General features: G+C 63.7%; 43 protein-coding genes (2 of these 43 running past the window's edge). 23 read left to right on the forward strand and 20 right to left on the reverse strand.

Going from position 1 to position 57,671, the window contains the following annotated elements; genetic code table 11:
* From ribH to tpiA, 9 genes are all read left to right on the forward strand, one after another.
* A protein-coding gene (gene ribH, locus I7X09_RS23610) for a 6,7-dimethyl-8-ribityllumazine synthase (RefSeq protein WP_200313948.1) crosses the window boundary here: on the forward strand, window positions 1-234 show its 3' portion. Its footprint begins 264 nt before the window's first position; only the last 234 of its 498 coding nucleotides appear in the window; its start codon lies beyond the left edge, outside the window; it ends in the stop codon at window positions 232-234.
* Window positions 231-704, forward strand: a complete 474-nt coding sequence (locus I7X09_RS23615; RefSeq protein ID WP_007727982.1) for a PH domain-containing protein — start codon at window positions 231-233, stop codon at window positions 702-704. The genes ribH and I7X09_RS23615 overlap by 4 nt, the downstream gene beginning before the upstream one ends.
* Window positions 705-778: 74 nt before the next feature.
* Window positions 779-2,971: an excinuclease ABC subunit UvrC gene (gene uvrC, locus I7X09_RS23620; RefSeq protein WP_095970194.1), complete on the forward strand. Its 2,193-nt coding sequence runs from the start codon at window positions 779-781 to the stop codon at window positions 2,969-2,971.
* Window positions 2,968-3,867, forward strand: coding sequence for an RNase adapter RapZ (gene rapZ / locus I7X09_RS23625; protein ID WP_172436543.1), 900 nt, complete (start codon window positions 2,968-2,970; stop codon window positions 3,865-3,867). Before uvrC ends, rapZ begins: the two co-directional genes overlap by 4 nt.
* Window positions 3,864-4,922: a gluconeogenesis factor YvcK family protein gene (locus I7X09_RS23630; protein WP_200313950.1), complete on the forward strand. Its 1,059-nt coding sequence runs from the start codon at window positions 3,864-3,866 to the stop codon at window positions 4,920-4,922. The genes rapZ and I7X09_RS23630 overlap by 4 nt, the downstream gene beginning before the upstream one ends.
* Window positions 4,919-5,896 carry a DNA-binding protein WhiA gene (gene whiA, locus I7X09_RS23635; RefSeq protein WP_021344225.1) on the forward strand — a complete coding sequence of 326 codons (978 nt, stop codon included), beginning with the start codon at window positions 4,919-4,921 and terminating at the stop codon, window positions 5,894-5,896. Before I7X09_RS23630 ends, whiA begins: the two co-directional genes overlap by 4 nt.
* Window positions 5,897-6,054: 158 nt before the next feature.
* Window positions 6,055-7,074: a type I glyceraldehyde-3-phosphate dehydrogenase gene (gene gap, locus I7X09_RS23640; protein ID WP_003944851.1), complete on the forward strand. Its 1,020-nt coding sequence runs from the start codon at window positions 6,055-6,057 to the stop codon at window positions 7,072-7,074.
* A gap of 17 nt (window positions 7,075-7,091) precedes the next feature.
* Window positions 7,092-8,303 (forward strand): phosphoglycerate kinase, encoded by a 1,212-nt coding sequence (locus I7X09_RS23645; protein ID WP_003944901.1) that lies wholly within the window; start codon window positions 7,092-7,094, stop codon window positions 8,301-8,303.
* 6 nt (window positions 8,304-8,309) lie between these two features.
* Complete coding sequence (tpiA, locus tag I7X09_RS23650) at window positions 8,310-9,095, forward strand: triose-phosphate isomerase (RefSeq protein WP_019748390.1); 786 nt, start codon at window positions 8,310-8,312, stop codon at window positions 9,093-9,095.
* A 91-nt stretch (window positions 9,096-9,186) separates the two neighbouring features.
* On the opposite strand, the gene I7X09_RS23655 is transcribed toward tpiA, so the two are convergent.
* Window positions 9,187-9,972 (reverse strand): tyrosine-protein phosphatase, encoded by a 786-nt coding sequence (locus tag I7X09_RS23655; RefSeq protein ID WP_200313952.1) that lies wholly within the window; start codon window positions 9,970-9,972, stop codon window positions 9,187-9,189.
* Between the two features lie 209 nt (window positions 9,973-10,181).
* Here I7X09_RS23655 and secG point away from each other — a divergent pair, with 209 nt between their 5' ends.
* The 3 genes from secG to I7X09_RS23670 all read left to right on the forward strand — a co-directional run bounded on the left by secG (window position 10,182) and on the right by I7X09_RS23670 (window position 14,185).
* Complete coding sequence (secG, locus tag I7X09_RS23660; protein ID WP_095970190.1) at window positions 10,182-10,415, forward strand: preprotein translocase subunit SecG; 234 nt, start codon at window positions 10,182-10,184, stop codon at window positions 10,413-10,415.
* 103 nt (window positions 10,416-10,518) lie between these two features.
* Entirely contained in the window at window positions 10,519-13,293 is a 2,775-nt protein-coding gene (gene ppc, locus I7X09_RS23665) for a phosphoenolpyruvate carboxylase (protein ID WP_200313954.1), read from the forward strand.
* A gap of 106 nt (window positions 13,294-13,399) precedes the next feature.
* Window positions 13,400-14,185: an oxidoreductase gene (locus tag I7X09_RS23670; protein WP_200313956.1), complete on the forward strand. Its 786-nt coding sequence runs from the start codon at window positions 13,400-13,402 to the stop codon at window positions 14,183-14,185.
* Here the strand turns inward: I7X09_RS23670 and I7X09_RS23675 are convergent.
* The 10 genes from I7X09_RS23675 to tkt all read right to left on the reverse strand — a co-directional run bounded on the left by I7X09_RS23675 (window position 14,172) and on the right by tkt (window position 23,948).
* Window positions 14,172-14,684, reverse strand: coding sequence for a hypothetical protein (locus tag I7X09_RS23675; protein ID WP_234036693.1), 513 nt, complete (start codon window positions 14,682-14,684; stop codon window positions 14,172-14,174). The two genes, I7X09_RS23670 and I7X09_RS23675, sit on opposite strands and share 14 nt — an antisense overlap.
* A 121-nt stretch (window positions 14,685-14,805) precedes the next feature.
* The gene (locus I7X09_RS23680; protein ID WP_166810212.1) at window positions 14,806-15,126 is read right to left on the reverse strand and encodes a TfoX/Sxy family protein; all 321 of its coding nucleotides are present in this window, start codon (window positions 15,124-15,126) and stop codon (window positions 14,806-14,808) included.
* A gap of 28 nt (window positions 15,127-15,154) precedes the next feature.
* Entirely contained in the window at window positions 15,155-15,802 is a 648-nt protein-coding gene (locus I7X09_RS23685; protein WP_234036694.1) for an AAA family ATPase, read from the reverse strand.
* A 107-nt stretch (window positions 15,803-15,909) separates the two neighbouring features.
* Complete coding sequence (locus I7X09_RS23690) at window positions 15,910-16,254, reverse strand: iron chaperone (protein WP_166810211.1); 345 nt, start codon at window positions 16,252-16,254, stop codon at window positions 15,910-15,912.
* A gap of 25 nt (window positions 16,255-16,279) precedes the next feature.
* Entirely contained in the window at window positions 16,280-17,200 is a 921-nt protein-coding gene (locus I7X09_RS23695; protein ID WP_200313962.1) for an SDR family oxidoreductase, read from the reverse strand.
* A 325-nt stretch (window positions 17,201-17,525) separates the two neighbouring features.
* Window positions 17,526-18,266, reverse strand: a complete 741-nt coding sequence (gene pgl, locus I7X09_RS23700; protein WP_095970183.1) for a 6-phosphogluconolactonase — start codon at window positions 18,264-18,266, stop codon at window positions 17,526-17,528.
* A complete protein-coding gene (opcA, locus tag I7X09_RS23705; protein WP_095970270.1) occupies window positions 18,259-19,167 on the reverse strand; it encodes a glucose-6-phosphate dehydrogenase assembly protein OpcA in 909 nt (302 codons plus the stop codon). The genes pgl and opcA overlap by 8 nt, the downstream gene beginning before the upstream one ends.
* On the reverse strand, window positions 19,167-20,711 hold the full coding sequence (gene zwf, locus I7X09_RS23710) for a glucose-6-phosphate dehydrogenase (RefSeq protein ID WP_200313964.1): 1,545 nt from the start codon (window positions 20,709-20,711) through the stop codon (window positions 19,167-19,169). The genes opcA and zwf overlap by 1 nt, the downstream gene beginning before the upstream one ends.
* A gap of 4 nt (window positions 20,712-20,715) precedes the next feature.
* Window positions 20,716-21,840, reverse strand: a complete 1,125-nt coding sequence (gene tal / locus I7X09_RS23715) for a transaldolase (RefSeq protein ID WP_166810208.1) — start codon at window positions 21,838-21,840, stop codon at window positions 20,716-20,718.
* Between the two features lie 5 nt (window positions 21,841-21,845).
* Window positions 21,846-23,948: a transketolase gene (gene tkt / locus I7X09_RS23720; protein WP_200313966.1), complete on the reverse strand. Its 2,103-nt coding sequence runs from the start codon at window positions 23,946-23,948 to the stop codon at window positions 21,846-21,848.
* Window positions 23,949-24,149: 201 nt separating this feature from the next.
* On the opposite strand from tkt, the gene I7X09_RS23725 reads away from it, so the two are divergent.
* Window positions 24,150-25,133 carry a heme o synthase gene (locus tag I7X09_RS23725; RefSeq protein ID WP_003944994.1) on the forward strand — a complete coding sequence of 328 codons (984 nt, stop codon included), beginning with the start codon at window positions 24,150-24,152 and terminating at the stop codon, window positions 25,131-25,133.
* A 56-nt stretch (window positions 25,134-25,189) separates the two neighbouring features.
* On the opposite strand, the gene I7X09_RS23730 is transcribed toward I7X09_RS23725, so the two are convergent.
* Entirely contained in the window at window positions 25,190-26,155 is a 966-nt protein-coding gene (locus I7X09_RS23730) for a quinone oxidoreductase family protein (protein WP_200313968.1), read from the reverse strand.
* An 83-nt stretch (window positions 26,156-26,238) separates the two neighbouring features.
* Here I7X09_RS23730 and I7X09_RS23735 point away from each other — a divergent pair, with 83 nt between their 5' ends.
* On the forward strand, window positions 26,239-26,601 hold the full coding sequence (locus I7X09_RS23735) for a hypothetical protein (protein WP_095970181.1): 363 nt from the start codon (window positions 26,239-26,241) through the stop codon (window positions 26,599-26,601).
* 65 nt (window positions 26,602-26,666) lie between these two features.
* On the opposite strand, the gene I7X09_RS23740 is transcribed toward I7X09_RS23735, so the two are convergent.
* The 5 genes from I7X09_RS23740 to mptB form a co-directional block, all read right to left on the reverse strand.
* The gene (locus tag I7X09_RS23740; RefSeq protein ID WP_185564770.1) at window positions 26,667-27,641 is read right to left on the reverse strand and encodes a COX15/CtaA family protein; all 975 of its coding nucleotides are present in this window, start codon (window positions 27,639-27,641) and stop codon (window positions 26,667-26,669) included.
* A gap of 253 nt (window positions 27,642-27,894) precedes the next feature.
* A complete protein-coding gene (locus I7X09_RS23745; RefSeq protein WP_234036974.1) occupies window positions 27,895-29,289 on the reverse strand; it encodes a hypothetical protein in 1,395 nt (464 codons plus the stop codon).
* A gap of 47 nt (window positions 29,290-29,336) precedes the next feature.
* Window positions 29,337-30,173 carry an ABC transporter permease gene (locus I7X09_RS23750; protein ID WP_378375607.1) on the reverse strand — a complete coding sequence of 279 codons (837 nt, stop codon included), beginning with the start codon at window positions 30,171-30,173 and terminating at the stop codon, window positions 29,337-29,339.
* 14 nt (window positions 30,174-30,187) lie between these two features.
* The gene (locus tag I7X09_RS23755) at window positions 30,188-31,129 is read right to left on the reverse strand and encodes an ABC transporter ATP-binding protein (protein ID WP_007727917.1); all 942 of its coding nucleotides are present in this window, start codon (window positions 31,127-31,129) and stop codon (window positions 30,188-30,190) included.
* Window positions 31,126-32,880, reverse strand: coding sequence for a polyprenol phosphomannose-dependent alpha 1,6 mannosyltransferase MptB (gene mptB / locus I7X09_RS23760; protein ID WP_200313971.1), 1,755 nt, complete (start codon window positions 32,878-32,880; stop codon window positions 31,126-31,128). The genes I7X09_RS23755 and mptB overlap by 4 nt, the downstream gene beginning before the upstream one ends.
* Before the next feature lie 130 nt (window positions 32,881-33,010).
* Here mptB and I7X09_RS23765 point away from each other — a divergent pair, with 130 nt between their 5' ends.
* The 8 genes from I7X09_RS23765 (at window position 33,011) to I7X09_RS23800 (ending at window position 54,296) form a co-directional block, all read left to right on the forward strand.
* Window positions 33,011-33,757, forward strand: a complete 747-nt coding sequence (locus tag I7X09_RS23765) for a helix-turn-helix transcriptional regulator (protein ID WP_296555487.1) — start codon at window positions 33,011-33,013, stop codon at window positions 33,755-33,757.
* 184 nt (window positions 33,758-33,941) lie between these two features.
* Window positions 33,942-35,402 carry a Fe-S cluster assembly protein SufB gene (gene sufB / locus I7X09_RS23770; protein ID WP_003944799.1) on the forward strand — a complete coding sequence of 487 codons (1,461 nt, stop codon included), beginning with the start codon at window positions 33,942-33,944 and terminating at the stop codon, window positions 35,400-35,402.
* On the forward strand, window positions 35,402-36,622 hold the full coding sequence (gene sufD / locus I7X09_RS23775) for a Fe-S cluster assembly protein SufD (RefSeq protein WP_124568616.1): 1,221 nt from the start codon (window positions 35,402-35,404) through the stop codon (window positions 36,620-36,622). Before sufB ends, sufD begins: the two co-directional genes overlap by 1 nt.
* A 61-nt stretch (window positions 36,623-36,683) precedes the next feature.
* Entirely contained in the window at window positions 36,684-37,490 is an 807-nt protein-coding gene (gene sufC, locus I7X09_RS23780; protein WP_095970175.1) for a Fe-S cluster assembly ATPase SufC, read from the forward strand.
* Between the two features lie 5 nt (window positions 37,491-37,495).
* On the forward strand, window positions 37,496-38,761 hold the full coding sequence (locus I7X09_RS23785; protein WP_095970174.1) for a cysteine desulfurase: 1,266 nt from the start codon (window positions 37,496-37,498) through the stop codon (window positions 38,759-38,761).
* A gap of 3 nt (window positions 38,762-38,764) precedes the next feature.
* Window positions 38,765-39,268, forward strand: a complete 504-nt coding sequence (sufU, locus tag I7X09_RS23790) for a Fe-S cluster assembly sulfur transfer protein SufU (RefSeq protein ID WP_200313973.1) — start codon at window positions 38,765-38,767, stop codon at window positions 39,266-39,268.
* The gene (locus I7X09_RS23795; protein ID WP_003944963.1) at window positions 39,265-39,687 is read left to right on the forward strand and encodes a metal-sulfur cluster assembly factor; all 423 of its coding nucleotides are present in this window, start codon (window positions 39,265-39,267) and stop codon (window positions 39,685-39,687) included. The genes sufU and I7X09_RS23795 overlap by 4 nt, the downstream gene beginning before the upstream one ends.
* Before the next feature lie 338 nt (window positions 39,688-40,025).
* Window positions 40,026-54,296, forward strand: a complete 14,271-nt coding sequence (locus I7X09_RS23800; protein ID WP_200313975.1) for a non-ribosomal peptide synthetase — start codon at window positions 40,026-40,028, stop codon at window positions 54,294-54,296.
* 1 nt (window position 54,297) lies between these two features.
* Here the strand turns inward: I7X09_RS23800 and ku are convergent, their stop codons facing one another.
* Window positions 54,298-55,137 (reverse strand): non-homologous end joining protein Ku, encoded by an 840-nt coding sequence (ku, locus tag I7X09_RS23805; RefSeq protein WP_442800578.1) that lies wholly within the window; start codon window positions 55,135-55,137, stop codon window positions 54,298-54,300.
* Between the two features lie 149 nt (window positions 55,138-55,286).
* On the opposite strand from ku, the gene I7X09_RS23810 reads away from it, so the two are divergent.
* Window positions 55,287-56,258, forward strand: a complete 972-nt coding sequence (locus tag I7X09_RS23810; protein WP_200313979.1) for an alpha/beta hydrolase — start codon at window positions 55,287-55,289, stop codon at window positions 56,256-56,258.
* A 15-nt stretch (window positions 56,259-56,273) separates the two neighbouring features.
* Here the strand turns inward: I7X09_RS23810 and I7X09_RS23815 are convergent, their stop codons facing one another.
* Window positions 56,274-57,404, reverse strand: coding sequence for a lycopene cyclase family protein (locus tag I7X09_RS23815; protein ID WP_200313981.1), 1,131 nt, complete (start codon window positions 57,402-57,404; stop codon window positions 56,274-56,276).
* Window positions 57,405-57,414: 10 nt separating this feature from the next.
* Window positions 57,415-57,671, reverse strand: the end of a protein-coding gene (locus I7X09_RS23820; protein ID WP_200313982.1) for an SDR family oxidoreductase. The gene runs 529 nt beyond the window's last position; the window shows 257 of its 786 coding nt (coding positions 530-786); the start codon falls outside the window, past its right edge; its stop codon occupies window positions 57,415-57,417.

Raw genomic sequence — 57,671 nt, forward strand, 5'->3', positions numbered from 1 at the left:
TTCGAGTACGTGTGCGACGCGGTCACTGCCGGTCTCACACGCGTCTCGCTCGACGAAAGCACTCCGGTGGGTAACGGTGTCCTGACCACCGACACCGAGCAGCAGGCTCTTGACCGGTCAGGGCTGCCGGGTAGCCTCGAGGACAAGGGCGCACAGGCCTGCGCCGCCGCACTGGACACCGCAGTGACCCTGCGCCACCTCCGAGCACCATGGACCGAGGATTCGTTTCGATGAGTACACCCGGCGACAACGAGAACTGGGAACTGATTGCGTCACCGCGTAAGTCCACGCGGTACGCGATCGGAGTTGCGGTACTCCTGGTGATCGTTCACGTCACACTGGCACTCCTGCTCCGTCAGGGGTCCACCGGCGTGTACTTCCGTGCCGCGGACCAACTTGCGATGGCAGGCATCGGCACCATTCTGGCTCTCGGTGTGCTGATGTTGACGCGGCCGCGGGTCAAGGTGGGCAAGCAGGGAATCGCCGTCCGAAACATCCTGGGTGAGAAGATCGTCGACTGGGATCTGTTCGAGGGACTCTCGTTCCCCGACGGTGCCGCCTGGGCACGCATCGAATTGCCCGACGACGAGTACATGGCCGTGATGGCGATCCAGTCCAACGACCGCGAGTACGCCGTCGACACGGTCGGTAAGTTCCGCGAACTGGCCGACCGCTACGCACCGGTCGCGCACAAGAGCAACTGACGTCTTCCGACCGGTTCGGTGCCCGCATCCTGCGCGTTTCCGAGTCGGTCGGTGGCGGCGACTAACCTGAAACCGTGCCGGATCCCTCGACTTACCGCCCCGCCACCGGAACCATTCCGGCTGCGCCGGGCGTCTACAAATTTCGCGATCCGCATGGTCGGGTCATCTACGTCGGAAAGGCGAAAAGCCTCCGTTCACGTTTGAACTCGTACTTCGCGGACGTCACGACACTTCATCCCCGTACGCGGCAGATGGTGACCACCGCCGGCAGCGTCGAGTGGACCGTCGTCAGTACCGAAGTCGAAGCGCTTCAGCTCGAGTACAACTGGATCAAGGAATTCGATCCGCGGTTCAACGTGCGGTACCGCGACGACAAGACGTATCCGGTTCTCGCCGTGACGCTCAACGAAGAGTTCCCGAGGCTGTTCGTCTACCGCGGTCCGCGGCGCAAAGGTGTCCGCTACTTCGGTCCCTACTCTCATGCGTGGGCCATCCGCGAAACCCTCGATCTGCTGCTGCGAGTATTTCCCGCGCGAACGTGCTCGTCCGGAGTCTTCAAACGGCACAACCAGATCGGTCGTCCGTGTCTGCTCGGCTACATCGACAAGTGCTCGGCGCCCTGCGTCGGGCGAGTCAGCGCCGAGGAGCATCGACAGATCGTCGAAGATTTCTGCGACTTCCTCGCCGGCCGCACCGACAAGCTGGTCAAAGATCTCGAGAAGCGCATGCAGCAGGCTTCCGAGGATCTCGACTTCGAGACCGCGGCCCGTCTGCGTGACGACATCGGAGCCTTGCGCAAGGCGCTCGAGAAGCAGGCAGTCGTACTCGGTGACGGCACCGACGCTGATCTCGTCGCCTTTGCCGCCGATGATCTCGAGGCCGCCGTTCAGGTGTTCCACGTGCGCGGCGGACGCGTGCGGGGTCAGCGTGGATGGGTCGTGGAGAAGGCAGGTGACGCCATCGACTGGGCCGCACTCGACGCCGAGTCCGACCTGCCGATCCTGGTCGAACAGTTCCTCACCCAGTTCTACGGTGAGCAGGCGGCACTCGACCCGGGAGCGGGCTCCGAGGCCGGGATCAGCGCCGTTCCCAAGGAAGTTCTCGTGCCGGTCCTACCGGCAAACGCGACCGAGATCCAGGCGTGGCTGAGCAAGCTTCGGGGATCACAAGTGCAACTGCGGGTTCCGCAACGCGGAGACAAGAAAGACCTCGCCGAAACGGTCCAGAGAAACGCGAAAGAAGCTCTGGCGCAGCACAAGCTCAAGCGCGCCGGCGATTTCACTTCACGCTCCGCGGCGCTGCAGGGCATCCAGGAAGCACTGGACCTGGACTCGGCTCCACTACGAATCGAGTGCATCGACATCAGTCACGTCCAAGGAACCGACGTCGTGGCGTCACTGGTCGTGTTCGAGGACGGGCTCCCGCGTAAGTCGGACTACCGGCATTACGCGATCAAGGAAGCAGCCGGCGACGGTCACTCCGACGACGTGGCGAGTATCGCCGAGATCACCCGCAGGCGGTTCCTGCGACACAACCGCGACCTGGGCGTTCTCGCCGCGTCAGCGTCGACCATGGACGCGGACGGTGGGGATCTCGCTCCCGAAGCGGCGATCGACCCGGCGACGGGCAGGCCTCGGCGGTTCGCCTATCCACCCAATCTGTTCGTCGTGGACGGCGGCGCCCCTCAGGTCACGGCGGCAGCGGCGGTCCTCGACGAGCTGGGGGTCACCGACGTCGCGGTAGTCGGATTGGCCAAGCGACTCGAAGAGGTATGGGTACCGGGGGAAGAAGATCCGGTGATCCTTCCCCGAACGAGCGAGTCGTTGTACCTACTGCAACGCATCCGAGACGAAGCTCACCGATTCGCGATCACGTTCCATCGCAGCAAACGCTCGAGGCGGATGACGGCTTCGGCGCTGGACTCGGTCAAGGGGCTCGGTGAAACTCGTCGTACCGCTCTGGTGGCGCACTTCGGTTCCGTGGCAAAGCTGAAAACGGCAACGGTCGAGGAGATCATGCAGGTCCCTGGTATCGGTGAGACCACCGCCACAGCGGTTCTGGCCGCACTCGGAACGGATTCGGCCGCAGCCGATACGGGGGCTGAAGCTCGCGCGCTGCCCGCGCCGGTAGGGGATGATGAGCTGGACAAGGAATCCGAATCGTCTGTTACGTCTGCTGACGCGCCCAGCGCCGAATCCGGTAGCGGTGACGAGGGCTCCGAGTCGCGAGAATTGTCCATGCCGACGACGGGGCCGAGTGCACAGTGACTACCGACAGCGCCAAAGACAGTCGAACGATGGATTTCCTGCTGGTGACGGGATTGTCCGGAGCAGGTTTGAGTACCGCTGCCAAGGTGCTCGAGGACCTCGGCTGGTATGTCGCGGACAATTTGCCACCTGAGCTCATATCCCGAATGGTTGGTCTGAGCTTGACCTCCGATCCGCCGGTCGATCGTCTTGCCGTCGTGATCGACGTGCGGAGTCGACTCTTCACCGGCGACCTCGGTTGGGTGCTCACCGAACTCGAAGCGGAACCGATCCACACCCGGGTGCTCTACCTCGAAGCGTCGGACGACGTGTTGATCCGACGGTTCGAACAGGTACGCCGCAGCCATCCCTTGCAGAACGACGGCATCGACGGCACGTTGTCCGAAGGCATCGCAGCCGAGCGTCGCCAGCTGGCTGTGGTGAAGGCAGCCGCAGATCTGGTCATCGACACGTCTGCGCTGAAGGCGCATCAGCTGCGTCAGAAGATCGAAACCGCATTCGGAAACGACGCCAACCGCACGATGAAGGTGACGGTCCAGTCGTTCGGCTTCAAGTACGGCCTGCCGATGGACGCCGATCTCGTCTGTGACGTTCGATTCCTGCCCAATCCCCACTGGATCCCCGAACTTCGTCCGCACACCGGTCAGGATGCCGACGTCCGTGATTACGTGTTGTCCCGCGAGGGTGCGGAAGACTATCTCGACACCTACCGGCATCTGGTGGATTTGACCATCGCCGGATATCGACGAGAAGGAAAGCGCTACATGACAATTGCAGTCGGGTGCACCGGCGGTAAGCACCGAAGCGTGGCCATGTCGGAAGCTCTCGCGAGGCGTTTGGGTTCCGAGGAAGACATCTCCGTCAGCATCGTGCACCGGGATCTGGGGCGCGAATGAGTGAACCTACACAGCGCACGTCTTCCGATCCGGCGTTTGTCGCGCTTGGCGGCGGCCACGGATTGTTCGCCACCCTCCAGGCCGTCAGACGCCTGACGGTCGACGTCACCGCAGTGGTCACCGTCGCTGACGACGGTGGTTCCTCGGGTCGGCTGCGCGCCGAACTCGGCGTCATCCCGCCCGGTGACCTCCGGATGGCGCTCGCGGCTCTCGCGTCGGACGAACCCGAGATCGTCGACTGGACGCGGACCATCCAGCATCGCTTCGGCGGTGTCGGCGCACTTGCCGGGCATTCGGTGGGCAATCTCATCCTGGCCGGCCTCACCGAGGTGCTCGGCGATCCGGTCGTCGCGCTCGACGAGATGGCGCGACTGCTGCGAATCCGTGGCCGTGTGCTGCCGATGTCGCCGATCGCGCTCGAGATCGAAGCCGACGTTCAAGGACTCGAAGAGGACCCCCGCGTCAGCCGCTGCATTCGTGGACAGGTCGCCGTCGCGACCACGCCGGGCAAGGTGCGGCGTGTGAGACTGCTCCCGTCCAATCCGCCCGCGTGCCCCGACGCAGTAACTGCGATCGATCGTGCCGATCTCGTGGTGCTCGGTCCGGGATCGTGGTTCTCGAGCGTGATCCCGCACGTCCTGGTACCCGAACTCGTCGAATCACTGTCGTCAACGAAGGCTCGAAAGGTGCTGGTGCTCAATCTCGCCCCCGAGCCGGGGGAGACCGCCGGATTCTCCGCAGAGCGTCACCTGCACGTACTCTCCCAACACGTGCCCGATTTCCGGGTCGACTACGTGGTGGTCGACTCGGCGTCGGTACCGGCCGGGCGTGAACGTGAACATCTGCAGCGTGCGGCGGATCAATTTTCAGCCGAAGTCAGGTACGCGGATGTCGCGGACACCTCACCGGGCGCAGCGCATGTACACGATCCGGCAAAACTGGCCGATGTACTGGCTGAACTGTCGAGCGGTGCGGCAGTAGGGGATTCGACACAGCAGTCCCTGCAAGAACAGCAGTCCGAGAAAGAACAGAGGGAGAACGCTTCGTGGCAATGACAGCGGAGGTCAAGGACGAACTGAGCCGGTTAGTGGTGACTCAGGTCAGCTGCCGCAAGGCAGAGGTCTCCGCGTTGCTGCGCTTTGCCGGTGGACTCCACATCGTCGGCGGCCGGGTGGTCGTCGAGGCAGAGGTGGATCTGGGCTCCACGGCGCGACGTCTGCGCCGGGAGATCTTCGACCTGTTCACCTACAGCGCCGACGTTCACGTACTCAGCGCGGGCGGGCTGCGTAAGTCCGCTCGCTACATCGTGCGCGTGGCGAAGGAAGGCGAGGCGCTGGCCCGCCAGACAGGATTGCTCGATCTTCGCGGACGCCCGGTCCGCGGCTTGCCCGCGCAGGTGGTCGGCGGAAGTGTCGGCGACGCCGAAGCGGCGTGGCGCGGAGCGTTCCTCGCCCATGGTTCCCTGACCGAACCCGGCCGTTCGTCGGCGCTCGAAGTGAGCTGCCCGGGCCCGGAAGCCGCACTTGCTCTGGTCGGTGCTGCGCGGCGTCTCGGGATTTCGGCGAAGGCACGGGAGGTGCGCGGAACGGATCGTGTGGTGATCCGTGACGGTGAGGCCATCGGCGATCTCCTGACTCGAATGGGAGCACAGGACACGCGTCTGGTGTGGGAGGAGCGACGGATGCGACGCGAGGTCCGCGCCACTGCCAATCGCCTCGCCAACTTCGACGACGCCAACCTGCGACGCTCGGCCCGCGCCGCCGTCGCAGCCGCTGCACGCGTCGAGCGTGCGTTGGAGATCCTCGGCGAGGACGTGCCCGATCACCTCGCGGCGGCGGGCGCTCTGCGCGTCGAGCATCGACAGGCGTCCCTCGAAGAACTCGGCCAGTTGGCGGACCCGCCGATGACCAAGGACGCCGTCGCCGGACGTATCCGTCGCCTGCTGTCCATGGCTGATCGCAAGGCGAAAGAAACGGGCATACCCGACACCGAATCCGCAGTGAACGTGGAGCTACTCGAAGAGGGGTGACCTGCCCTCCGTCAGGGTGGGCTGCGCACGTTCGGGCCACGCGCATTAGGGTATGAGTCACATCGACCGATGAACCCCACGTCCGCGTCGTGCACACACGGATTCGGAGTATGCGTGGGTCAAGTTGCACACCAGAATCATGGTCAAAGGAGCGAATTGTGACTGTCCGGGTTGGCGTAAACGGTTTCGGCCGTATCGGACGTAACTTCTTCAGGGCGGTGGATGCGCAGAAGGCGCTCGGAACCACCGATATCGAGATCGTGGCAGTCAACGACCTGACTGACAACGCGACGCTCGCTCACCTGCTGAAGTACGACTCCATCCTCGGCCGTTTGCCGTACGACGTGTCGCTCGACGGTGACGACACGATCGTTGTCGGCGATCAGCGCATCAAGGCCCTCGCACACCGCGGCCCGTTGAACGAACTTCCCTGGGGCGAGCTGGGCGTCGACGTCGTCGTCGAGTCCACCGGTATCTTCACCGACGCCGCAAAGGCCAAGGGACACCTCGAAGCCGGCGCCAAGAAGGTCATCATCTCGGCTCCGGCCAAGGGTGAAGACATCACCATCGTCATGGGCGTCAACGACGACAAGTACGACGGCAGCCAGAACATCATCTCCAACGCGTCGTGCACCACCAACTGCCTCGGCCCCATCGCCAAGGTTCTCGACGACGAGTTCGGCATCGTCAAGGGTCTGATGACCACGATCCACGCGTACACCCAGGATCAGAACCTGCAGGACGCACCGCACGCAGACCTCCGTCGCGCCCGCGCAGCCGCCCTCAACATCGTTCCCACCGGCACCGGTGCAGCCAAGGCCATCGGCCTGGTTCTCCCGCAGCTGCTCGGCAAGCTCGACGGCTACGCACTGCGCGTGCCGATCCCCACGGGCTCGGTCACCGACCTCACCGCGAACCTGAAGAAGTCGGCCACTGCCGACGAGATCAACGCCGCGATGAAGGCTGCTGCCGAAGGACCCCTCAAGGGCATCCTCAAGTACACCGACGCACCGATCGTCTCTTCGGACATCGTCACCGACCCGCACTCTTCGATCTTCGACTCGGGTCTGACGAAGGTCATCGACGACCAGGTCAAGATCGTTTCCTGGTACGACAACGAGTGGGGCTACTCCAACCGCCTCGCCGACCTCATCGGCCTCGTCGCCAAGTCTCTCTGAGCGGAGTTTCGATAACAGTGGCAGTTCAGACGCTGAAGGATCTGCTGGACGCTGGGGTCGAGGGGCGCACCGTACTGGTGCGTTCCGACCTCAACGTCCCGTTGGATGGCGGAGAAATCACGGACCCGGGCCGCATCGTCGCGTCCGCTCCCACCCTGCGGGCTCTTGCCGAGGGTGGAGCGAAGGTCATCGTGACCGCGCACCTCGGGCGCCCAGACGGTCAGCCCGATCCCAAGTTCTCCCTCGCACCGGTTGCCGCGAAGTTGGCCGAAATCCTCGGTCGCAACGTGCAACTCGCCGGTGACGTCGTGGGACAGGACGCGCTGGCTCGTTCCGAAGGACTCACCGATGGTGACGTCCTGATGCTCGAGAACATCCGTTTCGACCCTCGCGAGACCAGCAAGGACGAAGCCGAGCGGGTCAAGCTCGCCAAAGCTCTCGTCGAGCTGGTCGGTGACGACGGCGCATTCGTCTCCGACGGATTCGGTGTTGTTCACCGTAAGCAGGCGTCGGTCTTCGACGTCGCGAAGCTGCTCCCGCACTACGCGGGCTACCTGGTCGGCGCCGAGGTCGAGGTGCTCGCCAAGCTCACGCAGGACGCAGCGCGTCCGTACGCAGTGGTGCTCGGCGGCTCCAAGGTCTCGGACAAGCTGGCCGTCATCGAGGCACTGGCACCGAAGGTCGACACTCTGGTGATCGGCGGCGGAATGTTCTACACGTTCCTCGCAGCTCAGGGTGTCTCCGTGGGCAATTCGCTGTGCGAAGAGTCCATGATCGAGACCTGCAAGGATCTCCTCGACCGGTACGCCGACGTCATCCACATTCCTCAGGATGTCGTTGTCGCGGACTCCTTCTCGGCCGATGCCGAGTCGAAGATCGTTCCGTTCGACAAGATTCCCGACGGCTGGATGGGTCTGGACATCGGACCGGAGTCGGTCAAGCGCTTTGCCGCGATCCTGACCGGCGCCAAGACGGTGTTCTGGAACGGCCCGATGGGCGTGTTCGAGTTCCCGAAGTTCGAGGCAGGCACCCGCGGTGTCGCCGAGGCAATCGTGGAGGCAACCGAGAAGGGCGCCTTCAGCGTCGTCGGCGGCGGCGACTCCGCAGCAGCCGTTCGTCAGCTCGGTATCCCGGACGAGGGCTTCTCGCACATTTCCACCGGTGGTGGCGCTTCCCTCGAGTACCTCGAGGGCAAAGAGCTGCCCGGCATCGCAGTACTGGAAGGCTGATCCGACATGGCACGTAAGCCGTTGATCGCCGGCAACTGGAAGATGAATCTGAACCACCTCGAGGCCATCGCCCTGGTGCAGAAGATCGCATTCTCCTTGCCTGCGAAGTACTTCGACAAAGTGGATGTCACGGTCATCCCGCCGTTCACCGACATCCGTAGCGTCCAGACGCTGATCGAGGGCGACAAGCTCCTCCTCACGTACGGCGCGCAGGATGTCTCGGCTCAGGACTCGGGTGCGTTCACGGGCGAGATCAGCGGCTCCATGCTGGCCAAGCTCGGTTGCACCTTCGTCGTGGTAGGTCACTCCGAGCGTCGCACCCTTCACGGTGAGACCAACGAGACCGTCCTCGCCAAGACCAAGGCTGCTCTCAAGAACGGCCTCACACCGATCGTGTGCATCGGTGAAGGCCTCGAGATCCGCGAAGCAGGCGATCACGTCGCCTACAACGTCGACCAGCTCAAGGGTTCGTTGGCGGGCCTGAGCGCGGAGGAGATCTCCAAGATCGTCATCGCGTACGAGCCTGTCTGGGCCATCGGCACCGGCCGTGTCGCTTCTGCCGCCGATGCACAGGAAGTGTGCGCTGCGGTACGAGCAACAGTTGCCGAACTTGCCGACGCCGAGGTCGCGGCCGGCGTTCGCGTTCTGTACGGCGGCAGCGTCAGCTCCAAGAACGTCGGAGAGATCGTCGGCCAGACCGACGTCGACGGCGCTCTTGTCGGCGGCGCGTCGCTCAAGGCTGACGAGTTCGCGACACTGTCTGCGATCGCGGCAGGCGGTCCACTCCCGTGATGTGATCGGGCAGTGAGCTGAAACTGCAGGACTCAAACTGCGGGCGTGTGACCGAGTAGGTCACACGCCCGCAGTTTTTGATTTGCCGGATTCAGCTGACGAGTTTGGATTCCAACGTTGTGATCAGTTCCGGAGCAAGCTCCAACCCTGAGGTCAGATAGTTCTCGACGGTCCCGTAGTGGTGCTCCACCTGTTCGAAGGCGGCATCCAGGTAACGTGCGTCGACGGAGAGCAGCAACCGGATCACCTCGCCCTTGTCGGTATCTGTGGCGTCGGCGATCTTCGCGACCGTCGCATCGATGTACCCGGCCGAGTACGTATTCGTGAGCAGGTAGTCCGCCATGATCGTTTCTCGCGGTACTCCGGCGAGTGTCTGCAGTAGCGCTGCCGCCCAGCCTGTTCGGTCCTTGCCTGCAGTGCAGTGGAAGAGTTGCGGCCCTGCGGTAGTCGCCAGGGCGGCGAACAACTGCGAGAATCCGTTACGTGTGACGGGGTCTACGACGAAGCTGCGATTGATGTTCTGCATGAAAGTTGTTGCAGCGTCAGCTGTTCGGATTGCCATCGCTTCGGCGTGGATGTTGCCGGACAGGATGGGAATGTGCGCGTACATCGCCGGCACGGGCACGATGTCGGGAGTTTCGCTCGCTTCGGTTTCGGATCGCACGTCGTAGACGGCGGTCAGCCCCAGTGATTCCACGATTGCAAGATCGTCGGGCGAGGGCGTGAGCACGTTGGCGCGGTAGAAGACGCCGCGGCTCATCGCCTGTCCGCTGGTCGTCACGTATCCGGGGCCGGCCACGTCGCGGAAGTTGTGAATCGAAGCCAGACGCGGTGTGTCAGGCAAGGAAGTGTCAGGCAGGGTTGCGTCGGAGAACATGGAGCGGGCCTTTCGGAGGTAGAGTCGCGTCTACTGAGAAACTACTGAATCGGTATCTCGACCGTGTGATCGATGCCACTGACCAAGAGTTGTGCCTGGCCGGGAGCAAAGTCATGCGCAAGGTGGGTATGTGGTCAGGTTATCTGTGCGCGCCTGTATGGTGTTATCGGTTGTAGTTGTCCCTATTGGATTGGTGGACGTAGACAGACATGAAACTGTTCCTGGATATCCTGCTGGTCGTCACCAGCTTGCTCCTCATCGCCTTGGTGCTCCTGCACCGCGGTAAGGGCGGCGGTTTGTCGAGTCTGTTCGGTGGCGGTGTCCAGTCCAGCCTGTCCGGATCGACTGTTGTCGAGAAGAACCTCGACCGGTTGACTGTTTTCACCGCGTTGATCTGGCTCATCTCGATCGTCGGCATCGGCCTGGAGATCAAGTTCGCCTGATTCTCGGCACATGACTTACAGCCGGTAGTTCGTCACACACGAATTTCAGACACGGAACCCCGCCTATCGAGCGGGGTTCTTTGTTTCGGTCGATAATTGTGTGATGACTGAAACCGCGTCGCATCGAGAAACACCGCGAGAGGCCACCGAGCCGCTGCGCGAAGACATCCGGCTTCTCGGCGGAATACTCGGACAAATAGTGCGAGAGCAAGCCGGCGACCATGTGTTCGATCTGGTCGAGCGAGCCCGCGTCGAGTCGTTTCGTGTCCGTCGGTCGGAGATCGACCGCGCCGAACTGGTTTCGCTGTTCGCCGAAATCAGTACGGACGACGCCATTCCCGTCATCCGGGCGTTCAGTCACTTCGCACTGCTCGCCAACCTGGCCGAGGACATCCACCGCGAGCGTCGACGGGCCATCCACGTCAACGCGGGTGAACCGCCCCGCGACAGCACTCTCGCGGCCACGTACACCAAACTTGATGCAGCCGATATCGACTCGGCCACCGTCGAAGAGGCACTGCGGGGCGCCCTGGTCTCGCCCGTCATCACCGCTCACCCGACTGAGACTCGACGCCGCACGGTGTTCGAGACGCAGAGTCGGATCACCGAGTTGATGCGATACCGCGAGCGCACGGTGCTGAGCGTCGCCGAAACCGCTGACGTCGATCTGCAATTGCGCCGTCAGATCCTCACCCTGTGGCAGACGGCTCTGATCCGGCTCAGCCGCCTCCGTATTCAGGATGAAATCGAGGTAGGCCTGCGTTACTACGACGCGGCGTTGTTCGAGGTGATTCCGAAGATCAATGCGGAGGTCCGCAAAGCTCTGCGCACGCGTTGGCCGGACGCCGGACTTCTGCCGCAACCGATCCTGAGGCCGGGTTCGTGGATCGGCGGTGACCGCGACGGCAACCCGTACGTGACCGGCGAAATCGTCCAGCGCGCCACGTCGCGCGCCGCGGCAACTGCTCTCGAGCACCATCTCGAGGAACTCGAACATCTCGAGCGTGAACTGTCGATGTCGGCGCGCTTGGTGTCCGTCACCCCCGAACTGGATCTGCTGGCGTCCACCTCCGGCGACGATTCCGCCTTCCGGGCCGATGAGCCCTACCGTCGCGCCATTCGCGGTATCCGCGGGCGATTGAGCGCCACTGCATTGTCCGTGCTGGGGGAGTTGCCCGCCCACGGCTCCGATGACGGTCTCGAGGCGTATACCGATCCGGCACAGTTGCAGCGGGATCTCGGCATCATCGACACCTCGCTGCGTCGTTTCGGCGACGAGACCATCGCCGACGATCGACTCGATCGGCTCCGAGAAGCGGTGGAGGTGTTCGGATTTCACCTGTCCGGTCTGGACATGCGGCAGAACTCCGAGGTCCACGAAAGCGTCGTCGCAGAACTTCTGGCGTGGGCCGGAGTTCACCCGGACTACGCGTCGTTGCCGGAAGCCGATCGAGTCGAATTGCTGTCGGCCGAGTTGACGACACGGCGACCGCTGACTTCACCGGACGCCGAGTTCAGCGAATTGACCACCAAGGAACTGGCGATCATGGCGGCCGGAGCCAAGGCAGTGCGGGTTCTCGGAGCGGGCGCAGTACCCAACTACATCATCAGCATGTGCACCTCGGTCAGTGACATGCTCGAAGCTGCGGTGCTGCTCAAAGAGGTCGGGGTGCTCGATCCGGGCGTCGGTAGCGAACCCTCCTGCCCGATCGGCATCGTCCCGCTGTTCGAGACGATCGAGGATCTGCAGGGCGGCGCCGACACGCTAATGGCGACTCTGGACATCCCGATCTATCGCGCCATCGTCCGATCTCGCGGTGACAGTCAGGAAGTGATGCTCGGGTACTCCGACTCGAACAAGGACGGCGGGTATCTCGCCGCCAACTGGGCGCTGTACCGTGCCGAACTCGACCTCGTCGATGCCGCGCGCAAGAGCGGAATAAGGTTGAGGCTCTTCCACGGCCGCGGCGGAACCGTGGGACGTGGCGGCGGACCGAGCTACGAAGCGATTCTCGCGCAGCCTCCCGGTGCAGTCGCCGGTTCTCTGCGCATCACCGAGCAGGGTGAGGTGATTGCGGCCAAGTACGCCGAACCGCGCCTGGCGCATCGCAACCTCGAAACACTCATCGCCGCGACTATCGAGTCGACGTTGCTCGACGTCGAAGGACTTGGCAGCGACGCCGATGCGGCCTACGCGGTGTTGGACGAGTTGGCGGCCCTCGCTCGTGCGGCGTACAGCGAATTGGTGCACGACACAACAGGATTCGTGCAGTACTTCGAAGCGTCGACACCGGTCGCCGAGATCGGGGCACTCAACATCGGTTCTCGCCCGGCCTCTCGCAAGCAGACGAAGGCGATCTCCGACCTGCGTGCCATTCCCTGGGTGCTCTCGTGGAGTCAGTCTCGCGTGATGCTTCCGGGGTGGTACGGCACCGGCGCCGCGTTCGAACGATGGATCGACGGGGACGACACTCGGCTCGCCACGTTGACGGCCCTGTACGAGAAGTGGCCGTTCTTCCGAACCGTGCTCTCGAACATGGCCATGGTGATGTCGAAGTCGGATCTCGGTTTGGCGGCCCGTTACGCGGACCTCGTGCCCGACGCCGAACTACGCGATCGAGTCTTCGGAATGATCACCGACGAGCACGAACGCACGATTCGCATGTACAAGGCGATCACGGGCAACGAGAACCTCTTCGCCGACAATTCGGGACTCGAGCGTTCGGTCCACAATCGGTTCCCGTACCTCGAACCTCTCAACCATCTACAGGTCGAGCTGATCCGCCGGTACCGTTCCGGCGACGAGAGCGATCAGGTGCGTCGAGGGATCCAGCTGACGATGAACGGCCTGGCCACCGCACTTCGTAACAGTGGCTAGGTGTAACAGCGGCAGGTTCTGCAGGTTTACCGAGGTGTGCGTGCGGCGACTCTAGAGCCGTCGCACGCACACCTACCGCTGCGCGCAGGACCGAACGGGGACCGCAGTGGATCTGCAATTGAACGGACGAACTGCCGTGGTCACCGGCGCGGGAAAAGGCATCGGGTTGGCCGTCACGCGCGCACTGGTAGACGAGGGTGTTCACGTAGTTGCCGGTTCTCGGTCTCTCTCGCCGGAACTCGAATCGCTGCAGTCCGGCGGCGCCGTCACCTTTGTCGGCGTCGATCTCGCGAGTGCCGAAGGATCAACCCGGCTTCTCGAGGTTGCAGCAGCTAGGGGAGGCGTCGACATTCTGGTCAACAACGTCGGCGCCGTCACCCCGCGAACGAGCGGCTTCGCGGCCATCACAGACGAAGAGTGGGCGTCGTCGTTCAATCTGACGTTCTTGTCGGCTGTACGCACAGTTCGCGCTGCGCTGCCGCAGTTGATCGGCCGAGGTGGCGGGAGCATCGTGACGATCAGTTCGGTCAACGCGTTCTTGCCTGACCCCACCGTGGTCGACTACAGCGCCGCGAAAGCGGCGTTGACCAACTTCTCGAAGTCGTTGTCGAAAGAACTCGGCGGGAAGGGGATTCGCGTCAATACCGTCAGCCCTGGTCCGGTGCAGACGGAGTTGTGGCTCGGCGAGCACGGAGTGGCCTCGACGCTGGCGAAGGCGAATGGTTCAGCCGCCGACGATATCGTCGACAGTGCCGCCGCCGGCGCCGAGACGGGCCGATTCACTTTTCCCGAAGAGGTAGCGGACCTGGTGTTGTTCCTCGTCAGCGATCGCGCGGGGAACGTGACGGGTGCGGATTTCGTGATCGACGGCGGGTTGATCAAGACCTTGTGATCATTGCTGCCTGGAACCTGATCATGTGCGCGACGGTCGACGAGGTGATGCACAGGATCACGGCGGACGCGATGACCACCCACAGTCCCCACCCGATGGATGGTCCGGCGGTGTGCCCTGCAGCCTCGGTACTACGCCGCACAATGGAGGCGGCGTTTCCGACGGCAACGATCAGGACAGCGATTCCCACCAGCGGTCCCGTGCAGTGATTCTTCATCTCGGGGGTGACGTCTCGAACCATGAGGGCGATCAGCGCGGTCACCGCGCACAGGGCGAGGGCGAGAGTGATCACTCCGCATTCGTCGATACCACTGTGGTCGAGGGCGGAGGACGACGTCCACGGGCCGAGGCTTCCGGCGACGATCCCGGCGCACGCCCACAGCGATCCGATGAGGCTAGGTCCGAAACGATCGGGCATGAGCGAGGGAACCGCGTGGGTCGTCGGCCTCTGAAACCCGAAGGCGCGTTGGTGATCCGGCTGATTGGGTGTGAACGTCACGCGACGGACCACCTTTCCTCCGCGCCGTCGAGGCGCCCAATCCGATGCTTTTCCGGAGTCTAAGGGCCGCCCAGTTCACTTTTGCCGAATCGACCGAAATTGCTCGAGGCGGCACTACCGGTCAGTGAACGAAGTCCAGAGCTTCCTTGATCCACGCATCGAACTCGACGTTCGAACTCGTACCCGTTCGGTCGACCACGATCCATCCCTTGCTCATCGGCTTACCCCGCATCTCGGGCCAACTCGCACCTTTGTGCGTCAGGAGCTCGTCGACTCGATCGGGGTCGCAGCGAACCATGATGTTTCCGTGTGAGTTCGCGCTGGCGGCCAGCTTCCCGTTGACCATGAAACTCAGGCCACCGAACATCTTGACTTCTTCGACGTCGTCCTCGCCCGAGAGCGCGTCGCGGATACGCTCGGCCAGCGCTTTGTCGTATGCCATGGAGGCCTCCTGGGGGTGGAGTTCCAGGTTAGATCAGGTGGCGCAGGTACGTCTGCGGGTCGTGCAGGAATCGCTGCCAGTTCGAGACGAGGTCGAGGTCCTCCCAGGCTGCACTCCTGATTCCCCATTCGCCGATCTCGAGCAGATTGGCGTTCGGCAGCGCCGCGATGATCGGCGAGTGCGTCGCGATCAACGCCTGCGCGCCGGATTCCACCAGCTCGCCAAGCAACGCGGCCAGCGTCAAAGTTCCTTGGAAGGAGAGTGCGGCATCGGGTTCGTCGATGAGATAGAAGCCACCGTCTGAGGTCCTCGACGACAGGATCTCGAGCAGCGCCTCACCGTGGGAGAGGTGATGGTAAAGCGGTTCAGGCCGCCTGGGATTGGGGTTGTCCTCCAAATACGTGTACAGCCCGTGCAATGTTTCGTCTCGGAGGTAGTACGCCCACTTCGATGCGCCGGGACTCCGCTCGACCACAAGGTCGAGGCCGCCCGGTTCACTCGATCGAGTCTGATGCCGCGTATTGGTCGACCCGCCTTCGGCATTGAGACCGAGAACGGCGGCAAGAATTTCGATGACGGTCGACTTTCCCGCTCCGTTTTCGCCGACCAGAATGGTGACACCCGGTGGAAGTTCGAGACCGTCCTGAACGATCTGCGCAACAGCGGGTACCGTCATCGGCCAGCTGCCTACGTCAGCGCCTGACGATGTCCCGGCTTTGATGTGTCGGATGGGTTGTCTCTGCACGGCCATACGCTCTCACAAGGCTCCGACGGGAACTGGGGCTAGTGGCGCTGCGCGAGCAATTCGACGATTCGGGCCACGAGGTCGAGAGGGATCGGTTTGTTCAGCGGGAACTTCACCGTTGATTTCGCAGCCCGGTACGGGTCGACGGACTTCTCGAACTCTGCATCACCTGCCGGGAGCGGGTACATCGAGATGTGGTGTTTCCAGCCTGCGAAGTGAACCAGGTTCTTCCCGTTCACTCTCATGGTGGGCATCTGATAGCTGATGGTTTCATCGAGGCCGGGAACGGTGTTGTGGATCGTCTCGCGAATGCTCTCGAGGACTCGTTGCTCGTCGGCGGGAAACGACGCAATGTATTGGTCGATCGTCGCGAATTCGGCCATGAACGGATCTTAATCACAGTCGGATTCAGTTGGCTCGCCAAAAATCCGGTCGGCTGCCGTCGGTGTCGGTGAACCCGTATTCCGTTCCGAGTTCGCCTGAACTGACCGATCGCTGATTCCATCGCTTCCGATTCGGATCGGCGGCGAGGGCGGCGATCGCACGTCCGATGAATCTTGGTGACTCGGAGCGGGCAAAATCCGCAGGCGCAGTCGGACCATCTCGAACCGGCAACAAAGCGTCACGCCAATTCGATTCGCCGACACCGAAACTGTCGAGCATCATCTCTGATCGCAGGAACCCGGGAGTGATGGCGACGGCAGTACAGCCGAACGGGGCAAGTTCGTGGCCTTGCGAAAATGCGAGCCTGTTCACGGACACCTTCGCCAAGTCGTAGAACACCGAGATGCGATAGTTCGACGCGTTGTATTCGGTAGTGCCGTCGGTTATCTCGGCGACGAGTCCGCCTGGCCGATCGATCATCAGCGGCAGGAGGTGATGCGACGTGGTGATGTGGGTGTCGATCGCCAGACGCAAGATGTGAAAGCCCTTGTCCAGATCGAGTTCCCATACCGGCGTGTTCCACTCCGCCGGCCCACCCTTGAGCAGTTCCGCGCCCCAGATGTCATTGACCAAGATGTCGACATGTTGATAGTCAGCACGCAAGGGTTCGGCGAGATCTGCCACTTGCGTGCTCTCGAGATGATCGACGGCAATCGGCACGCCGACGCCGCCGAGTTCGGTGACCAGCTCTGCCGTCTCCTCGATGGTTTCGCCGCGCGGATAGTCCGACTGAAGTATTCCGGCAGATGTGCTCCGGCCAGTGCAGATGACGGTTGCACCGGCCTCGCCCAAGGCTGCGGCGATCCCGCGTCCGGCGCCCCTCGTCGCCCCGGCAACAACAGCAACTCGCCCGCGAAGTGCGTCCGGATTCGGTGTCCACGACATTGTTCGATTGTTCTCGCCTGGATTGCTTCGTTCAAGAGCGAGGGCGATCAGCGGAACCGAACCGTACTCCGCGGCGTCCAAGGAAGTAATTGTTCGAAGAACGAGACAGGGAGAGAAATGAATCGTTGTGTGGGGCAGAGTGCCCGTTGGAGAAGTGGAATTTCGGGATTGAGTTCAGTTGCATCCAAAGGGAATTCGCCTCTGATCCGGACTCGTCTTGTAGTCGGGACTTGCCACTGTGAGAACACCCTCGATGCACCTCCGGGCCGGGAATCGCCTGAAGACGATTCCCGGCCCGGTGTGAAATCAGATCCGTGAAATCAGATTACGGAAGCTGCGAGGCGGCGTCCGTGTCGAGGAACCAACGTGTCGCAACCAAACCGGTGGCACCGGCTGACGGCCAGTCTTCGGCGGAAGCACCTCCGACGGCTTCGGCAACGGCCTCGGCCTTTGCAGCGCCGGAGACGAGTAGCCAGACCTCTTTGGCTCGCCGAACAGCAGGCAGCGTCAGCGTGATACGAACCGGCGGCGGCTTGGGGGAGTCCGTCACCGCGACGACGAAACGCGCTTCTTCGCGAACAGCATCGGTGTGCGGGAACAGTGAGTTGACGTGCCCTTCGCCGCCCATACCGAGCAGGTGCACGTCGAACGTCGGAACCTGATTGCCGTGCGCCTGAGCACCTAGCAGTTGTTCGTACGCCGTCGCCGCACCGTGGGGATCACCGTCGTAGATACCGTCGGATGCAGCCATCGGGTGCACCCGGTCGGGATCGACCGCGACGTGATCGAGGAGTGCCTCACGTGCCTGCACTTCGTTCCGCTCGGGATCGCCGGACGGCAGGAACCGCTCGTCGCCCCAGTACAGATCGATCTGCGACCAGTCGATGTCGCCGGGAGCCGCACGCAACTTCTCGAGAAGTGCGATGCCGGTTCCGCCGCCGGTCAGAACGATGGACGCGACTCCGCGAGCTTTCTGGGCGTCGACGATGGTCGTGACCAGGCGTGCGGCAGCAGCATCGACCAGTTTGCCTGCGTCGGAAAACTTCTCTACGACAACTTCACTCATAGGTCACCTTCTCCAGTCCTGCCAGCGCTTCTTCGTAGATCTCGTCGGGATCGAGTCGACGCAATTCCTCGGCGAGGCAATCGCGTGTCTCTCGGCGCCCCAGAGAAACCAACGCGTCAGGCTGACCGGTGCGGATCAAGGTTGCAGTCGTTCCCTCCTGCGGACGACTGATGGAGATGCTGCGGGTCTCGAGCTTCAACTCGACCGTCAGCTCACCCGTACGCCGGATGACCGGACCGTCGATCTTGGCTGCCAGCCAACCGGCGAGAATATCCAGTGCCGGTTCGGTTTTGAGACCGGAGACCACTGCGGAGGTGATCTTCTCGTGCGGCGGCTGATCGAGAGCCGACGCGAGCAGAGCGCGCCAATAGGTGACGCGACTCCAGGCGAGATCGGTGTCACCGGCGGTGTACGACGCGAGTCGACCCTTGATGGTGGCAGTCGGATCGGGCGCGCCGGTTGCATCGGTGATACGCCGTATCGCGAGCCTCCCGACAGGATCCTTGGCCGGAATCTCAGGTGCCTCGAGGGGCCACCAGGCAACAACCGGTGTGTCGGGAAGCAGGAACGGGATCACGACGCTGCTCTCGTGATCGGCCAACGGACCGTAGAGGCGCAGCACCACGACCTCCGAGGCGCCGGCGTCTCCGCCGACACGGATCTGAGCGTCGAGTCGAGGCTCACTCTGCTCGTCACCACGCAGAAGCACGATGACGCGGCAAGGGTGCTCTCGGCTTGCCTCGTTGGCAGCCTCGATGGCTTCCTCGGCGTTCCCGGTGTCCCTGGTGCAGACGACGAGCGTCAACACTCGCCCCAAGGTGACAGCGCCGCCGGTCTTGCGGACCTCGACCAGTTTTTTGCTGACCTGGACCGTGGTGGTGGACGGCAAATCGAGAATCACTAGGGTCGCCTCCATTCGCGTCCGGTGCGTTGCATCATTTCGTCCGCAGACGGGGGTCCCCACGTTCCGGCCTCGTAGGGTTCCGGCTTGGCGCCGGCTGCCCAGTGTTCGAGGACGGGATCGAGGATCTCCCAAGACAATTCGACTTCGGCATTGACCGGGAAGAGAGACGGCTCGCCGAGCAACACGTCGAGGATGAGTCGCTCGTACGCTTCCGGTGACGACTCGGTGAAAGCCTGACCGTACGAGAAGTCCATGTTGACGTCACGGACTTCCATGCTCGATCCGGGGACCTTCGAACCGAACCGCATGGTGACGCCCTCGTCGGGCTGCACCCGGATGACTAGAGCGTTCTGGCCGAGGTCTTCGGTCATCGTCTTGTCGAACGGCAGGTGCGGTGCACGTTTGAACACCACCGCGATCTCGGTGACGCGACGGCCGAGTCGTTTGCCGGTACGTAGGTAGAACGGCACACCCGCCCAGCGGCGGGTGTCGACCTCGAGGGTGATGGCGGCAAAGGTCTCCGTGATGGAGTCCGCTGCGAAGCCGTCTTCTTCGAGAAGCCCGACCACGGGCAGCCCACCCTGCCAGCCGCCCGCGTACTGACCGCGGGCGGTGGTCTCGTCGAGGGGCTCGGCGAGGCGAGTAGCGGAGAGGACCTTGATCTTCTCCGCCTGCAAGTTGAGCGGCTCGAAGCTGATGGGTTCTTCCATCGCCGTGAACGCGAGCAACTGCAGCAGGTGATTCTGGATCACGTCGCGGGCTGCGCCGATGCCGTCGTAGTACCCGGCACGGCCACCGAGGCCGATGTCCTCGGCCATCGTGATCTGGACGTGGTCGACGTAATGCGCGTTCCAGATCGGATCGAACAACTGGTTCGCGAAGCGCAGAGCCAGGATGTTCTGGACGGTTTCCTTGCCGAGGTAGTGGTCGATACGGAAGACCGTGTCCTCGGGGAACACCTTGTTGACGACGGCGTTCAGTTCGCGAGCGCTCTCGAGGTCGTGACCGAACGGCTTCTCGATGACGACTCGCCGCCACTGACCGTCCTCGGCCTGCGCGAGGCCCGACGCCGACAGCTGCTCGAGCACCTGAGGAAACGCGTTGGGCGGAATCGCAAGGTAGAAACCGTGATTGCCGCCGATGCCACGCTCGTTGTCGAGCGTGGCCAACGTGTCGGACAGGTTCTGGAAGGCCTCGGCCTCGTCGAAACTGCCCTCCACGAACCGGATGCCTTCGGCGAGCCGCTCCCACACGTCCTGACGGAACTTGGTGCGAGCGCCGTCCTTGACTGCTTCGAGGACGACGTTCGCGAAGTCCTCGTCCGTCCAGTCACGCCGGGCGAACCCGACCAGAGCGAATCCGGGCGGCAACAGTCCACGGTTGGCGAGGTCGTAGATGGCGGGCATGAGCTTGCGCCTGGCAAGGTCGCCGGTAACACCGAAAATCACCAGGGCGCAGGGCCCCGCAATGTGCGGAAGCCGTTTGTCGGTGCTGTCCCGAAGGGGATTCACCCAATCTGATGCCGCCGCGGAATCGCTCACAGGCTCAGCTCTTCTGGGTTGCTGCGCGGAGCTGCTCGGCGGTTGCGTCGAGCAACTCGTTCCAGGACACCTCGAACTTGTCGACGCCCTCTGTCTCGAGGACCTTGAACACGTCCGCAAGATCGATGCCGACTGCAGCGAGCTGATCGAAGACCGCCTGCGACTCCTGAGCGGTGCCCGAGATCGTGTCGCCGGTGATCTCGCCGTGGTCGGCGAGAGCGTCGAGCGTCTTCTCCGGCATGGTGTTGACCGTGTTCGGCGCAACCAACTCGGTGACGTAGAGCGTGTCGGGGTAATCCGGGTTCTTCACGCCGGTCGACGCCCACAGCGGTCGCTGAGCCTTGGCGCCGTCGGCCAGAAGAGCCTGGAAGCGCGGCTGCACCTCGAAGATCTGCTGGTACGCGTTGTACGCCAGACGCGCGTTTGCGAGTGCAGCCTTGCCACGAAGCTCGAGGGCTTCCGGCGTGCCGATTGCCGTGAGGCGGTTGTCGATCTCGGAATCCACGCGGGAAACGAAGAACGAGGCGACCGACTCGATGGACGAGATGTCGCGGCCGGCAGCCTTGGCGGTGTCGAGACCGTCGAGGTATGCGCCCATGACTGCTTCGTAGCGCTCGACCGAGAAGATCAAGGTGACGTTGACGCTGATGCCCTCGCCGATCACCTTGGCGATGGCGGGAATGCCTGCCAACGTCGCGGGGATCTTGATCAGGACGTTCGGGCGATCGACGATCTTGTGCAGCTCGATCGCCTGCGCGACTGTGGCGTCGGTGTCGTGTGCCAGGCGAGGATCGACCTCGATGGACACGCGTCCGTCGACGCCGTTCGACGCCTCGAACTGCGGAGCGAGGATGTCACACGCAGCACGCACGTCGTCGGTGGTCACCGCGGTGATGGTGGCGTCGACATCGGCGCCGCGCTGTGCGAGCTCACGGACCTGAGCGTCGTAGGCCGATCCCTTGGAGAGTGCCGCCTGGAAGATCGACGGGTTGGTCGTGACGCCCACGATCGACTTCGTGTCGATGAGGTTCTGCAGGTTGCCGGACTGGATGCGATCTCGCGAGAGGTCGTCGAGCCAGATGGAAACGCCTGCAGCGGAGAGCTTTTCGGTATTCACGTTCTGTGTCATCGAGATCATCCCTTCACAGCTGCGAGGGAGCGCTGCGCGGCTTCGACAGTCGCGTCGGCAGTGATGCCGAACTCCCGGAACAAGGTCTTGTAATCGGCGGAAGCGCCGTAGTGCTCGAGCGAGACGGCCTGACCGGCATCGCCGAGGATGCGCCACCACGGCATCGCGATTCCGGCTTCGACGGACACGCGCGCGCGGACGGCGGGCGGAATGACCTCGTCGCGGTACGCCTGATCCTGCTCGAGGAACCAGTCGAGGCAGGGCACGGAGACGACGCGGGTTGCGACGCCCTGAGCTTCGAGGGTCTCGCGAGCCTCGGTGGCCAGATGCAGTTCGGAACCGGTGGCCAGCAAGATGACCTCGGGCGAACCGTTGGCTGCGTCGACGAGGACGTAAGCGCCGCGCTTGACTCCCTCGGCAGCCTTCTCCTTGGTGCCTTCGAGAACCGGGATGTCCTGGCGGGTGAGTGCCAGAGCCGTCGGGCCCGTCTTGTTCTCGAGTGCTGCCTGCCATGCGAACGAGGTCTCGTTGGCGTCACCCGGGCGGACGACGGCGAGGTTCGGGATCGCACGAAGAGCAGCGAGGTGCTCGACCGGCTGGTGAGTCGGGCCGTCTTCGCCGAGACCGATGGAGTCGTGGGTCCAGACGTAGGTGACGGCAGTCTTCATCAGTGCGGCCAGGCGAACCGCCGGACGCATGTAATCGGAGAAGACCATGAAGGTTCCGCCGTACGGGCGGGTCGGGCCGTGCAGCGCAATGCCGTTGAGGATCGAGCCCATCGCGTGCTCACGGATACCGAAGTGGAGCGTGCGGCCGTAGGGCTGCGCATTCCAGTCGTTGGTGGAGATGGAGAAGGGACCGAACGAATCTGCACCCTTGATGGTGGTGTTGTTGCTGCCTGCGAGGTCGGCGGAGCCGCCCCACAGCTCGGGCAGGATCGGTCCGAGCGCGTTGAGTGCAGAACCGGAGGCCTTGCGAGTCGCAACGCCCTTGGCGTCGGCCTCGTAGGTCGGCAGAGCGTCGGACCAGCCGGCGGGGAATTCCCCGGCGAACAGGCGGTCGAATAGTTCCTTGCGCTCGGTCTCACGTGCGGCCCACGCGTCGAACTCGACCTGCCATGCCTTGCGTGCGTCGGCGCCGCGGGAGACGACCTCACGGGCGTGAGCCAGCGCGTCGGCATCGACGTCGAAGGACTTGGCCGGATCGAAGCCGAGGGCTTCCTTGACCGCGGCAACCTCGTCGGCACCGAGAGCGGAGCCGTGGACGTCGCCGGTGTTCATCTTCTTCGGAGCCGGGAAACCGATGATGGTGCGGAGCAAGATGATGGACGGACGATCGACGACGGCCTTGGCCGCGGCAACCGCGTCGAGGATGCCGGAGACGTTCTCGCCACCTTCGACGTGCTGAACGTGCCAGCCGTACGCCTCGTATCGCTTTCCGACGTCTTCGCCGAGAGCGATGGTGGTGTCGTGCTCGATGGAGATCTTGTTGTCGTCGTAGAAGACGATGAGGTTGCCCAGTTCCTGGACACCGGCGAGGGACGAGGCCTCGGACGTGACGCCTTCTTCGATGTCACCGTCGGACGCGATCACGTAGATGTGATGGTCGAAGGGGGAGGAGCCGACCGGGGTCTCCGGATCGAACAGTCCGCGCTCACGACGCGCGGCCATCGCCATGCCGACTGCGGAGGCGAGACCCTGGCCCAGCGGACCGGTGGTCATCTCGACGCCGACGGTGTGGCCGACCTCGGGGTGACCGGGGGTCAGAGCGCCCCACGTGCGGAGAGCTTCGAGGTCAGCGAGCTCGAGACCGTAGCCCGACAGGTAGAGCTGGGTGTACAGCGTCAAGGACGAATGACCACAGGAAAGAACGAAGCGGTCACGGCCGACCCATTCTGCATCCGAAGGATCGTGGCGCATGACGCGCTGGAAGAGGGTGTATGCCAACGGCGCCAAGCTCATTGCAGTTCCGGGATGGCCGTTGCCGACCTTCTGAACCGCGTCGGCGGCGAGCACGCGGGCGGTATCGACAGCCTTGGTGTCCAGGTCGGTCCAGTCCGAGGGGTGGACGGGTTGCGTGAGGACGTGGATCTCGTCTGTGATCGACACTGGCAGATGTCTCCTGACATGGTGTACGTGGATTGCGAGGGTGGGGTGTCCCTCCACTGCGTAACCCAGCCTAATGGTCCTGGCTGTCCGGGTCGATTCGGTTCCTCAATGGCTGCGGTCTACCATCGTTCGTAGTAGAGAACAGTGTCAGCAGTGTGTCGTGAAGAGTTAGTGCGGTAACGCGTGGTGCAAGGAGAGAACGTGCGGACAGGGCAACAGCCGAGCGGACATGGCTTCGGCAGCCCAGGTGCCGCCCCGCGGGCGACCAATACCGATACGGTGTGGGGTCGCGCAACGGGCAAGGTTCTGGCTTATATCGCGCTCACGAAGCCGCGAGTGATCGAATTGCTGTTGGTGGCAACCATTCCGGCAATGCTGCTGGCCGATCGCGGAACAGTCGACATCGTTCTGATCCTCAGCACCCTCTTCGGTGGCTGGATGGGCGCGGCGAGTGCGAACTCGCTCAACTGCGTCGTCGACGCCGACATCGACAAGGTCATGAAGCGCACGGCGAAGCGTCCGCTGGCCCGCGAGGCGGTACCGACACGTAACGCGCTCGTCTTCGGGCTCCTTCTCGGACTCGCATCGTTCCTGTGGCTGTGGTGGCGAGCCAACCTCCTCGCCGGCATCCTCGTCGTGATCACGATCGCGTTCTACGTCCTCATCTACACGATGGTGCTCAAGCGTCGTACCTGGCAGAACGTCATCTGGGGTGGCGCTGCCGGATGCATGCCCGTGCTAGTCGGCTGGGCCGCTGTCACCGGGTCGCTGAGCTGGCAGCCCGTCGTGCTGTTCCTGATCATCTTCTTCTGGACGCCGCCGCACACCTGGGCGCTCGCCATGCGCTACAAAGAGGACTACAAAGCTGCCGGTGTTCCCATGCTTCCGGTGATCGCCACCGAAGAGCACGTCACCAAGCAGATCCTGTTCTACAGCTGGGCAATGGTCGTCACGACGCTTGTCCTCGTGCCCGCCTCGGGCGTCATCTACGCTGCCATCACCATCGTCGCCGGTGCGTGGTTCCTGCTCATGGCGCATCAGCTGTACCGCAGCGTTCGTGGCGGTGCTCAGGTCAAGCCGCTGCGCCTGTTCCTGCAGTCCAACAACTATCTTGCGATCGTTTTCGTCGGCCTCGCCGTCGACTCGGTTCTCGGACTCCAGACGATCAGCGACATGCTCAGCTGATTCTGCTGTGCGCCTTTATCAACCGCGGGCGGTTAATAAAGGCGCACAGCACTTCGCTAGGGGATCAGAACGATTGATCCTGTCGTTGCTCGACCTTCCAGATCCCGATGGGCCGTCGCCGCATCGGCGAGGGGATACTCGGCGCCGACGCGAATATCGAGTTTCCCGGCCGCAATGGCGTCGAAGACATCGCCGGCACGCCAGGTCAGTTCCTCGCGAGTGCGAATGTGGTGCGCGAGCGTCGGACGCGTCAGGAACAGCGATCCCGACGAATTGAGCCGCTGCGGATCGACAGGCGGAACCGGTCCACTGGCCGCACCGAACAACGCGACCGTGCCGCGGATACGCACGGAAGCCAAGCTCGAATCGAAGGTCGTCGCGCCGACACCGTCGTACGCTGCCGCTACTCCTTCGCCGCCGGTCAATTCCCGCACACGCGCTGCGATGTCCTCTTCGTACCGCAAGACCTCCGAGGCGCCGGCGCCGCGCGAGAGTTCTTCCTTCGCATCCGATGACACAGTGGTGATGACCTTCGCACCGAGGCTGACGGCCATCTGCGTCAGGATCAACCCGACGCCACCCGCACCTGCGTGCACGAGCACGGTGTCGCCGCTCTGGATCGGATACGTCGACTTCGCGAGGTAGTGCGCTGTCATCCCCTGCAGGAGCGCCGACGCCGCGGCCGAGGCGGGGACACCGTCGGGCACTTTCACGGCGACTGCGGCGGGAACAGCCACCTTCTCGGCATAGCTGCCGGTGGCCGCAGCCCACGCGACACGGTCGCCCACAGCGAATTCGGAGACGTCGGATCCGACAGCTTCGACGACACCGCTGCCCTCGTCGCCGGGAATGTAGGGGAGCGGACGCTTGTACTGGCCCATTCGGAAGTACGTGTCGATGAAATTGATGCCGATCGCTTCGGTCTTGACGAGTAGATCGCCTGGGCCGGGTGTCGGTTCGGGTTGTTCGGTCAGAGTCAGAACCTCTGGTCCGCCGGTCTCGGTCACGTAGATGGCTCGCATGGTTTCTGTTCTACACCCGAGGCGGCCGACGCTCAGTCCATGCCTGGTGTCGCTTTCGGGCTACCGACCAGTATTGTCGAGTCATGAGCACCGATACCGAGAAGTCGGACGCCACCCCGTCCGCGCCGGAACTGCCGAAGTCCACGGTGAACGCCATCACCAAGTTCGTCGCCGAGCACGGCGGCACCGCCAGCGCGGTCATCCAGCCGGTCGGCCTCGCCGGCGTCCGTATCACCCTCGTAGGTGCCGACGGCATCCTCGGTGATCAGGTCGTCGAGGACCTCGCCACGGCCAACGCGGTCGTCGCTTCCTTCGACACCGTCACCGTTGCCGAGTGGGAGCGTGAGCTGACGAGCATCGTCACCCCGCAAGACGGCCACTTCAAGAAGATGGCCGGTTGGGTCGCCAACCAGACTCGGTTCCCGAAAGCACGCAACGAATCCTGAAACGACGTGTGGGGCGTAGGAACACCTTTCGGTGTTCCTACGCCCCACACGTGTATTGAAAAGTATCAGGCAGCTGGTACGGGCGAGCTGGTCGGCGTGAACTGGCGGGTCTTACCCGCGGCCCACACTGCAGCGGTCGCAGCGGTGCACAGACCGGCACCGGCGACGTGCATGATCACCAGGACCTCCGGCACATCGGTGAAGTACTGAACGACACCGATGAGTGACTGCGCGAGGATAAGTCCCAGCAGGACCTTCAAGCGGATCTTCACCGCCGCGGATGTCCCGACCGCATACAGGCCGAAGGTCAGACCCACGACCAGGGCGAGGTATCCGACCAGCAACTGCGAGTGCAGATGAACGAGCGTCACGATCTCGATTTCCAGGCGGGGCACCGTTCGGTCCAGTCCCTTGTCACCCGCGTGCGGGCCTGCACCCGTTACGAGGGTGCCAGCGACCAGCACGCCGGCGAGCGCAACTCCGGACAGCGCGGTCAGCCAACGCAGCGGCTTCGGCATCACGATCAGAGTTGTTGCCTCGTCGGGTTCGGCGATCTTCGCGTACATCACCGTGGCGACCCAGACCATCAGCATCGACGCCACCAGGTGGATTGCCACCGTCCACCACAGCAGGCCTGTGAGGACGGTGATACCGCCGATGACTGCCTGAACGACCGTGCCGAGCGGCATCATCCAGGCGTAGACAAGCACCTCTTTGCGGCGGCGAGCGCGAGTCACCGCGAGCACGATAGCGGCAGCGACAATCACAACCAGGAACGTGAGCAGGCGGTTGCCGAATTCGACGGCTTGATGAATCACCGCGACCTGTCCGTGGCCGACCGGGACGAAGCTACCGGGGAAGCACTGCGGCCACGTCGGGCAGCCGAGTCCCGAGTCCGTCACGCGCACCACCGCGCCGGTGACAGCGATGCCACCCTGCGTCAGGATCACGATGAACGCGATGATCTTCTGCGTTTTCAGCGAGGGGAGAGGTAGTCGATCCACCAAGCGTAAAAATCCGGCATACACACGATTCACCACGCCAACGATCGTAGTTCCCCGTCAACTACACAGTGTCGTTGGGGGCAGCTCGCTCCGCGCCTGCCCCATGTCGTTGGGGGCAGCTCGCTCCGCGCCTGCCCCATGTCGTCGGGGGCAGCTCGCTCCGCGCCTGCCCCATGTCGTCGGGGGCAGCTCGCTCCGCGCCTGCCCCATGTCGTCGGGGGCAGCTCGCTCCGCGCCTGCCCCATGTCGTCGGGGGCAGAACTGCGCAGCGCCGTGGAGCCAGCTCGCATCAGTTCGCGCGAACCCGCACGATTCCCGAGATCGTTCCCTGGAAGTACTCGCCGGACTCGGTGATGAGTGCCGACATCTGCAGGGTGTCGTTGAGGATGGTCGACGGCAGCGGAGTCGAACCGATCTGTGACCCGTCCTTCGAGTCGATCACCGCGAACGAGTAACCGTCCAGCGGAGAGGTGTTCGCAGCGCCGTCCCGTGTCACGGTGTAGATCGAGCCGTCAGCCGTCGACAGGTGCGGTACCGCAGAGCTACGAATGGTGTTGTCCCACACGACATGGCAGCCGACCGGATCGATGTCGACGCGGGTCATTCCGCCGTTGAAGGGTGCCGTGGCGGGGACTGCTGGACCGGCACCTTCAGGAGTCGTGGGGTACGGGTATCCGTAAGTGCCGGCGACGTAGACGGAATGACCGATGCCGACGGGGGAGTTCTCGCTGCCGCTCGGCGAGCCGTCCTGGCTGGCCGCGGACAACACCGGCTGCGTGCACACCTCGGCGCCCGTGTCAGCGCGATAGACGTGCAAGCTCACCGTCGGATGAGCGTTGTCGACGATGGTCAAGAAATCGCTGCCCGTCGAAGGTCCGAAGTACGTCGGCGTCGATCCGGTTCCCCAGCTGAGCTGACCCGGATTGCGGGCCGGCCCGCGGTCGTACGGCTGACGCCAGTCGATGACGACCTCGTCGCCAGTTCGCTTCAGTTGGTAGAGCGCGTGGGTTGTCGCGACGGCAGTACCCGTCGGGGAGGTGGAGATGCTGTTCTGCACCTGTTCACCCTCGGGAAGCGCAAGGCTGTGCGCGATCCGATCCGTGCCGACATACCCGACGGTGCCGTGCCCGGTGGCGAACCAGACATTGCCTTCCCAGTCCGGAGCGAGGCCGGTGACGTTGTCGTCGGAGGCAACCGCGCCACTGAGATCGACTACATCCGCAAGTTCCAGCCGCCAACTGCCGTCCGGATTCTGAGCATGGGAAATGCGAACCAGTTGACGGTTTCCGTCGACGGCGACGAGACGGTTCTCGTTGTCGAGGTAGGCGTAGACGCCGCCGAGCAGACTGCCCTTCGCGAGCGGCAGTTGTGCCACGGATCTACCCAACGGCGTGGCGTCGGCCTTCGGATCGATCAAATGGATGGTGGGGATCTGGCCGATCATCGTCGTGCAGAGCGAGACGACCATTCCGTCGGAACCCTGGAGGACCGTCGGGCAGGCGGCCATCATCGGGAAGGCAGTGACCTCGTGGGGGCCGGTTCCGGGACCAGACAGCGGAGTGACGTCGGACGAGCCGGCGTCACCGTGCATGGTGGAGGTGCCGACGGGACCGAGGTGCGGATTTGCAGGTGCGAGTGGACCGGACACCGAAGGGGTCGCCGTTGCGGGTCCGGCACACAACATCACTGTTGCGGCCACACAGCCGACGATCTGAGCTGTCCGTCGTGTACTCACGTGAACTTGAACCACCTTGCTGCGCAGACACCGGCCACCGCGGCCCAGATGAGAAGTACGAGAATCGAGAACCAGTCCATCGAGGTGTCGAGGGCCGCTTCGAGTGCATGTGCGAGAGCGCCGGAGGGAACTATTCGCACCAGCGTGTGAACAGCGGTCGGCAGTTCGCCACTGGCGAAGACCACACTGCCGATGCCCACCATGATGAACCACAAGACGTTGGCGAGCGCGAGAACGATCTCTGCGCGCAACGTGCCGCCGAGCAGCAGTCCCAGCGCTGCAAAGGTAACGGTACCGATGGCAATGACCACGGCGCCGAGTAGAAGTTCGACGACCGACGGACGCCACCCCAACGCCAAGCCGATGGCACCGAGCAGCAGTGACTGCAGGGCAACAACGATGATGACGGCAGCGCTCTTACCGGCGATGATTCCCCACCGTGGGAGGGGAGTGGCACCGAGTCGTTTGAGCGCGCCGTATCGGCGATCGAATCCGACGGCGATGGCCTGTCCGGTGAACGCCGTCGACATCACGGCAACCATCATGACACCAGGGAGCACGGTATCGACCCGAGAATCGCCCAAATCGCCGATCGGAAGTAGGCACAGTCCGATGAGGAGGGTGATCGGGATGAACATGGTGAGCAGCAATTGCTCACCGTTGCGGAGCAGAAGTGTCAGCTCCAGTTTGGTCTGCGCCGCCAGCATCTTGGCCGCCGAACTGGGGCGGGGATCCGGCGAGAAGGTGCCTGGCTCGAAGCGGTTCTCGGCGAGCCGCCGGTCTCTGGCAACGCTGATGGGACTGCTCTGGCCGTTCGACGCTGTTTCGTTCATGACCTTGATCTCCGTCATCCCCTCAGTTCCCGGCCCGTCAATTCGAGGAAGACGTCTTCCAGACTCCGTTGATCGACGCGAATGTCGTTGATCAGCACGTCCTGATCGGCACACCACGTCGCAACCGTTGCCACGGTTGCCGGATCGATTGCCCCTTCGACGACGTAGGTGCCGGGGTTGGATTCCTCGATGCGGAACCCGGCGAGTGAACCGGCCAGCGAATCGAGGCTCAAACCCGGAACTGTCGTCAGACGGAGTTGTCCTTCTGCGCCCTTGCTGGTGACCTCCGCCGGCGTTCCCGACGCGACGATCTTGCCGTGGTCGATGATGACCAGTTCGTCGGCGAGCGCTTCGGCCTCGTCCATGAGGTGCGTGGTGAGCAGGACGCTCACGCCGTCGCGTCGCAGAGCGTCGATGAGTTCCCACACGAGTAGACGCGCCTGAGCGTCGAGTCCGGCGGTGGGTTCGTCGAGAAATACCAATTCAGGACGGCCGACCAGCGCGCATGCCAGGGACAGTCGTTGCTGCTGGCCTCCGGAGAGACGACGGTACGGGGTCTTGCGCGCATCGGTGAGGCCGAGTTTGGAAAGCAGCCAGGCGGGATCGAGCGGGTCGGCCGAGTATGCGGCGACGAGGTCGAGCATTTCTCCGGCCTTGGACCCGGGGTACGCGCCGCCGCCTTGCAACATGACGCCGATTCGCGATCGGACTTCACCGGAGTCGGCGATGGGGTCGAGTCCGAGCACCCGAACGGTGCCGGCGTCTGGGGTGACGAACCCTTCGCACATCTCGACGGTGGTTGTCTTACCGGCTCCGTTGGGGCCGAGCAGGGCAACGACCTGGGCCGTCTCGACAGTGAGATCGATACCGTCGACGGCTCGAACACCGTCGAAGGACTTGACGACACCCTGGATCTGTACCGCCGGCGTCGACGATCTGGAGGCTCTCGAGGTCACGGGGAATCAGCGTAAGCCCCCGCCGAGTTGTCTTCGTCTACCGGTCCGCCTTTCGTGATCTCCGCTACTGGCTTGTCGCTACGCCAAGGGAGTGAATTGCGGGTGAAGACGATGAGCGTTCCGGCGGTGAGGATGGTCGCGATGACGGCCTGCACGATCATGAACGGAAGATATTCGGCGCCGTTGGACATCAACATGACGCTGACGATCGAAGTGAAGACCACAGCTGGGATACGGAAGATCGGCGCGGTGGCCCACGCGGCCAACGGGAGAATCGCCCACAGCAGGTACCACGGCTGAACGACGGGGAACAGGAGAACGATCGCGCCGAGGGCGATGCCGAGTCCACCGACCGGATGAATGCGACCCATGTATACCGAGATCATCATCCGCGCGGTGACGAGCATGGCGACGAGAGTCGCGATGGGCCGCGTGATCGTGAGGATCGCGGTGGTGTGATCACCGAGCCCGAGCAGTACGCCGGCCAATCCCGTGCCGACGCCCAGCAGCGTCGGGATGGACATCCAACTCCGGACTGCGGTGGCGGTGTCGAGGGTGTTGATCCAACCCATACCGAGCCCACTGGCCACGCTGATGACAAACGTGACGACGGCGGCAACGATGCCCAGAAGAATCGCGGCTCCCGCCAGGGCTTTCCAGGTTCCACCCCAACGCCGGGCCAACGCCATGCCGACAAATCCCAGTGCAAGCAAAGACGGAATCTTGACCGTCGAGGACAACGCGATCAACCCGGATCCCGCGACGAGATAGAACAGTGCTTGCCCACGGATGGGCTCGGACCCTTCGACTGCCCGGAGGGCGATCTCGATTCCGGCGAGCATCAACCCGAGCATGAGAGCTTCGTTGTGGATGCCGGCCACCAAGTGGAAGAGCAACAGCGGGTTCGCGGCACCGAGCCAGAGTGAACTGACGGCAGAGACACCGCATCGTTTGGCCAGGCGCGGTATCGCCCACACGATGAGCGCGACGCCGGCCAATGCGAGCAGGCGGTGCAAGAAGATTCCGGCAACGATGTTGTCGCCGGTCAGCGAGCTGATCCCGCGTCCCAGCCACAGGAAGAACGGTCCGTACGGAGCTGGGGTGTCGCGCCAGATCGTCGGAACCGTGCGGGTCAGAACGTGGTCGACGCCCAGCGCCGCCTTGGGGCCGATGGCATACGGATCGAGTCCACGGGCCGCGATTTCGCTTTGTGCCAGATACGAGTAGACGTCGCGGCTGAACATCGGCGGCGCGACCGAGAGCGGCAGGATCCACAGCAGCAGTGTGCGGTCCAACTGAGAACGGGTCATACGCCGCGGCGCGCCGGAACGGCTGCGTATGTCCCCGACAGCAAATCGGCCCATCATCAGCCAGGCGAGAACGACGAGCACGGTTCCGGTCATCGTCATGGTGAGTGAGACGGTCGGCATACGTCCGGGCAGGCTGAGGACTCGAAGTCCTGCGGTCGGATTCTGAAGGACGGGTTGTGCGCCCGCGCCGAGTGCGCCGACTGCCATCAATACCGCGCCGGTTGCTCCGAATCTGCGGATCCCGCGCAGTTGTGCAGTTTCCTTCGCATTCAGGCCCGGGCGCTCGTCTTCGTCGCCGTGCAACACCGCGGCCATACTCTGCCGGGGAGCGGAACCGAAAGGCCGAACGCCGATCGTGGAAAGCGCGAGTGCCTTGGGTTTTTCCAGCAGGATCGCGCGCGCCGATCGCGCGGTCGTCGTCTTCTCGGGGGTCTGCGGCACACCAGGCAGCGTAGCGGCTCCATCCAGCCGGACAGACAAGCACAAACAACGTACGTTGTCCGGATATTCCCGAATGTAATGCAGGTTGCCCTTAGTAGACCTGCGAAAAGAATTCCGTCACACTTGTGTTGTGAAAAGAAATGCGTCAGACCCTCGAAGCAAGGAAGTTGCAGGTCAGCCCACTGTAGCGACCTCGCAGAGTGCTGTCGCAAATCCGGTGACGGTGGGCGTCGAAGGCCAGACCCGGGCCGCAGTGGTCAAGCTGCTACTCGAAGAAGGCCCCATTACCGCCTCCGAAATCGGCACACGCCTCGGTTTGAGTGCAGCAGGTGTCCGACGTCACTTGGATGCGTTGATCGAGTCCGGCGAAGCCCGAACGGCTTCGGCGTCGTCGCTGCGCCAGCGCGGACGAGGTCGTCCCGCCAAGCAGTTCCAGATCACCGCGACCGGTCGCGGGCGCCTGGGCCACACCTACGACGATCTGGCGGGAGCCGCGATGCGGCAACTCCGTGAAATCGGCGGAGATGCGGCAATCGAGGAATTCGCCAAGCGTCGGGTTCAGGCGATCGTCGGAGACGTCGAACCGGCTGATCCGACGGATGTCGACAACGTCGAGGCGACAGCGGACGCAATCGCCGAAGCCTTCAACGCGGTGGGGTTCGCAGCGTCGACCCGGCCGGTCGGCAACGGTGTGCAGATCTGCCAACATCACTGCCCGGTTTCCCATGTGGCAGAAGAGTTTCCGGAACTGTGCGAAGCAGAGCAGCAAGCATTCCGGCAGTTGCTCGGAACGCATGTCCAGCGTCTGGCAACCATCGCCAACGGTGACTGCGCCTGCACGACGCACGTGCCCCTCGTGTCCACCGGGAGTAGATGACCGGATCACAGTGTTCTACCGAGAGTTCTACCGAGAGTGTTGTTCTACAGAGTGATTCCGCAGAGCAGCGTTCGAATAGAGATTTTTCAGCTAGTTCTTCAAAGTCAGAACTGCTCGACCGCAGCGACCAGCCCTCGCTGAAACCGAGCAGCCGTCAAGAAACAAGACTCCGGAAGGAGCTCGCATGACCGTCACATCAGACCAGGCGACTACCACTGCGGCAGCAGGCACCGAGCCGCTCACGCAGGAAGAGACCATCGCGTCCCTCGGTCATTACGGCTACGGCTGGTCCGATTCCGACGAAGCCGGAGCCAGCGCGCAGCGCGGGTTGTCCGAGGCTGTCGTGCGGGACATCTCCGCCAAGAAGAGCGAGCCCGAGTGGATGCTCGACATCCGTCTCAAGGCGCTGCGCACCTTCGACAAGAAGCCGATGCCGAACTGGGGCAGCGACCTCGAAGGCATTCACTTCGACAACATCAAGTACTTCGTCCGGTCCAGCGAGAAGCAGGCCGAGTCGTGGGAAGACCTGCCCGAGGACATCAAGAACACGTACGACAAGCTCGGCATCCCCGAGGCGGAGAAGCAGCGCCTCGTTGCCGGCGTCGCAGCTCAGTACGAGTCCGAGGTCGTCTACCACTCGATCCGTGAGGATCTCGAGGAGCAGGGCGTCATCTTCCTCGACACGGACACCGGCCTCAAGCAGCACCCGGAGCTGTTCAAGGAGTACTTCGGATCGGTCATCCCGGCCGGCGACAACAAGTTCTCCGCGCTGAACACCGCCGTGTGGTCGGGCGGCTCGTTCATCTACGTTCCGCCGGGAGTCCACGTGGACATCCCGCTGCAGGCGTACTTCCGCATCAACACCGAGAACATGGGTCAGTTCGAGCGCACCCTGATCATCGTCGACGAAGATGCCTCCGTGCACTACGTCGAGGGTTGCACCGCGCCGATCTACAAGTCCGATTCACTGCACTCGGCCGTAGTCGAGATCATTGTGAAGAAGGGCGGCCACTGCCGTTACACGACCATCCAGAACTGGTCCAACAACGTCTACAACCTGGTGACCAAGCGCACCAAGGTCGAAGCCGGCGGATCCATGGAGTGGGTCGACGGCAACATCGGCTCCAAGGTCACTATGAAGTACCCGGCCGTGTGGCTGATGGGCGAGTACGCCCGCGGTGAGGTTCTCTCCGTCGCGTTCTCCGGCGAGGGCCAGCACCAGGACACCGGCGCCAAGATGCTCCACCTCGCGCCGCACACGTCCTCGACCATCATCAGCAAGTCTGTCGCCCGTGGCGGTGGACGTGCGTCGTACCGCGGTCTGGTTCAGGTCAACAAGGGTGCCCACGGCTCCAAGTCGACCGTCAAGTGTGACGCTCTGCTCGTCGACCAGATCAGCCGCAGCGACACCTACCCGTACGTCGACATCCGCGAGGACGACGTCACCATGGGTCACGAGGCCACGGTGTCCAAGGTCAGCGACGATCAGCTCTTCTACCTGATGAGCCGCGGACTGACCGAGGACGAGGCGATGGCCACCATCGTGCGTGGATTCGTCGAGCCCATCGCGAAGGAACTCCCGATGGAGTACGCGCTCGAGCTCAACCGCCTTATCGAACTTCAGATGGAAGGGGCTGTGGGTTAGTGACCACGCCAGAGACCGGAGTCATCGGAGCTGTTGCCGGGGAGAACCCGACCGCTCCAGTAAAGGGTGCAGCCACCGGCTCGCCCATCACGAACAAGGGTGAGCAGTTCTCCTCGTTCGACGTCAATGCATTCGAGGTCCCGGGCGGACGTGACGAGATCTGGCGGTTCACCCCGCTGCGTCGTCTGCGCGGCTTGCACGACGGCAGTGCCGTTGCCAACGCTCAGGTCACCGTCGAGGTGGACGGGGGAAGCGACATCACCGTCGAGACCGTCGGCCGTGACGACGAGCGTCTGGGCAAGGCTGGTGTTCCTGCGGATCGCATTGCAGCGCAGGCGTACTCGAGCTTCGAGACTGCGACGGTCATCTCGGTTGGTGCCGAGGTCGAGGTCGAGAAGCCCGTCGTGGTCACCATGACCGGCCCCGGAGTCGACAATGTCGCCTTCGGACACACCCAGATTCGTCTGGCGCAGTTCGCCAAGGCGACGTTCGTGATCGACCAGCGTGGCAGCGGAACCTTTGCGGAGAACATCGAATTCGTTCTCGGTGACAGCTCGCAGTTGACCGTGGTGGCGATTCAGGACTGGGCGGACGATGCAGTTCACGTCACGTCACACCATGCTCGCCTGAACCGCGACGCAGTGCTTCGGTACACCTCGATCAGCCTGGGCGGCGACCTGGTTCGCCTGTCCGCCACCGTCAAGTACGACGGACCGGGCGGCGACGCCGAACTGCTCGGCCTGTACTTCGCCGACGCCGGCCAGCACCTGGAACAGCGTCTGCTGGTGGATCATTCGCAGCCCAACTGCAAGTCCAACGTGGTCTACAAGGGTGCGCTTCAGGGCGATCCCGGATCCGGCAAGCCCGACGCGCACACCGTGTGGATCGGCGACGTTCTCATCCGCGCCGCAGCGGAGGGCACCGACACGTTCGAGCTCAACCGCAACCTGGTGCTGACCGACGGCGCCCGCGCCGACTCGGTTCCGAACCTCGAAATCGAGACCGGTGAGATCGTCGGAGCCGGTCACGCAAGTGCAACGGGACGTTTCGACGACGAGCAGCTGTTCTATCTGCGTGCTCGTGGTATCCCGGAGGATCAGGCTCGCCGTCTGGTCGTACGTGGGTTCTTCCACGAAATCATCAACAAGATCGCTGTTCCCGAGGTGCGCGATCGCCTCGAAGCCGCAGTCGAAGCCGAACTCGCAGCCGTCGGCTCCTGACCGCCCCGCCGGCGACACCACCCCGTCGCTACGCTCGCCCGCCTCATCTTGAAGGAATTTCATGTCTACCAGTGACAACAACACCACCTCGGTCCTCGAGGTTCGTGACCTGCACGTCGAGGTCGCCAACTCCGATGCGAACGCCGAGCCCATCCAGATCCTCAAGGGTGTCGACCTGACGGTCCGCTCCGGCGAGACCCACGCGATCATGGGCCCCAACGGCTCCGGCAAGTCGACTCTGTCGTACGCCATCGCCGGTCACCCCAAGTACCAGGTCACGTCCGGCTCCATCACCCTCAACGGTGAAGACGTCCTCGCGATGAGCGTCGACGAGCGTGCACGTGCCGGGCTCTTCCTGGCCATGCAGTACCCCGTCGAGGTCCCCGGCGTTTCCATGTCCAACTTCCTGCGCACCGCCGCTACGGCCGTGCGAGGCGAGGCTCCCAAGCTGCGCCACTGGGTCAAGGAAGTCAAGGAAGCCCTCAGCGAGCTCGAGATCGACCCCTCGTTCATCGAGCGCTCGGTCAACGAAGGTTTCTCCGGTGGCGAGAAGAAGCGCCACGAGATCCTGCAGTTGGGCATGCTCAAGCCGAAGATCGCGATCCTCGACGAGACCGACTCCGGCCTCGACGTCGACGCTCTGCGCACCGTCTCCGAAGGTGTCAACCGCTACAAGGAGCGCGAGAACGGCGGCGTTCTGCTGATCACGCACTACACGCGCATTCTGCGCTACATCAACCCCGACTTCGTTCACGTGTTCGTCGGTGGCCGCATCGTCGAGTCCGGCGGACCGGAACTGGCCGACGAGCTCGAGACCAACGGCTACGTTCGTTTTACCGCGGACACCGCAGCTACCCAGGGAGCGTAATCACGATGACCACCTCGGTGCGCGAGCTCGACGTCACAGCGGTTCGGGCCGACTTCCCGATCCTGGCGCGAACCGTGCGCGACGGAAAACCTTTGGTGTACTTGGATTCCGGCGCTACCTCGCAGCGTCCGGTCCAGGTTCTCGATGCCGAACGGGACTTCCTGACCACGTGTAACGCGGCAGTACACCGGGGTGCTCATCAGCTCGCAGAAGAGGCGACGGACGCGTACGAGAATGCTCGCGCCACCATCGCTTCCTTCGTGGGCGCGGATTCGGACGAGTTGGTGTTCACCAAGAACGCCACCGAGGCACTGAATCTCGTCACCTACGTTCTCGGTGACGATCGCTTCGACCGCCATGTCGGTCCTGGCGACGAAATCGTCATCACCGAACTCGAACACCACGCCAACCTCGTTCCCTGGCAGGAACTTGCGCGCCGAACCGGTGCGACGCTCAAGTGGTACGGCGTGACCGACGACGGCCGGATCGATCTCGATTCGCTGGAGTTGACGGACGCGGTGAAGGTTGTTTCGTTCACCCACCAGTCCAACGTGACCGGCGCTATCGCACCCGTCGAGGAATTGGTGCGACGAGCACGCGCCGTCGGTGCACTCGTCGTGCTCGACGCGTGCCAGTCGGTGCCTCACATGGCCGTCGACTTCCACGAATTGGGCGTGGACTACGCGGCGTTCTCCGGTCACAAGATGCTCGGCCCTTCGGGGGTCGGAGTTCTCTACGGCCGTCGTGAACTGCTGGCAGCGATGCCTCCGTTCATCACCGGTGGCTCGATGATCGAGACGGTCACCATGGAGGTCAGTACCTACGCGCCGCCGCCTCAGCGTTTCGAGGCCGGCGTACCGATGACCTCACAGGTGGTCGGACTGGGCGCTGCCGTGGATTACCTGAACACCTTCGGGATGGACGCAGTCGCCGCGCACGAGCACGTGTTGGTCGAGGATGCTCTCGAGAAGCTGTCTGCGATCGAAGGTCTGCGCATCATCGGACCACAGACGTCCGAGAACCGCGGCGGCGCGATTTCCTTTGTCGTGGACGGTATTCATGCCCACGACCTCGGGCAGATCCTCGACGACGAGGGCGTCGCGATCCGCGTCGGACACCATTGTGCGTGGCCGCTGCACCGTAAGTTCGGTGTCGCTGCGACGGCCCGTGCGTCGTTTGCGCTCTACAACACCACCTCGGAAATCGATGTTCTCGTCGCAGCGATCAAGCGTGCGCAGGAATTTTTCGGTGTCGCAGGGGAGTTGAACTGAATCATGCGCATGGAGCAGATGTATCAGGAAGTGATCCTCGATCACTACAAACATCCGCACGGCCGCGGACTCCGTGAGCCGTTCGGCGCCGAGGTGCACCACGTCAACCCGACGTGTGGCGACGAGGTGACGTTGCGCGTCCAGATCTCCGAGGACGGAACGGTCTCCGACGTCTCGTACGACGGGCAGGGTTGTTCGATCAGCCAGGCGTCGACGTCGGTGCTCAACGACCTCGTCATCGGGATGCAGGTCACCGACGCACTGAAGACGGTGACGGCGTTCAACGAGATGGTGAGCAGTCGGGGCACCGTCGAGGGGGACGAGGACGTTCTCGGTGACGGCATCGCGTTCGTCGGTGTCTCGAAGTATCCGGCACGCGTGAAGTGCGCCTTGCTCGGATGGATGGCATTCAAGGATGCTGTAGTCCAGATCGTCGACGGCGGTGCTGTCACGATGGCGGACAGCAGCAGTGAATTGGTCGACACGACTGAAGGACAGGGATCATGACCGAGACACAACCAGTGCAGGACGCCGAGGTCGGCGCTCCGGTGAATCCGAATCCCGATTCCACTGCGGAATTCGGTGGCGCACAGGGCAGTGGCACTGTCCCGTCGCCTGAGCGACTCGACGAACTCGAAGAAGCGATGCGCGACGTCGTCGACCCCGAACTGGGAATCAACGTCGTGGATCTCGGCTTGGTCTACGGACTCTTCGAAGACGACGGCGTCGTCACGATCGACATGACTTTGACGTCGGCGGCGTGCCCGTTGACCGACGTGATCGAGGACCAGGCACGCGGCGCACTGGTGCGTAGCGATCTGTGTACCGACATGAAGATCAACTGGGTGTGGTTGCCGCCGTGGGGACCGGACAAGATCACCGAAGACGGACGCGAGCAACTGCGCGCACTCGGCTTCACGGTCTGACAAGCAACCTCGGCACGATCAACTGAATAGATTTCACCGGAGCGTCGGTGCCCGTTCGTCGGGTACCGGCGCTTCGGTTTGTTATATAGGGCAGTTTTAGCCATGATATTCAGGACAATAGTCCCAAATGGTTGTTTGATGAATATTTGCTGGAAGCTGACTGATCGGTAACATCGCAGCTGATTGTCACGATGTGATCTCCGGCGGGCGATTTGCCAGTTTCCGCCCGAGCTTTCCAATGTATTCGTCTCATTTCGAAGTGCCCCGATCAGTTCGAGGCGTCCAGCGGACGCATATACCTGTTTGCATCATGATCAAGTTGTAAGAGGGAGATTCGTGTGGATGGCAGTCCCGACCGAGGAATCGTTTCCGCAGCTCGTCCGGACGACGAACTCACCTTCCCTCTTTCTGCCGCGCAACTTTCCCTGCTTGTCGCACAACAGCTTCGGCCCGAGATTCCCGTCAGCATCGCTCAGTACGTCGACGTGGACGGCCCGCTCGACATCGAGCTGCTGACCGCTGCCAGTAAACAGACCGGCCGTGAGATCGGCTCCGGATACCTGCGCCTGGTCGAGGTGGACGGAGTTGCGCGTCAGTGGCTCGATCTCGACATGGACGACTCCCTCGACGTGGTCGATCTTCGAGACGAATCGGATCCGGAATCGGCGGCGCGAGAGTGGATGCGCAGAGAGCACACTGCTGCCATCGATCCGTTCACCGATCGCCTGGTCCGGCTGGCGGTCTTGGTGCTTGGCGACGACCATTCCTACTGGTACAGCCGTATTCACCATGTAGCGCTCGACGGTTTCGGCGCGATGTCGATGATGAACCGCACAGCCGAGATCTACACCGCCGCGGTGCGGGATCTGCCGGTTCCCCCAGCGGTAACTGCCCCCCTCCAATCGTTGGTGAAGGCGGAGTCCGACTATCTGGGCTCTTCCCGGTGGGAGCGTGATCGCGACTACTGGAACACCAAGATGGCCGACAAGCCGGGCGGAACCTCGCTCGCGTCCTCGACTGCTCCGTCGCAGGCGTGGTCACGCCTGCGGTCCGCGACGGTGCCTTCGGAACTGCGAAGCTCTCTCGAACGGCTCGCTGCCGCCCACGACGTGACGACGTCGTCCGTGGTGATCGGTGCTCTGGCGTCTTACCTCGCCCGGGCCACCGGGACCCGCGACGTGGTCCTCAGTCTGCCGGTGTCGGGGCGGACGACAAAAGCTGCTCGCCGGTCCGGCGGAATGATGTCGAACGTCGTTCCGATACGTGCGAGTGTCGACCCGCACTTCGCGGTCGGGGACCTGCTGCACGAGGTGAAGATCGAACTCACCGGCGCACTGCGTCATCAGAAGTATCGCCACGAAGACCTACGACGCGACCTCAACGCCGGCGATCACAGCATCGCCGACGGACGCGGCTTCCACGGGCCTTTGATCAACCTCATGCTGTTCCATTCCGGAATCACTCTCGGGGACGCGCACGGCGAACTGAACGTGATCTCGACCGGGCCGATCGAAGACCTCTCGGTCAACGTCTATCAGACTTCCGCAGCCGAAGAGATCCAGATCGACTTCGCCGCGAATCCGGACCTCTACACCGACGAGGACATCTCGCGTCACCACCGACGTTTCCTCGAATTCCTCGACTTGTTCTGCGCCGCAGAAGCGGGAACTCGATTGATGGACATCGACCCCGACGCCGCGGGGAAGTGGATCGCCGAAGTCCAACACGCCCGCAACGTAGAGTACTGGTCTGCGACATTGTCGAGCCCCGCGGAGGATCTGGGTTTGCCGGTCGTCGCGGGAACCGGTCGAACGTCCACGCCTCTCGAGATCGAGGCAGACCTCTGCCGGCGCCTCGAGACGATGGCGACGACGATGAACACCAGTCTGTTCGTGCTGTTCCAGTCCGCGATGACCGGACTGCTGCGCCGCGTCGGTTCGGCTGACGAGGTGTCGATCGGAGTTTCGGTCCGCGGGTACGGTGCCTCGAACCCGGACGACTTCGTCTCGATGTTCGCCAACCAGTTGGTGCTTCGTTCCACGGTGTCGAACACCATGACGCTCACCGACCTGGTCGGTGCGGTGGACACCGTCGCGATCGAAGCGTTCGAGCACGCCGACATTCTTCTGTCGTCGGTGACCGCCGCACTCGGTGACGGTCGCTGGATGGAGACGGGCCCGTTGTTCCGGGCGATGGTCTGCTTCGAGGAACCACTGGACGCTCACCCGAGATTTCCGGTCCTCATGGTCGGTGCGCCGATCGGATCCGACTTGGCTACAGTGCCGGAACTGTTTGTCTCCCTGGCGATTCCGACTGGTGAGCATGCCGATTTCGAACAGCCGATCTCCGGTGTCCTGGATTGGCTCGGCACGAAGGAGCAAGCCGAGGACCTCGCCGACCGTTTTCTGCGAATCTTGACCGCGATGGTCGGTGCTCCGCACTCGGTGCTCGGCGCCGTGGATCTGCTCCGCCCGGACGCACGCCAGGCGCTGGTACCGCCGGTGCTGCCGATTACCCCGGTCCGAACGCTCTCCGACATCCTTGCCGACCGCACTCGCGCGACCCCGGACGCGATCGCCGTCGTCGCGGGTGGCGAGCGCGTGTCCTACCGCGAACTCGATCGACGATCGAATCAGTTGGCGCGCAAACTCGTCGATCACGGCGTGCAATCCGAGTCGTTGGTCGGAATCATGCTGCCCAAATCGGTCGACATGATCGTTGCCGCAGTCGCGGTGGCGAAGGCCGGCGGCGGATACCTCCCACTCGATCGTGCGCACCCGGCCGAGCGTTTGGCGTACGTGGTCGAGGATGCGCAACCGGTGTGCATCGTCTCCGATTCCACCTTCCCGGACGCCGATGTGGCGGTCATCGGAATCGACTCCGACGAGTACTCCGGGGAGAGTCTGGAAACCGCTGAGCGCCCGCGCGGGCACGGAGCCGACAATCTGGCGTACGTGATCTACACCTCGGGGTCGACGGGTCGACCCAAAGGCGTCTCCGTCACCCACGCCACCGTGGTGCGATTGTTCGAGAACACGCATGTCGAATTCGGATTCGACGGCAACGACGTGTGGACGATGTTCCACTCGTTCGCCTTCGACTTCTCGGTGTGGGAACTGTGGGGCGCACTGCTCCACGGTGGAACCCTGGTGCTGGTCGATCACGAAGTCTCACGCGACCCCGATGCCTTCCGAGCGCTGGTCGCCGCAGAAGGCGTCACCGTGCTCAATCAGACGCCCTCGGCCTTCTACCAGTACATCGAAGCCGACCTCCGGGCCGATTCGGAGACTCGGCTCCGGTACGTGATCTTCGGTGGCGAAGCATTGGACCTGCGCCGACTCGGACGCTGGTACGACAATCACCCCGGCTACGACAATCACACGAACTCCGGGCCTGCACTCGTCAACATGTACGGCATCACCGAGACCACGGTGCACGTCACGCATCTCGAACTCGACCGACCGAGCGCGAGTTCGGTGACGGGCAGTCGGATCGGCGACGCGATCGACGGACTTCGCGTGTACTTGCTCGACGAGCACCTCTCGCCGGTCCCGGTGGGAATCGCGGGGGAGATCTACGTCGCCGGCGGCCAACTCGCCCGTGGATATCTGGGCCGACCCGACCTCACCGCGGGCCGGTTCGTCGCCGATCCCTTCAACGCCGGCGGCCGGCGGTTGTACCGGTCCGGCGACCGAGCACGGTGGATTGCGCCCGGGCAACTCGAATACCTCGGACGCGGCGACGCGCAGGTCAAGATCCGCGGCTTCCGGATCGAACTCGGCGAAATCGACTCCGTCATCCTCGGCGCACCGGGAATCGACGACGCAGTGACGGTTGTGGCACCGACGCCGGCGGGCGGCGCTCTCGTGACGTACGTGACCGCTTCTGATTCCGTCGACGCCGAGGTCCTTCGCGCCCACGCCGCCGAAGTTCTCCCGACCTACATGGTTCCCGATGCCTTCATGGTCATCGATTCGATTCCGTTGACCACCAACGGAAAACTCGACCGGCGTGCGCTGCCGTCGCCGATCCTCGCCTCCACCAAGGTCTTCCGGCCCCCGACGACGCCGACCGAGGACAAGGTCGCCGCGGTTCTGGCTGACATTCTCGGTAGCGGGCCGCTCGGACTCGACGACAATTTCTTCCATCTGGGTGGAAACTCGCTGGTAGCGACGACGGCTGTGGCTCGCTTGACCGAAGCAACCGGAGTGCGGATGCCTCTGCGAGCACTCTTCGATCACCCCACGGTCTCCGGGATCGCGGCGACCATCGAGCGTGCCGCACAAACTCCGGACGCCGACGGTATTCAGGTCGTGGCCCGGCCGGCCGTGCTACCTCTCGCACCCGCCCAGCAGCGACTGTGGTTCCTCAATCGCGTCGCGCCGGAATCGGGCGCGTACAACATTCCACTGGCGGTGTCGTTGCGTGGTGGCGTCGACGCCGACGCACTCAGCGCTGCGATCGTGGACGTCGTGACACGTCACGAGTCACTACGCACCGTGTTTCCTCAAATCGGGGACAACGCGACGCAGAAGGTGCTGGGCCTGGGCGAGGGGATCGCAGGGCTCGAGTCGATCGACGTGGAACGCGGAAGCCTCGAGAGAGTGATCTTCGAATTCTCTTCGGCGGGTTTCGATCTGGTCCGCGAACGCCCGGTGCGCTACCTGCTGATCACTGTCGCCGACGAGAAGGAAGGCGATGACGAGGAAGCTGTCCTCGTCGTGGTCCTGCACCACATGGTGGCCGACGGTTGGTCACTCGCTCCGTTGGCTGCTGATCTCACCGGCGCCTACGCCGCCCGCGTCGGCGGCAACAGCCCGCAGTGGGCGCCGCTTCCAGTGCAGTACGCCGACTACACGCTCTGGCACCGGGAGCACCTCGGGGACGCGGCATCCACCGATTCGCTTGCCCACTCACAGATCACGTTCTGGAAGCAGCAACTGGCGGGAGCGCCCGAGCAACTCCACCTGCCGACGGACCGTCCGCGCCCACTCGACCCGACCATGCGCGGGGCCGGCGTCGACATCAGAATTGGCGCTTCCACACATCAGAAGCTCGCTGTACTTGCTGCCGATCACGACGCCACGCCTTTCATCGCCCTGCACGCGTGCTTCGCCCTTCTTTTGGCTCGCTACAGCGGCACAGACGACATCGTCGTCGGAACACCGGTGGCGGGACGAGGGGACAGGTCTCTCGATCTGCTCGTCGGCATGTTCGTCAACACCCTTGCCTTGCGGACCATCGTCGACCGTGATGTGACCTTCGGGGAGTACCTCGCGCAGGTCAGAGCTGTCGACGTGGATGCCTTCGACAATGCGGACATACCATTCGACGTCGTCGTGGACGCGCTCGAACTGGACCGCTCGCCCGCACACCACCCGGTGTTCCAGGCTGCCATCACCTCTCGGATAACCACCACTCACACAGCTGAACTGGCCGGGGTGTCGATGACGGCCCGGGCAGTCGAGACGGGGTTGACCAAGTTCGACCTCGAGCTCACGGTCACCGAGCGCCGCGAGGCCGGGGCCGCAGCTGGGATCGATGCCACGTTCACCTACTCCACCGACCTGTTCGACGGCTCGACCGTCGAAGCGTTGGCGCGAAACTTCGTGACACTCGTCGAATCGGCGGTCTCGGAACCGACTGCACCGGTGGGTGACCTTCGTGTACTCGGATCCCGGGAGAGTGCCGCGATATTGCCGCGCCGCGGTGTGGCTTCGGTGGGCGAATCGACGCTGGCGCAGATCCTCGGGGATACCGCGAGGACGTATCCCGACGCGATCGCCCTCGAAGACTCCGAGCGTTCACTGTCGTACGGGGAGCTGGAGCGTCGATCGAATCGGATCGCTCGATACCTCATGGACCTGGGCGTCGGCCCCGAGACACCGGTCGCATTGGCAGTCGCCCGATCGGTCGACTCGGTGCTCGCAGTCTGGTCGGTCACCAAAGCCGGCGGCGTTTTCGTCCCGGTCGATCCCCGTTATCCCGCAGATCGAGTTGCGCACATGCTCGAGGATTCGGGTGTGCGCATTGGAATTCGGTCCGCCGAGGTCGCGGCCGGTCCGGCAACCGGCGGGAATGTCGCAGTTTGGATCGACCTCGGCGACGCGGACACGGTTGCAGAATGTGCCGCCTACTCCGACGCCGCCATCGACGACGCGGACAGAACAGGATCGATCACTGCGGCGTCGGCCGCGTACGTCATCTACACGTCCGGGTCGACCGGAGTGCCGAAGGGCACCGTCGTCACCCACGCAGGTTTGGCGAATCTTGCTCGCGAACAACAGGATCGGTACCGGATCACCGCCGCGTCGCGAACTTTGCATTTTGCATCGCCGAGCTTCGACGGTGCCGTCCTCGAGCTACTGCTGGCCGGTTCGACCGGCGCGACGATGGTGATCGCCCCTCCCGACATCTACGGCGGGGAGGCTTTGAGCGAGTTCCTCCGACGCCGCGAGGTCACTCATGCCTTCATCACTCCGGCTGCTCTGGCGACTGTCGATCCGGCGGGCGTGACGGCACTGGAATGCGTAGTCGTCGGCGGCGATGTGTGCACTCCGGAATTGGTCTCGAGCTGGGGCAACGGGCGCAGACTGCACAACGGATACGGTCCGACCGAAACCACTGTCATGGTTGCCATCAGTGACGCACTCTCACCGGGCGAGCCGATCACCATCGGTGGTCCCATCCGCGGAATCGACGCCGTGGTGCTCGACGCTCGGCTGCAACCGGTCCCGATCGGCGGCGTCGGCGAGCTGTACATCGGTGGGCCGGGCCTCGCACGGGGTTACCACCTCCGTCCAGCACTGACGTCGGATCGTTTTGTCGCGCATCCGTACTCGACGCCCGGTGCGCGGATGTACCGCACCGGTGACCTGGTCCGCTGGACGAAGGACCTGACCCTTCGCTACGTGGGCCGCAGCGACCATCAGCTCAAGATCCGCGGGTTCCGCATCGAACTCGGCGAGATCGACGCTGCTCTGATGGATTCCCCTCTCGTTCACTTCGCCACGACGATTCCCGTCGAATCCGTCGCAGGCACCACCTTGGCGTCGTACGTGTTGCTGAGCGGCGACGCTGATATCGAGTCGCTCTTCGTGGGACTCGCCGACAGCTTGCCTCGGTACATGATTCCGTCGTCGATCACCCCGATCGACGCGATTCCGTTGACCCCGGTCGGCAAACTCGATCGCAGAGCATTGCCGACGCCGGTTCCACGCGAAATCCTCGGCACGGGTCGTGAACCCGAGGCCGGGCTCGAACGAACCGTTGCCGACGTGTTCGCTTCACTGCTCGACGTACCCGAGGTCCGGGCCGGAGACAGCTTCTTCGATCTCGGGGGCCATTCACTCGTCGCGACGCAGGTGTCCGCGCGGTTGAGCGCGGCGACGGGACTCGCCGTGGACGTGCGCTCGATCTTCGAAGCACCGACAGTCGAAGCGCTCGCCGCACATCTGGCCACAAGCGCCGAAGAATCCGACGATCGACCTGCCCTGACCGCCGGCGCTCGCTCTGCCCGCCTACCGCTCTCCGCTGCGCAACAGCGACTGTGGTTCGTCAATCGCTTCGATCCGCAGTCCTCGGTCTACAACATCCCGTTCGCGATCCGGATCACCGGGGACATCCACGGCGACGCCCTCGAGGAGGCGCTCTCGGACGTCATTGCGCGTCACGAGGTGCTTCGAACGATCTACGTCGACAGCGCGGACGGACCGAGCCAGGTCATCCGAGCAATTTCCGATGTGCAGTTCTCCGTCGAGCGCTATTTCGGCTCTGAAGGTGTCGACTCGGCGACGACGGAGTTCGCATCGCGTGGGTTCGATCTCGGTTCGGATCTGCCGATTCGGGCAATGCTCGTGCGCGAGGACGCCGATGTTCACGTACTGGTCGTCGTCATCCACCACATCGCCTTCGACGGCTGGTCCCTGACTCCCTTTGCCGCAGATTTCATCGCGGCGTACTCCGCACGCGTCGTCTCGGATGCACCCGTATTTGCGCCGCTCGAGGTGCAGTACGCCGATTACGCGGTGTGGCAGAAAGACTCGCTCGGGCAGATCGACGACCAGGAGTCTCTGGTTGCCCGCGAGCTGACGTTCTGGACAGCTGCCATGGCGGCTGCCCCGGACGAAGTGCTGTTACCCGTGGATCGCCCACGCGGATCTGTCACCACGACCGCCGTCGGATCGGTGCCGATCGTCATCGACGCGGCGACGGTGGAGCAACTCGCCGCCTTGGCGAGGCGCAGTGGTACGACGCAGTTCATGGTCGTACACGCGATCCTGGCGGTTGTTCTCGCGCGTCTCGGTGCTACCGACGATGTGGTGATCGGTACCCCGGTGGCCGGCCGCGGGCGACCCGAACTGGATTCCCTGATCGGGATGTTCGTCAATTCGGTACCCCTTCGCACACCGGTCGACCACCGAGCGTCGTTCACCGACCTGCTCGAGGGCGTCCGCGACCGCGACCTCGCCGCCTTCGCCCACTCCGAGTTGCCCTTCGAGGTGTTGGTCGACGCCCTCGACCTCGACCGGTCCACCACGCGACATCCACTGTTTCAGGTCATGCTGTCGTACCACCAGAATGTGGTCTCGCCGCAGGTCACAGTTCACGGCGCACGTCTCGAAGCGCAACCACTCGAGCCGTCCGTCGCGAAGTTCGACCTCGAGTTCACTCTGCTGGCAGGCAATTCCGAGAACGCGGAGATCACCGGATCGCTCAGGTTTGCCGAGGCGCTCTTCGACATCGCCACCGCGGAAACGATCGCCGCCCGTGTGCAGTCGGTAGCCCGCGCCGTCGCCGCGGAGCCGGACACCGCGATCGACGACATCGAATTCCTCAGTGCCCTCGAGCGAGAGTCACTCGTGCCCGTACGCGGTCCGGCATGGACCAGCTCGCGCACCTTGGCCGAAATATTGACGCGGACGGCCAACAGTTCAGGGGATTCGGTGGCCCTTCGATCGGGTGACACCACCGTGCTCTACCGAGATCTGTTCGCCCGTGCATCGGCGCTTGCCCGCCGTTTGACCACGGAAGGAATCGGTGCCGAAGACATTGTGGCAATAGCGATTCCGCGTTCGATCGACTCGATCATCGCGTTGTGGGGCGTTTCCTTGACCGGTGCTGCGTTTGTTCCTGTCGATCCGCGATACCCCGCCGATCGCATTCTGCACATGCTCACCGACTCCGGAGCCACTCGCGGAGTGACGACGGAAGCAGTGATCGAATCGCTGCCCCGGCCCGTTCCGTGGATGACGATGGACGACATCGAGGACGACGGTACCGGTCAAGCGATTCCCGCAGCGCCGATCCGAATCGACAACCTCGCCTACATCATCTACACCTCCGGATCGACGGGAAAACCCAAGGGGGTCAGCGTTACTCACCGTGGCCTGAGCGCATTGGCTGCCGAGCAGACGGCGCGCTACGGCATCTCGGCGCAGTCGAGGACGCTGCACTTCTCCTCACCGAGCTTCGACGCCTCCATCCTCGAACTGCTGCTCGCCGTCGGTGAAGGCGCGACGATGGTGATCGCATCTCCCGACGTCTACGGCGGCGAGGACCTCGCCAAATTGGTCACCGATCAGCAGGTGACCCACGCGTTCATCACACCGGCAGCGCTGGCCTCGGTCGATCCGACCGGGCTGGACGCCTTGCAGTCGATAGTTGTCGGCGGCGAGGCATGCCCACCCGAACTGGTCCGCAAGTGGGCACCGGGTCGCCGGTTGTTCAACGGATACGGGCCGACGGAAACCACCGTCATGGTCTGCATCAGCGATGCGCTGAGCGTGGGGGAGACCGTGACCATCGGCGGACCCGTCCGCGGCGTGTCCGCGGTGGTTCTCGACGGTTCCGCCCGGCCGGTCCCCGTCGGAGTCACCGGCGAGCTCTACATCGCCGGCCTGGGACTTGCCCGCGGCTACCTCGACCAACCCGGGTTGACGGCGACGCGATTCGTGGCAGCGCCGTTCGGCCCGGCCGGTACTCGCATGTACCGGACCGGAGACCTGGTTCGGTGGACACCGCTCGAGACGATCGAATACGTCGGACGCTCCGATCACCAGGTGAAAGTGCGCGGATTCCGCATCGAACTGGGCGAGATCGACTCTGTCCTGAGCGCATACCCCGGCGTCGAGTTCGCGGTCACCGTGGGCGTCGACGCAGCTTCCGGTGAGACGATGTTGGCGTCGTACGTGGTGCTCGGCGACGATGCGGTCGACATGGACGAGTTGCTGAGCCATGCGCGCCGCTCTCTGCCCGCCTTCATGGTGCCGTCGGCGATCACCCCGATCGAGCACGTTCCGCTGACCCCCGTCGGGAAACTCGACCGATCGGCGCTGCCGGCGCCGACACTGCGTTCGTCCGAGCGGAGTGTCGAGCCGCTGACCACCGCGACCGAACTCCAGGTTGCCGGCGTCGTGGCAGAACTGCTGGGTATCGAACAGATCGGTGCGTCGGACAGTTTCTTCGAGCTCGGTGGCAACTCACTGCTCGCCACCAGACTGTCCCAGCGACTCGGCGAATCATTGGGCAGGCAGGTGGCTGTCCGAATGCTGTTCGAGCACCCCGAAATTCGGGAACTTGCCGCAGCACTCGACACATCCACCAGGGTGAAGGCGCTTCCGCCGATCACCGTCGCCGACCGCCCCGATCGAATTCCGCTGTCCTACGCGCAGGCCCGCATCTGGTTCCTCAACCAGATGGATCCGGGCTCACCCGCATACAACGTCCCTGCCGCGATCTCCCTCGACGGTGCACTCGACGTGCCGGCCCTCGAAGCTGCTGTCCTCGATGTGATCGAAAGACACGAAATCCTGCGCACGGTGTTCCCAGATTCCGACACCGGCCCACACCAGGTGATCCAGGATGCATTCACCTCCTTGGAATACGGAACTGCGGACACCCGTGAACCGGCAGAAATCGCCGGAGAATTCGCATCGCGCGGATTCGACATCACGACCCAAGCCCCGATCCGGGCTCTCCTGCTCGAGTCGACGCCGCAGCAACACACTCTGGTCATCGTGATCCACCACGTCGCGGCGGACGGATGGTCGATCGCGCCGTTGATGAAGGACGTGCTCACCGCCTACGTCGCGAGAAGTTCGGGACACGCTCCCGAGTTCACGCCACTCGAGGTGCATTACGCGGACTTCGCCATCTGGCAGCGGGAAGCACTGGGCGCGGTGAACGAATCCGAGAGCGTGCTCGGGGCACAGGCGTCGTACTGGCGGGAGACGTTGCGGGGAGCGCCCGAGCTGATCGACCTTCCGAGCGATCGAGCGCGTCCGCTCACCCAGTCGTTGAGCGGTGCCCACACGGCGGTCTCGCTTCCGGCGCACACCCGGATCGCGGTCGAGGCGGTTGCCGGCTCCAATGCGGCAACGCCGTTCATGGTGTTGCACGCTGCCTATGCCGTCCTGCTGTCCAGGCTGAGTCGAAGCACCGACATCGTGATCGGATCTCCGGTCGCCGGGCGAGGACACCGAGTTCTCGACGACCTCGTGGGAATGTTCGTGGGCACGGTCGGACTGCGCACGACGGTCGATCCCGGGGCGACGTTCGTCGACGTTCTGCGTACTGTCCGCTCCGTCGATCTCGACGCCTTCGCCCACGCGGACATTCCGTTCGAGCAGGTCGTGGACGTGGTGGCGCCGACCCGGACCACCGACCGTCATCCGGTGTTCCAGACGATGATCTCGTTCCACGGCGCCCACCCGACGACGTGGGACCTGCCTGGACTTGCCGTTCGTGCCCACGAGATCACACCGGACATCGCCAAGTACGACCTGCAGTTCACCGTTGTCGAACAGACCGCGGAGGAAGGCGGCGGCTACGAGGCCTCCCTCACGTACGCGAAGGATCTCTTCGACACCGATACGGCGGAGTCGTTTGCGGTGATGCTGGAAACGATCATCGAGACACTGACTGCCCAGCCCTCCGCCGTCGTCGGTGACGTCGATCTTGCGGTACGCGGCCTGCGTGCGTTGCCCGGGCGTCCGGCCGGCGACGCTTTGACCTTGCCGGAGCTGCTGCTTCGCGGCGCCGCCGATCCACACGCTCCCGCAATCGTCGACGTCGCCGCATCCGCCACGCTCACCTACGGCGAACTCGACCGACGCTCCGACGCAATGGCCTTTGCGTTGATCGCACGCGGAATAGCGCCGGAAATGATTGTGGCACTGGCGCTTCCGAGGTCGGCCGACTACGTGATCGCGCTCTGGGCCGTTGCGAAAGCCGGCGGGGTGTTCCTTCCCGTGGATCCGGCGTACCCCGCCGAGCGGATCGAGCACATGCTCACCGACAGCGGGGCAGCACTCGGTATCACCAGAGGCGAGTATCTGACCGGTCTGCCAGACGTCACATCGTGGATCGAGCTGGACGCGGTCGAATTCACCACCGAAATCGAGGCCGTCCATTCCGAGACACTGCCGGACGCGCCACTCGAGCTCGACAATCCCGCCTACCTGATCTACACCTCGGGCTCGACCGGAAAACCCAAGGGAGTGTTGGTCACTCACGCGGGGTTGGCCGCGTTTGCCGACGAACAGCGCGACCGTTTCGGCGTCACCGCGCACTCTCGCGCTCTGAGCTTCGCCTCGACGAGCTTCGACGCGTCGGTCCTCGAACTCCTTCTGGCCTTCGGCGCCGGCGCAACGATGGTGATCGCACCTCCGACCGTTCTCGGCGGTGTCGAACTGCACGACCTACTCGACGAGCAGACGATCACCCATGCTTTCGTGACTCCGGCAGCCTTGACGACTGTCGATCCCGCCGGGCTCGACCATCTCGAAGCCGTCGTTGTCGGGGGCGACGCCTGCTCCGCCGACCTCGTATCTCGGTGGGCGCCGGGGCGCCGTATGTTCAACGCGTACGGCCCGACCGAGGCCACCGTCGCAGTCACCATCAGCGATTCACTGGTCGCGGGGGAGCCCGTGACAATCGGCGGTCCGATCCGCGGCGTGGACGCGATGATTCTCGATTCCCGACTGCACTCGGTCCCCGGACAGGTCGTCGGTGAGCTCTACGTCAGCGGTGACGGCCTCGCCCGCGGGTACCTCGGCAACCCCGCGCTCACCGCCACACGGTTCGTCGCCGACCCGCACGGACCCGAAGGTGCTCGGATGTACCGCACCGGGGATCTGGTGCGCGAAGATCGCGCCGGGGCGCTGATCTACCTCGGACGCGCGGACCAGCAAGTCAAGGTCCGCGGGTTCCGGATCGAACTCGGCGAAATCGACGCGGTGCTGGCGTCCGACGCATCCGTGCATTCCGCTGTCAGCGTGGTCGTCGGTGACGGCGTCGACGCTCGGATCGTCGCCTACGTCGTCCCCGCATACGCGGACGTCGACGTCACCGCGCTACGCCGTCACGCAGGTATGTCCCTGCCTGCGCACATGATCCCGTCCGCCTTTGTCGCGATCGATGCAGTCCCGACCACACCGGCGGGCAAGTTGGATCGCAGCGCTCTGCCTGCTCCCCTCTGGGAGGCGCCGAGTGGACGCAGTCCGGAGGGCAGCGACGAGATTGCGATCTGCGCTGCTTTCGCGGAGGTACTCGATCTCTCCGACGCCGACACGTACGCCGATTCGAGTTTCTTCGAACTCGGCGGAAACTCGCTCATGGCAACGCGCTTGGTCGCTGCCATCGAGGAACGCACCAGCCTGACCGTCCCCGTCGCGTGGATATTCTCCGATCCGACTCCGGAGGCATTGGCGCGCAGACTCTTCGAACTCGAGGAAACAGTTGTGACAAGTGACGCAGATACCTCGGCGCTTGCAATAGTCCTGCCACTACGCCCGGAAGGCCGCGCCGAGCCTCTGTTCTGCATCCATCCGGCCATCGGATTGGCCTGGTGCTACGGGGCACTCGATCGCTACGTCGATTCCAGCCGGCCGCTCTACGGCCTGCAGTCGCCGGTTCTGACCGACCCCGAATTCCGGGCGGAGCTGATCGAGGATTTCGCGGCGCGGTACGTCGAGGAGATCCGCGGAGTCCAGCCCCACGGTCCGTATCATCTGCTCGGCTGGTCGATCGGCGGATTGATCGCCCATGCGGCGGCGGTGCAATTGCAAGCAGCAGGTGAAAGCGTCGCCGACCTTGTTCTGCTCGACAGCTTCGTACTCGAAGACCCGATGATGGCGGGCGCGCAGCCTTCACTCGCCGAACTGATCGGCGGGTTGGGGATCTCGGTCCCGGACGCCGACGAGCGCGATCTGACACCCGAGGACGCCGAAGAGCTCCTGCGCGATGCCATCGGCGATCACCCCTTGGTCTCGAGCGAGCGGATCGAGCGACTGTTCGAGGAGTACTCGGCCGGCGCGGAGCTGGCTCACCGCTACCGCCCGGGCAGGTTCGTGGGCGATCTGCTGTTCTTCTCGGCACAGACCGACACTTTCGACCCACTGCGAACGGCGTCGGCATGGCGGCCGTTCGTGTCCGGGGTGATCATCGACCGTCCGGTGCCCACCTCACACGCCGAGATGTTCACCGAAGCAGGTCTGGAGGCGATCGGCCCTGTCGTGAACCTGGCGGTCGGAACAGGTCGTCATGCGGCCCCGGACGTCGACGCAGAGCTGGACGCTCTGATCGAAGTTCAGGACGTGCGCGGCTGAATCAGGCCCGTTTCTTCCTCGGCGTGGTCGACTTCGAGGAGCCGGCCTTGGAGGCGTTCGACTTCGCTTCGTCCACACTGCGTTGCAGTGCGGCAACCAGGTCGACCACCTCTGCATCGGTACCCTCCTGGTCGACTTCGGCGGCAGGGATGACCTTCTTGCCGCCGTTCTCGATCATCTCGTCGAGCAACTGCCGCAATTGGAGTTGGTAGTCGTCGGTGAACTCGGTCGGATCGAAATCGCCGGCCATGCTCTCGACGAGCGTCTGCGCCATCTTCAGTTCTTTGGCCTTCGGCTTCTCCACGTCGTCGAGCGAAGGGAACTCTGCTGCACGAACTTCATCGGGCCAGAGCAACGTCTGGATCACGAGGACGCCGTCGCGAGCGCGCATCGCGGCCAGACGCGTCTTCTGTCGCAGAGTGAAATGCACCAGTGCCGTTCGATCACTCTCGGTGAGCACAGTCGAGAGCAGGACGTACGCCTTCGGCGACGCCGAATCGGGTTCGAGGAAGTAACTCTTCTCGAACAAGATCGGATCGATCTGATCGTTCGGCACGAATTCCAGCACCGGAATCTCGTGCTTCTCCGCGGCCGGGAGCCTGTTGAAGTCCTCGTCGCTCAAGATGACGCGCGATCCGTCTTCCGAGTCGTACGCCTTGTCGATGTCCGCGAACTGAACCGTGTTTCCGCACTCGGAACACACACGGTTGTACTTGATGCGGCCACCGTCTTTTGCATGGACCTGGTGAAATCGGATGTCGTGGTCCTCGGTCGCCGAGTACACCTTGACCGGAACGTTGACCAGACCGAAGGCTATCGAGCCTTTCCAAATCGAGCGCATGTCTCCCATGATGGTCGCCCCCAGCCGATTGCGCGAGGCAAACGCTCACGGTTGATCCCGAACCGTTGCGTGTGAACGGGCCGGTTCGGGGCGTATCGAGCGGGTATCCGCTCCGAGAACCCGACTCGCACACCTGGGGGCACGCTCCGATGAGAATCCGAACCTACCGTCGACGCGTCACCGCGGCGCTGGCGATATCACTGGTTCCGTTGCTGTTGGCTCCTTGGCACGCTGCCGCAGATCCGGCCCGTACTGTCCGGATCACCGTTCATTCGGAAGCGATGGACCGCGACATACCACTCGAGGTGATCCTCCCCGCCGACACCAGTGCGCCACGCCCGACGCTGTATCTGCTCAACGGCGCCGGTGGCGGCGAGGACAGCGCAACGTGGGAAGGGCGGACCGATGTCCTGGACTTCTTCGCCGACAAGGACGTCAACGTCGTGACGCCGTTGGAAGGTGCGTTCAGCTACTACACGGACTGGCAGAAGGACGATCCCGTACTCGGGCGCAACAAGTGGCAGACGTTCCTCACTCGCGAACTGCCGCCGGTGATCGATGCGCAGTTCGGGACCGACGGGGTCAACTCCATCGCGGCGATCTCGATGACCGCCACCTCCGTTCTCAACCTCGCGATTTCGGCGCCGGGCCTCTACCGCAGTGTCGGGGCCTACAGCGGGTGCGCGGAGACTTCCACCCAGCCGGGTCAGGACTACGTGCGACTGGTGGTCGGTGCGCGGGGTGGCGCTGATCCGACAAACATGTGGGGACCGTTCGACGGTCCGGGATGGCGCGAGAACGATCCCGTCGTGAACGCGGAGAAGTTGCGGGGGACCGAACTGTACGTCTCCACCGGATCCGGGCTGCCAGGCCCACACGACAACCTTCAGGCGCCCGATGTGAACGGAAACCCCGGAGCACTCTTGAATCAGATCATCGTCGGCGGCATCATCGAATCCGCGGTCAACGGGTGCACACACGGATTGGCGGACCGACTGAACGCACTGGGCATCCCCGCGACCTTCGACTTCAAGCCGAGCGGAACCCACTCGTGGGGTTACTGGCAGGACGACCTCCACAATTCCTGGCCGATGATCGCCAGTTCGATGGCAGCGCAGTAGTCGGTGCGGATCTAGTCACCGGAGAAACGGCGCGCGCATCAACGTCTTTCTCACGTGCCACGGTGACGATCGGAACAGTGTTGCCATCACTTTCGCCGTCGCGGCCGCGTCCCGCCGATCGGAAAGGTATGACCGCTGAGCCTCGACCGGTAGATCGAAGAACTTGTCGAAGAATGTGGTGACTTCGCCCGAGTCGAGGGTGAGAAGTGCGTTCAGACCAACGCGGCGGAGAGCGGATACCGCCTTGGCCGAGCGAGGCCAGAGTGCCGCGTTCGGATCCTCACCGTCGGCGATTGCTTTCGCGACAGTGTCGGCCTCGGCGAGTGAGGAGGCAACGCTGTATCCGGTTCCCGGATGCATCAGACCGCCTCGCCCGCCGAACCGGAGGACATCGCCGGGGGACGAGTCTTTCGGGCCTTCGACTGCGAAACGGACTCGCTCGACCGGCGCGTCGTCGGGGACTTCGCAGCCCCGATTGTGAAGTCGGGTGCGCAGACGTGTTTCGAGTTCGCGCAACCCCAACGCCGGCCGGCCGACGAGGCAGGTCTCCTCGAGGAGGACTCGCTCGTTGTCGAGCGGGACCGCGTAGAGAAACGAGGGAGTGTCGGCGTCGGAGGTGCCGTTGTCTCTTCGCCAGTCCATGAACCAGGCTTCGCGGCCGCCCAGAATCGGAGCTGTCAGGGCGCGGTCGACGATCACTCCGAAGGCTGTCTGCTGCGCGGTTGTCACCGTGAGGTCGGTGCCTCGAGCGTCGACGACGACGGAACCCGTCAGCTGGGTTCCGTCGGTGCACACAACGCTGTTGGGGGACAGTGTTCTGGCAGTCAAGGCTCTGAACTGTGCGGATGTATCCGAGAGAAATAATTGCAGTGATGATGTATTCAATACGCAATATGTGCGATCAAACGTTTTCTGCTCCTCGGCCCACACACTCGGACGTTGGATTCGGCTCGCGATCACCTCGTCCGGCAGCCACGACGGCAGTTCGTCCGCCCACGCCGAATACGTCGGAGTCCACGCCCGACGAGGATGCGGATCGACGATGACGACCGTGAGTTGCCGGGCGATACAGCGGGTCGCGAGCGCCCGCCCCGCCGGTCCTCCGCCGACGATCACCACATCGGCGGAGGAGTTGTCTGTGCTCATGATCGGCGCACTACATCGATCCCGTTGCGAGTAGGCCGCCGTCGACGCGCACGGTTTCGCCCGTGATCCACGCCGCCGCGTCGGAGACCAGGAAGCCGACCAGACCGGCGACGTCTTCGGGGGTGCCCAGTCGCTTCATCGGGTAGCCCGCCGACGCCTTGTCCTCGCCAGCAGCGACCAGGGCTGCCGCGAACTGCGTCTTGACGATCCCGGGAGCTACGGCATTGACACGAATCTTCGGTCCCAGTTGCCAGGCCAGTTCTTCCG

The organism is Rhodococcus sp. P-2, from assembly GCF_016598535.1.
GTDB classification, from domain to species: Bacteria; Actinomycetota; Actinomycetes; order Mycobacteriales; family Mycobacteriaceae; genus Rhodococcus_F; species Rhodococcus_F baikonurensis.

Excerpts from the sequence above, each read along its gene's own strand:
- I7X09_RS23615 (WP_007727982.1), top strand. The coding sequence starts at position 231 with ATGAGTACACCCGGCGACAACGAGAACTGGGAACTGATTGCGTCACCG.
- I7X09_RS23630 (WP_200313950.1), top strand. The coding sequence starts at position 3,864 with ATGAGTGAACCTACACAGCGCACGTCTTCCGATCCGGCGTTTGTCGCG.
- whiA (WP_021344225.1), top strand. The coding sequence starts at position 4,919 with ATGACAGCGGAGGTCAAGGACGAACTGAGCCGGTTAGTGGTGACTCAG.
- tpiA (WP_019748390.1), top strand. The coding sequence starts at position 8,310 with ATGGCACGTAAGCCGTTGATCGCCGGCAACTGGAAGATGAATCTGAAC.
- I7X09_RS23655 (WP_200313952.1), bottom strand. The coding sequence starts at position 9,972 with ATGTTCTCCGACGCAACCCTGCCTGACACTTCCTTGCCTGACACACCG.
- secG (WP_095970190.1), top strand. The coding sequence starts at position 10,182 with ATGAAACTGTTCCTGGATATCCTGCTGGTCGTCACCAGCTTGCTCCTC.
- ppc (WP_200313954.1), top strand. The coding sequence starts at position 10,519 with ATGACTGAAACCGCGTCGCATCGAGAAACACCGCGAGAGGCCACCGAG.
- I7X09_RS23680 (WP_166810212.1), bottom strand. The coding sequence starts at position 15,126 with ATGGCATACGACAAAGCGCTGGCCGAGCGTATCCGCGACGCGCTCTCG.
- I7X09_RS23685 (WP_234036694.1), bottom strand. The coding sequence starts at position 15,802 with ATGACGGTACCCGCTGTTGCGCAGATCGTTCAGGACGGTCTCGAACTT.
- I7X09_RS23690 (WP_166810211.1), bottom strand. The coding sequence starts at position 16,254 with ATGGCCGAATTCGCGACGATCGACCAATACATTGCGTCGTTTCCCGCC.
- I7X09_RS23695 (WP_200313962.1), bottom strand. The coding sequence starts at position 17,200 with ATGTCGTGGACACCGAATCCGGACGCACTTCGCGGGCGAGTTGCTGTT.
- pgl (WP_095970183.1), bottom strand. The coding sequence starts at position 18,266 with ATGAGTGAAGTTGTCGTAGAGAAGTTTTCCGACGCAGGCAAACTGGTC.
- tal (WP_166810208.1), bottom strand. The coding sequence starts at position 21,840 with ATGACACAGAACGTGAATACCGAAAAGCTCTCCGCTGCAGGCGTTTCC.
- I7X09_RS23730 (WP_200313968.1), bottom strand. The coding sequence starts at position 26,155 with ATGCGAGCCATCTACGTGACCGAGACCGGCGGACCAGAGGTTCTGACT.
- I7X09_RS23735 (WP_095970181.1), top strand. The coding sequence starts at position 26,239 with ATGAGCACCGATACCGAGAAGTCGGACGCCACCCCGTCCGCGCCGGAA.
- I7X09_RS23745 (WP_234036974.1), bottom strand. The coding sequence starts at position 29,289 with ATGTTGTGTGCCGGACCCGCAACGGCGACCCCTTCGGTGTCCGGTCCA.
- I7X09_RS23750 (WP_378375607.1), bottom strand. The coding sequence starts at position 30,173 with ATGAACGAAACAGCGTCGAACGGCCAGAGCAGTCCCATCAGCGTTGCC.
- sufB (WP_003944799.1), top strand. The coding sequence starts at position 33,942 with ATGACCGTCACATCAGACCAGGCGACTACCACTGCGGCAGCAGGCACC.
- sufC (WP_095970175.1), top strand. The coding sequence starts at position 36,684 with ATGTCTACCAGTGACAACAACACCACCTCGGTCCTCGAGGTTCGTGAC.
- I7X09_RS23785 (WP_095970174.1), top strand. The coding sequence starts at position 37,496 with ATGACCACCTCGGTGCGCGAGCTCGACGTCACAGCGGTTCGGGCCGAC.
- sufU (WP_200313973.1), top strand. The coding sequence starts at position 38,765 with ATGCGCATGGAGCAGATGTATCAGGAAGTGATCCTCGATCACTACAAA.
- I7X09_RS23795 (WP_003944963.1), top strand. The coding sequence starts at position 39,265 with ATGACCGAGACACAACCAGTGCAGGACGCCGAGGTCGGCGCTCCGGTG.
- ku (WP_442800578.1), bottom strand. The coding sequence starts at position 55,137 with ATGCGCTCGATTTGGAAAGGCTCGATAGCCTTCGGTCTGGTCAACGTT.
- I7X09_RS23810 (WP_200313979.1), top strand. The coding sequence starts at position 55,287 with ATGAGAATCCGAACCTACCGTCGACGCGTCACCGCGGCGCTGGCGATA.
- I7X09_RS23815 (WP_200313981.1), bottom strand. The coding sequence starts at position 57,404 with ATGAGCACAGACAACTCCTCCGCCGATGTGGTGATCGTCGGCGGAGGA.